The organism is Porphyrobacter sp. SLTP (assembly GCF_009905735.1).
Taxonomy (GTDB): domain Bacteria; phylum Pseudomonadota; class Alphaproteobacteria; order Sphingomonadales; family Sphingomonadaceae; genus Erythrobacter.
Map to the genome: position 1 here is coordinate 230,276 of NZ_JAAALE010000001.1, position 57,671 is coordinate 287,946.

Below are 57,671 nucleotides of genomic sequence, written 5' to 3' on the forward strand. Positions count from 1 at the left end.
GCGGGCAATCCGCCGGCCGCCATCGCCGGGAAGAACTTGAAGCGATCAAGCCCCAATTCCAATCCGCGCATGATGTCGCCCGCATTGGCGATGCCGGGCAGGAACGGCACACCTGCCGCCACTGCCGCTTTGCCGAGCTTGTCCGTCAGGCCGGGGGAGACGATGAATTCAGCGCCTGCCGCGAGCGCCTTGTTGAGATCGGGAACCCCGGTCACTGTCCCCGCACCGACAATCGCGCCCGGCACCTGCTTCATCGCCCGGATCGCAGCAAGGGCAGCGGGCGTGCGCAGGGTGACTTCCAGCACGCGAAGCCCGCCGGCCACCAGCGCTTCGGCCAGCGGTACGGCATGGTCGACATCGTCGATCACGATCACCGGGATCACCGGGGCGGTGCGCATGATGGCGTCGATATTCATGGGTTACATTCCTCCGGTGGCCAGCATCGCAGAAGCGCCTTGTTCGGCTCCGTCAGCGAAGCGGCGCATCATGCCGAACAATTCACGGCCCGTGCCGCTGTCTGCAATCGGATCGCGCGCCGGTTCCCGGTTCGCCAGATCGGCATCGGTGTTGAGATCGCCGGTGACAGCGCAGACCCGCACCACATCGCCATCGCGCAGCCGCGCCAGTGGTCCGCCGCCCAATGCTTCAGGGGTGCAATGGATCGCCGCAGGCACCTTGCCGGACGCGCCCGACATCCGGCCATCGGTCACGAGGGCGACCTTGAAGCCGCGGTCCTGCAACACGCCCAGTGCCGGGGTCAGCTTATGCAGTTCGGGCATCCCGTTGGCGCGCGGCCCCTGAAAACGGACGACGACCACAACGTCGCGGTCAAGCTCGCCCGCCTTGAAGGCGGCAGCGACGCTCGCCTGATCCTCGAACACGCGGCATGGCGCTTCGATGGTCCAGCGGCTTTCATCGACCGCTGAGGTCTTGAAGCAGGCGCGGCCGAGATTGCCTTGCAGCAGCCGCATCCCGCCATCCGGCTTGAACGGATTGCTGACCGGGCGGAGCATGGTGTCGTCCATGCTGGGGCCAACCTCGCGCCACACCAGTTTGTCGCCCTCAAGCCCCGGTTCGCGGGCATAATCGGAGAAATCGCCGCGTCCCACGGTGAGGATGTCGGGGTGGGCCAGACCCGCCTCCAGCAGCTCGCCAATGACATAGCCCATGCCGCCTGCGTTGTGAAAATTGTTCACGTCGCCCGAGCCATTGGGATAGACCTGCGCGATCAGCGGGACGGCGTGGGACAGCTCAGAAAGATCATCCCAGTCGAAGATCACCCCGGCGGCGCGCGCCATGGCGGGCAGGTGGATCGCATGGTTGGTCGATCCCCCGGTCGCCAAGAGGCCCACCGCCGCGTTGATCACCGCCTTTTCGTCGACGCACAGGCCGAGCGGGCGGTAATCATCGCCCTTGCGCCCCAGCGCCGCAACGCGATGCACCGCCTCGCGGTCGAGCGCCTGCCGCAGCTGCGTGCCCGGCTGGATGAAAGCGCTGCCCGGAATGTGCAGGCCCATCATCTCCATCATCATCTGGTTGGAGTTGGCCGTGCCGAAGAAGGTGCAGGTGCCGGGCGAATGGTAGCTCGCCATCTCGCTCGCCAGCAGTTCTGCGCGGGTCGCCTTCCCTTCCGCATAGAGCTGGCGGACGCGCTGCTTTTCCTTGTTCGGGATACCGGTCGGCATGGGGCCGCTGGGCACGAAGATGGCGGGCAAATGCCCGAACCGCAGCGCGCCCATCAGCAATCCGGGGACGATCTTGTCGCAGATGCCGAGCATCAGCGCGCCGTCATACATCGCGTGGCTCAAAGCGACCGCCGCTGACAGCGCGATCACGTCGCGGCTGAACAGCGACAGCTCCATGCCGGTCTCGCCCTGCGTCACCCCGTCACACATCGCCGGGGTGCCGCCCGCGACCTGCGCGGTGGCGCCGATTTCGCGGGCGTAGATCTTCAGCCGATCAGGGTAGCGGCCATAGGGCTGGTGGGCCGACAGCATATCATTGTAGCTGGTAACGATCCCGATATTCGCGCCCCGGCCCGACACCAGCGCTGGCTGATCCTCCAGCGCGCCCGCATAGGCATGGGCGAGGTTCGAGCAGGACACGGCATTGCGCTCGCCCATATTGTCGCCTTCGCGGCGGATCAGGTCGAGATAGGCTTGGCGGGACGGCCTTGATCGTTCGATCACCCGCTGCGTGACCTTGTGCAGGGTGTCATTCATGCCACGTCACTCCGTCGCGTTCTGCCAGCGCGATGGCCGCGCTCGGCCCCCAGCTGCCTGCGGTATAGGTTTTGGGGGTGAGGCCTTCCGCTTCCCACCCGGCGCGGATCGCATCGACCCATTCCCACTGCGCCTCGACCTCGTCGCGGCGGACGAACAGGGTCTGATCGCCCTCGACCAGATCGAGCAGCAGGCGCTCATAAGCAATCCGCCGCACCGCGCCGCTGAACACATCGGGCATGGCGATATTGAGCGGCACCTGCCGCAGGCGGATGCCTTCGCGGTCGAGGCCCGGCACCTTGGCCATCAGTGACAGCGTGATATTCTCTTCGGGCTGGATGCCGATCACCAGCCGATTGGGCTGCATCGTCGCGCCCTTGCCCGCGAAAATCGAGTGCGGCACGCAGCGGAACTGGATCACGATCTCGGTCACGCGCTTGGGCAGACGCTTGCCGGTGCGCAGGTAGAAGGGCACACCCTTCCAGCGCCAGTTATCGACGTGGCCCTTGATCGCGACGAAGGTTTCGGTGTCGGAATCCTTGCCGAGTTCCTCGTCATAGCCGGGCACCGCCTGTCCCGTGATCGCGCCGGCGCGATATTGGCCGGTGACGGTCTCGTTGGCGGAGACGGGGCGCAAGGCGCGCAGCACCTTCACCTTCTCGTCGCGCACGGCGGTGGCATCGAAATGCGCAGGCGGCTCCATGGCGACCAGCGCGAGCAGCTGAAGCATATGGTTCTGCACCATATCGCGGATAGCACCGGCATCGTCGTAAAAGGCCACGCGGCCTTCAAGACCCACCGTCTCGGCAACCGTGATCTGCACATGCTCGATATGCGCCGCGTTCCACAGCGGCTCGAACATGATGTTGGCAAACCTGAGCGCGAGCAGGTTCTGCACGGTCTCCTTGCCGAGATAGTGATCGATGCGGAAAATCCGGCTTTCGGGGAAGGCGCCCGCCACCGCGTCATTGATCTCGCGGCTGGAGGCCAGATCGGTCCCGAGCGGCTTTTCCAGGCACATGCGGACATTGTCGCCTGTCAGCCCGGCCGATTGCAGCCCCTTGATGGTGGGGCCGAACAGGCTCGGCGCGGTCGAGAGGAAAATTGCAAGGCCGCGTGCCGGAGTGCCGACTTTGGCGGCCAGCGCGTCGTAACCTTCAAGCGTGGTGGCATCCAGCGTCTGGTAGGCGAGCCGGTTGAGGAATTCCGCCATCCGCCCGCGCCGGTCCGCCGGGAGATATTTCTCCAGCGCCGCGCGCGCGAAATTGCGGTACTCGCCATCGCTCATGCTGCTGCGGGCCGTGCCGACGATCTTGAGATCGGGCGCAAGCAGCCCGTCGGCGTCGAGCGCGAACAGGCTCGGCAACAGCATACGCTGGGCAAGATCGCCGGTGGCTCCGAACAGCAACAGGCGGTCAGCGGTGAAGCTCATGGCGAAAGGCCCTTTTTCTCGTGCGCCCTACCTAGGCGCACGGGCGCTTACCTGCCAGCTTCGCGCATACTTATTCAAGCCAGCATGGGCCTCATGCCGCCCTGCGCGCGTAGAACCCGAAGCCACCAATGATGGCATAGCAGATAATCGGCAGGATCATCGCGGTGCCGAGGCTGCCGCTGGCATCGGCGAGGATCCCGGTCAGCAGCGGGATCACAGCGCCGCCGAAAATGGCGATGTTGATGATCCCCGATCCGTCCGCCGCCTTGGCACCCAGCTTTTCGCAGGCGAGGCTGAAGATCGTCGGGAACATGATCGAATTCATCAGACCCACGGCCAGCAAGCTGTAACCGGCGGTCGTGCCGGTCGCATTGGTGGAGAACAGCACCAGCGCAATCGCGCCCGTGGCCACGCCCGCCAGCACCAGACCCGGGCTGACAAATCGCAGCACCGCCGAGCCGATGATCCGGCCGACCAGCGCGCCGCCCCAATAGAGGAAGATCAGGTCGCCCGCCGCCCGTTCGCTGAGGGCCATCACGCTTTCCTGCATCAGATAGCCGACGATCAGCGAGCCGATCGCGACTTCCGCGCCGACATACAGGAAGATGCAAAGCGCGCCGTAGCTGAACCGCGTGCGCGTCAGCAGCGGGTTGCCCCACAACCAGATCGCGGGGCCTGCCATCAGCAGGGCAATGCCGGGCAGTTCGTTGCCCTGGATCACCATCCAACCACCGATGATGATCGGTGCCAGACCCGCCACATAGCGCCCCGGCGTCGTCAGCGCCGCATCGCGCGCGGCACTGGCATCATGCGGCAGCTTGTTGCGATAGGCCCACACCACCGCCGCGATCACCGCCAGCGCTACGGCGAGGCCGATATAGGTCGAAACAATCGCGGCACTTTCGGCGGTGCGATAGGCATCCAGTTCAGCGCCGCTCAATTCCTTGGCCGATACCCCGGCCAGCCCGCCGAGGATCAGGCCCGAGCCGACGCGCGGGAAAATTGTGGTGCCGAGACTGTTGAACGCCTGCGCAAATGTCAGGCGGCTGTGCACGGTCTTTTGCGGCCCGAGCAGGCTGATCAGCGGATTGGTGACGACCTGCACCACCACAACCCCGCTCGCCAGAATGAACAGCGCGGCGAGGAACAGGCCATAGGTCGCGGTCTGGCTGGCAGGAATGAACAGCAGGCATCCGCACATCATGGTCAGCAGCCCGACCACCGCGCCGCGCATGTAGCCGACCCGCTTGACCAGCTCGGCGCCGGGAATGCCGATCAGCAGATAGGCGGTGAAGAAGCAGAACTGCACCAGCATCGCTTCGGTGTAGCTGAGCGTGAACAGCTCTTGCAGCTTGGGCAGGATCACATCGTTGAGGCTGGTGATGCCGCCGAAGATGAAGAACAGCGCAAAGACGAAGTAATTGAGGCCCGGGGCATGCACCTGGCGGTCGTCGCCCGCGCCATCCCCTACGGCGGTCGCCGCGCCCACACCCGGTGCCATTGCCATTGTCGCTCTCTCCCTTAGCGCCAAATCTTTTTCTGCTAACGTTCACAATCCGCGCGCTGCTTCCGATTTGCAAGACCCGCGCGCACAAATCCAGTGCGAATAGCAATGCAGGCCTCCGCACCCTTCGATGCACGCATACGCTTGCGCCTGTGCACCGTCCCGCCCTAGAAGCCTGAGGCATGAGCGGGGGATCACGCAGACGGCCGACATCGTTCGATGTGGCGGAGCGGGCAGGCGTTAGCCAGCCGACCGTCAGCCGTGCGCTGTCCGGCTCGCCCGCCATTGCCGAAGCCACCCGGCGCAAGGTGATCGAGGCGGCCGAAGCGCTCGGCTACTTCGTCGATGAACGCGCCGCGCGGCTGCGCAGGGGATCGACCGGGACGCTTGCGGTGGTCGTAATCTGCCGTGAGGGCGACAATGCCGCCAGCATCAATCCCTTCGCCTATGCCTTGCTCGGCAGCGTCTGCGTCGCCGCGTCGGAACACGGATTCGAGACGCTGGTGAGCTTTCAGGCACGCCCCGAGGATTTCTTCGGCCATTACCAGGAACAGGGCCGGGCCGATGGCCTTGTGGTGATCGGCACCACCACCAATGCGCCGGCGTGGGAGCATTTCCGCGCGCTCGATGGCGATGGGCGCAAGGTGGCCTATTGGGGATCGCCTTTCGACGAGCTGGACTGGGTGCGGTCGGACAATCGCGCTGCGGGGCGGCTCGCGGTCGAGCATCTGCTCGCCGCCGGATATCGCCGTCCGTGCTTCCTCGGCGCGCTGAACACCCCGCAAGTGCAATTCACCGAACGCTACGAAGGCTATGCCGAAGCGATGCGCGCCGCCGGACTTGAGCCGTGTCTGGCCCCGACCGTCAACGCCCCCACCCGCGAAGAAGAAGGCCGCCGTGCCGCGCGCCGCTTGATCGAGCGCGGCGAGGATATTGACGCGGTATTCGCCGCTTGCGACGCGATGGCGCTTGGCGCTCTGGAAGCCTTCGCCGCCGCAGATATCGCAGTGCCCGACCAAGTCGGCGTGATGGGCTTTGACGATCTCGTCGCAGGCCGCTTCAGCCGCCCGCCTTTGACGACCATTGCCCCTGACCCGGCAGAGGCCGGGGTGGCGCTGGTCGAGGCGGTGCTCGACGAAGGCGAGGCCGCGCGGCGGCGCGTGCCGGTGAAGCTGATCGCGCGGGGGAGCACGCTGCGCTAAATCCTCCCCTTCAGGGGAGGGGGACCACCGAAGGTGGGGGAGGAGCGAGCCGTCTCTGTGCTGCCGCAGGCCTCCAAGGGGTTCGCGCCAAGCCGCCAAGCAAGCCAAGAGGGAACTCACGTGCGCGTCTGTGCCTGATATCTTGGCCGCCTTGGCGGCTTGGCGCGAACCTTACTGCGGCTGCGCCGCCATCCCGTCTCTACCCATGCGCCCCAAACTCATTGGCAATCGCGGTGCTGATCCTGAGGCTCAATTCCTGTGCGCGGGCGATGGGCGTCATGAAGTCACGCTCGATCGCGCCATAGCCCTCCTCACCGCCGTCCGGGTAATCGCTCGGCTCATCGAGGGGGAAGTCGCGCGGGCCGGGGATGCGCACCGGGAAGGCGCGGCGCAGCTGCGCGAGGGCTTCCTCGACGCGCAAGGTCATCACCATCTCGATCACGTCGCGGCGGCTGATGTCATTGGCGCGGCTGAAGGCGGGGACGGCGACGGCTTTCAGGAACATATGCTGGAGCAGCGCCAGCCGCAGCGCCTGAAGCACCCCGATACGGCGGCGCACATGCTCGCGGGCTTCGCTCGGCGCTTCATCGGGGAGGAGATCGGTCAGCCGGTGCAGCTTGATCGCGTCAATCCTGAGGCGCGAGGCCAAGCGGCGGAACACCCCCGTCCGGTCATCGCCGACCAGATATTCCGCCAGCGCCGCGCAGCTTCCTGCCAGATGATCCTCGGTGCCGCGATAGGTGCGGCTGGCCCAATAGGCCGAATTGAACAGCTCGCCATAGGCCGCCACGGTCTTGATGCTGGCGAGCGCGTTGGCGGAGCGCACCAGACGCAGAATCTGGCTCCCACGCGGACTATCGGTCAGCAGCGCGGCGATTTCCTCGCGGTTGCTATCCGCTGCGCTGCCGATCCCGGCGATGACGTTTACCGGGTAGCCCAATTGCTGGAGGATCGCGTTGTGCGGGATCGCGCGGATCTGGCGCAGGCTCATCTCGCGGTCGGCGTTGATGTCAGACTGGCGGCGCGAAACGCGGCTGCCGGTAGGGTTGAGCAGGCCCAGTCCGAAGGCGGTCACCGCGCGGGCATAGGTGCGGCTGGCGAGGTGATCGCCCTGATGCTCCTTCACCGCGCGGTAGAAATCGAGGCTGATATCGGTGCGGTGGTAGAACGGGTCAGCCGGTGCGGCGAGGTCGGTCTCGGCCGGGCGCAGTTCTGCGATGCGGGTGAGGGTGGCGAGCGCCAGTTCGGGCGTGGCGAAAAACAGATAGCCGTCGCCGCCCTGAAAGCTGACTTCAGGCTCCAGCCGGACGCCCGCCCGCGCAAACCGCCGCCGGGCCCAGGGGGAGAGCGGCCATTCGAGCCGGTCGCGGAACGACGCCGGATGCGCGCCGCGGCCCATGCTTTCGCCGTGAGTGTTGAACACCAACGCGGCGATGTCGGACAGCCCGTTGGCGGCCATCGCTTCGGCGAGGCGGCCTTGCAGGCGTTCGATCGCGAGAGCGGCGGGCACCTGCCCCACAAACCGGCCCGCGTCCGAAAATCCGGTCTGCACTGCCACCCGGCCGCGCGTGCGGGCGTAGGCGCGGTAGGCAGGTTCGGCGAGCAGCGCATCGAGGAAGCGTCCGCCATGCTCCAGCGCGGTCTCGGTCTCGAACAGGGGGGAGACATCGACCTTGTCCTCCACCCCGAACAGCTTGGCGAAATAGAGCGCGGCGAGCACCGTGGCGGGCTGTTCGCACTCGGCCACCAGCATCCGGATCGGCGCGTCGGCGTCGATATGCTTGAGGATTTGCGCCATCGCCAGAAACTGCCGGATCGCGGTCGAGCTTTCGGTCGCGAGGGCGGCGAAATTGGTGCGCAGCGGGCGGGCTTCATCCACCATCCGGCGCAGGGTGGCAATCGCGCCCTTACTGGCCAGATCAATCGCCTCGTCATCGGCGAGGCGGCGGCGGATGGCATTGTGAAGCTGTTTGGCATTCACCCGGAAATGGATCCAACCCATGCCCAGCCCGTCTGCCCGCATCGCAGCGGCGAGGGTGAGAAGGCGAACGGCGCGGGTGGGTTCGGCCGTCTCGGCCTCGGCTTCCAGCGCGCCGATCAACAGCGTCAGCGACAGCAAGTTGTCGGCGCTGTGGGTGGTCAGGCGGTTGGCAGCGGCGGCAAGGGCCTCTGCGCTCGACAGATCGGCAGCAAAGTCCTCGGCCCGCGCGGCGGCGAAGGCGGCGGCGGGCGTGAGGGTGGCGAGCAGCGGGTGGGCTGCATCAATGCCTTCCAGACTGGCGGTATAACGCGCCAACCGCTCGGCCTTTTCCTGGAGCCGGAAAGCGATCGAAGTGTGCCAGCCGATATCGGTGCGCCCATCCATGTCGTAGCCTACCCAGCTGGCGAAGCGGAACGGCATCGGGCGGAGCTCGCGCCAGTCCTGCGGCCAGCGGCTGCGCGCGTCCTCCAGCAAGCGGGCCACGATCACATCGCGGGCGTCCTGCGCGCGGGCCATGGCGTCCATCGCGGCTCGGTGTTCATGATCGAGCGTCACGGCGGTGCGGGTGGACGGCACCGCGCAAGCGGCGGCGTCATCATCGCCCGATGCCGCAGCGGCGACCGCGCCGGCCTGTGCCGGGGCGAGCAGGAAGGTCGGATGCGCCGTGAAGACGGCGTGGAGCTGTGGGCGTTCCCAGCGCGCCGCGAAGGCCTCGAAATCCTCGCCCTCGCCCGCGAGCGGCATCGCTTCGGCAGAGGGCGCGAGTAAGGTGCGCAGCTTGCCCGCCCGCGCTTTCAGGCCGTCGCATTCCAGTTCCGCCACCAGTGCTGTCAGATCATCGAGCGACAGCTCGTCCCCCTCCAGCGCGCGTGACAGGTCGAGCGAGAGCTGGAACACCGGGTTGAACAGCGGCGTCTCCCGGGTGCGCTGGTGCAACTCGCCCAGCCTGGCTTCGAGGGCGGCGATCGTCTTCATGCGTGTTCGGAGGCGAAAGCCGCCGCTGCGCCGAACAGACCGGGCTGCGGGTGGACGATGAGCTTGACCGGGATATTCGCCATCAGGCTTTCAAACCGTCCCTTGCCCTTGAACCGCGCGGCAAAGCCCGAAGTCAGCAGCGTGTCCCGGATGCGGTAGCCAAGCCCGCCTGCGATCACCACACCGGCAAAGCCGCCCTGCGCAAGGGCGAGATCGCCCGCGGCCGATCCCAGCGACAGGCAGAAGCGGTCTACGGCTGCGGCGGCAAGGCTGTCTTCGCCGCTCGTGCCAAGGCCCCAGATGGTGATCGCATCCAGTTCGGGCACGCTGCGGCCTTCCATCGCGGCGAGCGCTTCGTAGATGTCGACGATGGCGGGCCCCGACACGACGCGCTCCACCGAGACGCGGTTGTGGCGGCTGCGCAGCCGGGCGAGGATCGTGTCCTCAATGCTGTCCAAGGGGGCAAAGTCGATATGCCCGCCCTCGGTCGCCTGCACCCGGTACTGGCTGCCCGAGCGCCACAGATGCGCGACACCCAGCCCGGTGCCGGGTCCGAGCACGCTGATCGTGCCCTCGCTCCCGAGCGGCGTGTCAGGGCCCGCGAGGTGCAGGAACTGGCTGTCATCGGCCCGCGCAACCGCATGGGCGACAGCGGCGAAATCATTGACGAGGGTGAAGCGTTCCACCTCCAGCTTCTCGTTGATGAGCGCCGGGCGGATGATCCACGGATTGTTGGTGAAACGGATCACCGGATTAAGGTTGCCGGGGCTGCCGACCGGCCCTGCAATCGCCATGCTGACTGCTGGGGGCAGGGTGCCGCCGCGCAATTCGCGGAAATGCTGCCATGCCGTCTGGAAGCTGGCGTGATCGGCGGTGTGAAGCGTGTCGGGTTCATCGAGTGCGATGGCCCCGTCATCGCCGATGCGGGCAATCGCGAACCGGGCATGGGTGCCGCCGATATCGACCACCACCACTTCGTGCATCATACTCTCCCCGCCTCAATGCAAGCGCAGGGGAGGCAATAGCAGGCGGCGCGCGGAAATCCCACGCGCCGCATACTTATTCAGATTTTACTCAGCGGCGACGCCCATTTCCTTGAGCAGGCGGTCCGCGCCGTCGACCTTTTCCATGGTCCACAGCATGAAACGGCTGTCGACATGGATGGTGCGGTTGATCTTGGGATCATACATCCAGTCCGACACCACGCCTTCGATCGTGCCGTCGAACGCAAGGCCCACGAACTCGCCGCGTGCATTCAGCGTCGAGGAGCCCGAGTTGCCGTTGGTGATGTCCACGGTGGAGAGGAAATCGACCGGCAGCGTGCCCAGCTCGGGCGCGGCCCAGCGGCCATAGTCCTTGGCCTTGATCAGCTCCACCATCTTGTCGGGCGCATCGAACTCACCGCGGCCGGTGTGCTTTGCGACGATGCCTTCGGCGGTTGTGAAGGGCGACCAGACCTGACCGTCAACCGCCTTGCCCGTCACCTTGCCATAGGTGAAGCGCAGCGAGCCATTGGCGTCGGGGTACATGGTCTTGCCCTGCGAAGCGGCATAGGCAAGCCGCGCTTCCATGACCTTGGAACGGGCCTTCTGCACCTCGCCCGAGCGGGCCTTTTCTTTCGCTTCGTTCGCCATCGCTTCATCATAGGTGGCCACCGCCAGCTGGATGAAGGGATCGCTTGACGCCTGGAAGTCGGCGGGGGTTTTGCCCATCCACTCCATCCGCTTGGCGGTGTTGCCGAGCTCGGTCGCGGCATAGAACGCGGCGAGGTCGCGGCCTTCCATGAAGGCATCGAAGCTGGCGCTGCGCTGTTCCGCGGGCAGGGTGCGGTATTCGGCGATACCGTCTTCCCAGATCGCCTTGTCGATTTCGGCGACATAGCGCCGCTCGATCCGCTGCATCCCTTGCGTCATGAAGGCGCGGTCGCGCTCCTGATAGCCGGGTTCGCGCTGCTTGTCGGGCTTGGCCTGTTCGTTGGCCCAGCGATAGAGCTGGCGCGCCGCAGCATAAAGCTGCCCGCGGCCGAGCATCCCGCGCTTGGCATCGGCCAGCGCTTCAGCGTTGCTGGTTGCGATCAGCGCGTCGAGCTCGGCCAGCGCTGCGCCGTACTGCGCCTCACGCTTGGGATCAGCCTTGATCCACGCGCGGAAGCCGGCTTCTTCGGCCTGCTTCTTTTCGACCAGCGAGATGGCGTCAGCGCCCGCCATCTGGCCCGCGATCTTCTTCTCGTAGTTCTCCACGCCCTGAAGCGTCGCGGCATAGGCGATGGTCGCCGCCTGATTGCCTGCGGTCAGCGCGTCGATCATGTCGCCATATTCGGCCAGCATCGCCTGCTGATAAGGATAGAGTTCCTCGTAATAGAAGCGCGCTTCTTCAGCCGAGCGCAGACGCTCGGTGGTGCCGGGGAAGCCTGCGACCATGATGAAGTCGCCGTCCTTCACGCCGTCCTTGGCGATGGGGAGCCAGGCCTTGGGCTTGAACGGCACGTTGTCCTTGCTGAACCCAGCCGACGAACCATCGGGCGCCACATAAGCGCGGTAGAACGAGAAATCGCCGGTGTGGCGCGGCCACATCCAGTTGTCCTTCTCGCCTCCGAAATTGCCCACGCCCGCAGCGGGGGCATAGACGAGACGCACGTCCTTGATTTCAAGCTGCTGCTGGAGCCAGTATTGCTGCCCGCCGAAATAGGCGCGCACGTCGCAGCGGCGATTGGCCTGCTTTTCGCACGCTTCGATCAGCGCGGTGCGGTTGGCTTGCAGCCGGTCATAGCGCGCGCGGCCTTCGAGCTTGTCGGCGCCCTTGAGCATGTCCTTTGAGACATCGCGCAGGTCTTCGATCACGTAAACGCGGCTGCCGGGGGCGGCGGGGAGTTCGTCACCCAGCGTCTTCGCGAGGAAGCCATTGGTGAGGTAATCATTCTCGGGCGAGGAATTGTACTGGAGCGATCCGGCAACGCAGTGGTGGTTGGTCGCAACCAGACCTTCGGGCGACAGGAACGCCGCCGAGCATCCGCCCAACGAAGCAATTGCGGTCAGCGGCGGGCGTTGCAGATCGCCGAGCGTCTTGGCGTCAAGCTCAAGTCCGGCAGCCTTCATTGCATCGGCAATGGCGCCGGTCTGGCTCGGCAGCCACATGCCTTCGTCGGCTTGGACAGCAGCGGGAGCGGCAATCATGAGGGCGGAGACCCCGGCGAGCAGGAACTTCTTCATCGAGCAGATACCTCTTGCGAGCGATGGGCGGCGTGCACGAGGGCAGCGGCAGCCATCGGAGTGGATCGCGCCCGCGGGCGCATGGGGGGCTGTTAGGCCAGATGCGGAGGCGGCGAAAGACCCGAATCGGCCCCATCGACGAATGACTTGCTTGCCGGGTTGAGCACCAGCAGCAGCCGCGCGGCGCCCGTCCCTGCGATCGGCGGCGAGCGGTGGATTGCGGGGCGTTCGGTTGCAAGCTTGCCCTTGAACAGGCCGATATCGAAGGGGCCAAGGCGGTTGATATGCCGCGGCGTTTCGCCTGCGGCGACGCGGGCGGCATCATCCTCGTCCAGCCAATCTGTGCCTTCGCCGACATAGGTCGTGATCAGCCGGGCGGTGACGTAGTCGGCGTGGAACTTGCGGCAGGAATCGGTGAGCACGACTTCAAGCCGCAGCTCCAGCCTCGCAAGGTCCATTGCGGTGCAGAACAGCTCGGCGAGCCGGGCGGCGTCCTCAACCAGCGCGCGGTGAAGCGCCGCGCTGCCGCCATAGCCGCCTTGCTTGAGCTCCTTGGCCAGCAGCGCGGGCAGGCCTGCCACATCGCAGGTGAAGCGCAGGTCCTGCGGCTTACCTTCGACCAGCGGGCCAAAGTCCGCAAAGGGCGCACGCTGCCAGATCGCAAGATTGCAGCGGGGCTCCCCGATAGCGCGCAGCACGTCGGGACTGCCGGAAATACGGGACATGGGGGCGAGCAATGTTGCCATAGACGGTTTGATCCAACCCAGCAATTTATGAGACGTTGTATCATGTCTTTATGACTTCACCGGATCGCTGGCAAGACTCCGGATACGAAAGTCTCTTGCGAGTGATTATCATCTGGGCCATGAGGCCGCGACATATCTCCCGGCCTGAAGGATACCGCTTCCCATGAACAGCACGCTCAAACTCTGGACCCAGCTTGGTCTTGGCACCGCCCTTGCCGGTGGGCTGCTGGCGGCCTGTGGCGGCGAGGCCGGTGGTGAGGGCGCTGCGACCGGCGCGGCAGGCGGCGAAACGGCGGCGACCGCAGGCGAAGGTGAAGGCGGCAGCGGCGCGGGCGAAGGCGGCGGCGGCGAGGCGGCTGGCGGCGAGGGCGAGGGCGGCGTTGCCGTCACCGATGCGGCTACTGACCCGGTCGCCTACGGGATCGCGCTCGCAGTCGCCGAGGCGCATGTCGTTGCTGCGCGCGATGCCTATGCGGCGGGCAAGAAGGAAGCGGCGGCGGAAATGTTCGCTCACCCGGTGAGCGAAGTGCTGGTCGACATGGACCCGGTCTTCGCCAAGCTTGGCGTCAAGGATTTCAAGGAGCTGTTCACGGCCGCATCGCTCGCCGCGAATGACGGCAAGAGCGTCGCCGAAGTCGGCAAGGCCTATGACGCGATCATCGCAGCGCTGCGCGGCGCCGCCCAGAAGGCTCCCAAGTCGGACGCCACGTCGGCGAAGGTCGCAACCGGTATCATCGCTGACCAGATCGAGCGGGCGAGTGCGATGTATCGCACTCTGCCCAAGAACGACAGTTACGAGCCCTATCTCGACGGTTACGGCTTCGCCAAGGTGGCCGCGGCGGCCTTCGCCACCAATGGCGCGGCGATCAAGGCCGAGAACCCGGCCGCCCATGCCCGCATCACCGAAGCGCTCGGCGTCCTGGGCCAGGCCTATCCCGGCGCTGCCCGTCCGGCCAAGCTACCGGTTGAACCCGGTGCCGTATCAGGAGCCTCTGCCAAGGTGATGCTCGCGGCTGCGGGCTGACGCTTTCTCCCCTTAAGCTCCTCGCGCGGCGCTGGTTGCGCCCGCGGAACTTGCTCAAATGCGACAAAGTGTCACGCAAGCGCCCGCGCGGGCCTTTGCGCGCTTGTGTTTGCGGTGGGCCCGAGTAGTCTCCCTCCCCACGAGGGGTCGTAGGTTCACCGGCGACATTACTGTTGGCGTGTGGACCATGGGGAAAGGCATAACGCCGCGAGCGCGCGCATAGCGCCTGCCGGGGCGTGAGCTTTTGGGGGGGACCTTGTCGCACGCTCATACCTGCCTGCATCAGGTGCAGTCCGCCGTCTTTTCGATCCGGCGCGCTCGGCATCATCGCGATTTCCGCCCTGTCAGCCTGCGCGGAGTTGTTTCAGCACTTGCACTTGTCGCGGGGTTGTCCAGCGCGAGCGATCCGGCCTTTGCCCAAGCCGCCCAGGTCACGCCGCCCAACCGCAGCGATCTGATCCCGCCCGAACTGCGCCGTGACGAGCGCAGCGTCACGCTCACCATCGACGGCGATTTCGAGCGCCCCCCGTGCGCGCTCGACCGGCCTGAGTTTGCCGGGATCAAATTCACGGTGGCCGGTGCGCAATTCAACGGGCTCGACCGGGTGCCGGGTCTCTTGCTTGAGAGCGCCTATGCCGACTATCTCGGGCGGGAGCTGCCCGTGTCGGTGCTGTGCGACATCCGCGCCGAAGCCAATGCGATCCTGCGCCGTCAGGGCTATCTCGCCACCGTCGAAATCCCCGAACAGAACCTTGCCGACAACATCCCCGATTTCAACGTGGTGTTCGGACGGCTGACTGCGGTGCGGGTGCGCGGCGATGCGGGCCCATCGGAAAAGCTGGTGGCGGGTTATCTCGAAAAGCTCACCCGGCAGGACGTGTTCAACACCAACGCGGCCGAGCGTTATCTGCTGCTCGCCGATGATGTGCCGGGTCTGGATGTGCGCCTGTCATTGCGGCCGGCGGCGGGCGGCGCTCCGGGCGATCTGGTGGGCGAGATCGCGGTTCTGCGCCAGCGCGGCGTGGTTGATTTCAACGTGCAGAGCTACGGCTCCAAATCGATCGGCCGTTTCGGCGGAACGCTGCGCGGCGAGCTTTATGATCTGACGGGTCTGGGCGACCGGACGACGGTCGCCTTGTTCAGCACGCTGGAGTTTGCCGAGCAGCAGACGTTGCAGATCGGCCACGACTTCCGCGTCGGTAGCGAGGGCCTGCGGTTGGGCGGGCAGTTCACCTTCAGCACCTCCAACCCCGCGGTCGGACTGGCCGGGTTCGATGTCGAATCCGAAACCATCTTTGCCAGCCTGTTTGCCAGCTATCCGCTGGTGCGCACGCGCGGCCACAGCCTGTTTGCCGATGTGGGCTTCGATTATGTCGATCAGGAGGTGATGCTGAACAATTTCGGCCTGACTGATGACCGGGTGCGGATGGCCTATGCCCGGTTGGCGGGCGAATGGACCGATCAGCAATCCGTGCTGCGCGCTGGTGGCTATTCCCCTTACGAGCCCAAGCTGCAACTACGCTACGGCATCGAAGCGCGCCACGGGATCGATGTGTTCAATACCAGCCCGGATTGCCGGCCCAATCTGCTTGGCTGCCTCATTGGCGCGGCTGTTCCGCCGAGCCGGATCGAAGCTGACCCGACGCCGCTGCTGGTGCGGCTCAATGCCGATTTCGAATATCGCCCCACCCCGAAGGTGACCTTCGCGCTGGATACCCAAGCGCAAATCACCAAGGATCCGCTGCCCGCCTTCGAGGAAATCGCGGCTGGCAGTTTCTCGATCGGGCGCGGTTATGATCCGGGCGCGGTACTGGGTGATAGCGGGATCATGAGCGCGTTCGAACTGCGCTACGGCTCGCTCGTCTCCAAGACAGCGGGCGGGCTTGCCTACCAGCCCTATCTCTTCACCGATGTTGCCTACGTCTGGAACGAGGACCCCAGCCGCTCCCCCACCAATCCCGACCGGCTGTGGTCGGCGGGCGGGGGCCTGCGCGTCAGCTGGGCACCGGGGGTTCAGAGCGATTTTCTGATCGCGGTGCCGCTCCAGCGGCCCGATCTCGCCTCTGACCGAGGCGATGTCCGCTTCATGTTCACGCTCACTGCCCGCCTGCTGCCGTGGAGATATTGAGATGACCCGTGCGACCCGGAGCCGCCATCCTCATGCCAAGCGCTCGCAGCTCATGCTCGGCTGCGGCAGTGCCGCGCTGGCGCTCGCGCTGTTGCTGCCCACCCGGGCCGAAGCACAGGGCATTCTTGCAGACGGTAACGTCGTGTTCGGTGCGGCGAACATCGAAAATAGCGGGCCGACCAGCACGACGGTCGATCTGTTCACGCCGACGGTGGTGATCGACTGGTCGCCGAACGAGGATAACAATGGCAACGCACTGGATTTCATCCGTGAAGATGCCAGCGCCTTGTTCCGCAATTTTCAAACGCCAAACTTCGCGGTTTTGAACAGGATCCTGCCGACCGCCAACGGTAACGTTTTAACGATTAATGGCACGGTCCTGTCGCGTTTCGTCGACCAGAATAGCGGGAGCTCGCCGGCCGGGACGGTTGCCTTCTATTCGCCGACCGGGATCCTGATCGGCGGCACCGCAACCTTCGATGTCGGCAGTCTGCTGTTGACCACCCTGGACATCCAGCCGGGCGACTTCGAGGCTTTCGGGCAAGGCGGCATTGCGACCTTCACGGGCGCCGCGGGATCGACCGCGCGTGTCCAGATCAATCCCGGCGCACAGATTCTGGCGACGCCGGAAAACGCCTATTTCGCTGTGGTCGCGGCCGATATCGAAATGGTGGGCACGGCGCGGATCAACGGCAGCCATGCCTATGTCGCGGGCGAGGTGGTCAATCTCGGCTTCTCGAATGGTCTGTTCAGCATCCTGGTTCCGGTCGGCACGGCGGCGTCCGGCGAGGTGGTGACGGTCAACGGCAATGTCGGCGGCCCATCGAGCACCGGGTCGGGCGACAATCACATGATCTACGGCGTGGCCCGCGCCGGAGCCGACCCGATCAGCATGCTGTTCAGCGGCAATCTCGGCTTCGACCCCGCACAGGGCGCCGGTATCGTCAATGGCGAGATTATCCTGTCGGCCAACTACAACGTGTCCGGCCGCGCTGTGAACGGCGACACCATCAGCAGCGGGATCGCGGCGACCTTCAACGGCGATTCCGAACTAAGCGATGTGCGCGCCGACATTTTCATCGATGATTTCATCGCCAGCAGCAGCCTGCTCGCGATCGGCACGCACCGGGTGCAGGCAACATCCTTCGATGTCGCCAGTTCGGTCGCCGGCAATCTGCTGCTCGTCGGCCGCCAGAATGCCGAATTGATTGCGCAAAACGGGCAGGGTTTCACCGTCACCGGCGATGCGCTGGTCGACTCGCGTGATTACGGCGTGAGCGACCCCAACCCGCAATTGCTTGATGCGATCAATGCCCAAGGCGGATCTGCGCTGATCCTTGCCGGGGTCGGCAGTGATGTAACCATTTCGGGCAGCACGCTGGTGACGGCCGATGCCTTGGGCGGATTTGATCCCGTCAATCTGACAGCAGGCAGGGCCATCGCCGGCTCGGCGGTGGTCAGTGCGGCGGGCGGCACGATCGGCCTGGGCGGGGATGCCACCATCACAGCGCGCGGACTCGCCACCACGACCGCAGGTGCCGTCGTGGGTGCCGAAGCCCGCGGCGGGCTGGCGCAGCTTGCGGCAACGCAGGGGGGCTCGGTCAATGTCGCGCAGAAACTCAGCCTGTTCGCTGAGGCGATCGCGGCAGAGGGTTCGCAGGTCAGCCTCTCGACCGTGTCGAACGCCTATGGCGGGCAAGCATTGATGACTGTGGCTGCTGGCGGCGGCACTTTGACCATTGGCGGCGAAGTCGAGGCCAATGCGAGTGCTCGCGGCGGTGCTTCGAACAGCGGCGGGGCGGGTTCAATCGGCGATGCCGGGACAGCTGCGGCCACAATCAACGGGCCGGGGCTGATCACCATAACCGGACGCATGCAGCTCGACGCACAAGGGTTCGGCGGCGCCAATGGCGGTGGCACCGGCGGCGTCGGGCTGGGCGGCCGCGCTTCGGCGACGACCTTCTCAGGCGGTACGATCGCCATCGGCGGAGCAATCGACGCCAGCTTCCGAGCTGATGCGCGCGGTGAGGGCGCCGCCGGGCAGATCGGCGGCGACGGGTCCGGCGGGATTGCCGGAGCGATCGCCGAAATCGGCACGATAACCACTTTGGGTCGCGCACAAGCGACCAGCGAAGGTGTTGGTGGCAACGCGACATTCGGGTTTGGCGGCAATGGCGGGATTGGTCGGGGCGGTGCTGCGGTCTTCCGGGCCGCTGGCACGCTGGCACAGACCGCCACGCTCACCATCGGCGGCGATGCACGCGTTTCTGCACAAGGCATTGGCGGCGGGGGCGGGCAGACCGACGGTGCCGCAATTGCCCCCGGGCGCGGTGGCGACGGCATTGGCGGGGATGGTGCTGCCCCCAATCAGGCCGATCCGACCTTCACCAACGGTGCTTATATTCTTGCTGGTGGTGACAGGGGCAACCTCACGGTAATTGGAAGCGCGCTACTTTTGGCAATGGGCACGGGCGGCCGGGGCGGGGCTGCTGCCTCACTGATCAATGGCGGACGCGGCGGCGACGGCTTTGGCGGACGGGCGCAGACTGGCTTGGAATTGTTTGGGCTGAACGGCTCGGTCGGTGAGGGAACCGCCAATTTCGGCAATGTGGTGGCCACCGCCGACGGCATTGGCGGCAGTGGCGGCGGTGCGGACTTCGGTTTTGCGACCGGCGCGGGCGGCAATGGCACCGGCGGCTCTGCGGCGCTGACGGTGCGGGCGGGCGACATAACCGCCAATCAGGTCACGCTCGAAGCCGTGGGCATCGGCGGCGAGGGGCGCGTGGGCGGCAGCGGGACCGGCGGCGCGGCGCAAGCGATCGGCAGCCTTGGCGGCACTGTGGCCATGACCCAGTTCAGTGCAGCCGCGACTGGCGTTGGCGGGAGTAGCGGCTTTTCAGCGGGCGGGCCTGGCCTCGGCGGGGAAGCGGCTATCGAATTGCAAGGCATCCGCGTGACGGTTTCGGGCAACACGACCGTCGAGGCGAATGGCGCTGGCGGTTCTGCTCAGACCGGCAATGCCGGTAACGGCACGGGCGGCACGGCCTATATCGCGGTGACCAACGGCACGCAGGGCAGCGGGACTTTCTCGGGCAACGCGGCGATCCGCGCCAATGGCTTTGGCGGCACACCGGATGAGGGTGGGATCGGGGGCATTGGGCGCGGCGGGGTTGCCTTTACGCAGGCGCAGGCGGCCAGTGTGGTGCGTTTCGGCTCCCTTCAGGTGACCGCCAGCGGGCGCGGCGGCGAGAGCGAAGCTGATCAGGTTGCCTATGTCGGCGGGGCCGGGTTTGGGGGTTCTGCCGAACTGCGAAGCTTGGGCGCGGGCAGCAGCCTGATCGTCGAGCGCAATTTTGATTTCAACCTCTTTGCCGACCCCCTCAACGGCGGCGCGATTGTCGCCGCGCTCGGGATCGGTGGCATCACCACGGGCGGCACGGGTATCGGCGGCGCGGGCAATGGCGGTGCGATTGTGCTGCGCGCGGCGCAAGGTGGGTTGCTGGCCTTGCCCGCCAACCCCAACAATGATCCGGGCAGTGGCGGGTTCAACCGGCTGTTCGCGCGCGGGTTGGGTGGCGGCTCGCTCGCAGAAGGCGGCACCGGCGGCGCGGCATCTGGCGGCACAGGCCTGATCGAAGTCGACGGCGGCACCATGACTATGGGCGAGACGGTATTTTCGGTGTTTGCCGAAGGCGGGTCGAGCCTGCTGGCCGGCAGCAACATCAGCGGCGGTAACGCCAGAGGCGGCAACCGCCAGATCCGGGTGCTGAATGGCGGCACGGCAACGCTGGAGCTGCTGGGCGGCGTGGCCGGCGGCGTCGGCGGCAATGGCTCGGGCACCGGCGACGGCGGTGACGGCTTCGGGGGCCGCAACACGCTTGAAGTACTGGGGGCGACGCTCAACATCGTCGGCCGGACGGTGGTGGTCGATCAGGCCACCGGCGGCGCGGGCCGCATCGGCGGGGATGCCTTCGAGAACATTGACGGCGGGCTGGTCAGCTTCACCGCCAATCAGGCGACGATCAACTTCCTCCCCAATGCGAGCGGCCAGTCAGGCCTTTCGGTTGGCGGGACCAATCAAGGCGGCGCGGGCGATGTGGCGGGCGGCAATGCGCGCGCCACACCGGCCACTGTGAACATCACCAACAGCACCTTTACCGGCGGCAATTTCGAATTCCTCGCAACCGCGCAAGGCGGCGCTGGGACAGGCTCTGGCGGAACCGGCGGCAACGCAGCCAGCGCGAACATGACGGTGGCGATCAGCGGCTCGGATCTCGGCCTGATCGGCCAGAATGTCATCGCTGTTGATGCGCTTGGCGGGGCCGGAGCGCCGAATGGAGCAGGAGGCGCGGCAACCAGCGCCAATGCCGATGTGGTGGTGACCGATTCCACCCTCACCATCGCCGCCAACGCCGTCGGGCTGCCCGGCGTCCTGCGGGTGCGCTCGCAAGCCAATGGCGGCGCGGGGGCCACCACCGGCAACGCTGCGAGCGGCAGAGCAGCGCTGAACCTGGCGAATTCGACCCTCGCTGTCGGCCAGCTCTTCATCGAGGCGCGCGCCTTTGCGGCGGCCGCCGATGCGGGGCAGACAGGTGGGATCGCCAATGGCGGCTCCACGCGCCTTGAATACAGCGGCGCCACCCAAGCCGATACGAACCTGATCAGCATAAACAGCAATGCCCAGACCTCCGGCGGCGGCAGCGCGGCTGCGGGCAGCACCTTGCTTCAGGGCGCTGCTGGTAGCCAGGCGGCGATCAACACCGCTGTGCTCACCATGTCCGCCGATGCCGCTGGCGGTAGCCCCGGCACGCAGGCCAATGGTGCAGGCCGGTTCCTGGTCGATCTTGGCGGCGGCAACGTCAACGCCGGCACCATGCTGGTCACGGCGCTGGGCGATGCGATCATCGGCGATCCGCCAGCATCACAGTTGGTCGCCCAAGGTGGCAATCTGAATGTGACGGGCTCGCTCGATGTCTCGGCCTATGACGACATCCAGATCATCACCGGAGCCGGATCGATCATCGGCAGCCAGCCTGTCGCCGCCAACACCACGGCGATCACGGTGACCTCGCGCGGTGGGATCGAGATTACCGACGACAATAGCGGCGGGATCAGCCTTGGCGGGCAATCGATCAGCCTCAATGCGGGACGCTCGATCCTGCTCGATGCCAATCTGGCAGTGGGCAATGGCACGGTCGACCTGCTGGCTAACGTTGCCGGAACGCTCCCGCTTCCCCCGGGCCCGGCCGGTCCAGCGGTCATCACGATGGCACAGGGCAGTTCGATCAATGCCGGCACCGGCACAGTGACGCTGCGCCTGTTCGATAGTGGCGGCGTCCCCGGACAAGAGAGCGGCGCTATCACGCTGGCGAATATCACCGCTGGCCAGATCGACGCACGCAACTTCGGCACCACGCCCGGCAGCGACATTGCGGTGATCGGCTCGGGCGTGTTGACCGCTTCGGGCACCGGACGCGCGATCGATCTGGCCTCGCTCAATGGCGAGGTCATCAACCTCAATGGCGATGCCGGTTTGATCCTGACCGGCGGCGGGCATTACGGCATCTTCGCTGCGACGCCGACGGGATCGCAGATCGGCTCCTTCGGCAATTATGCACGGCGCTATAACGTCGCGAACGCGGCGGCCTACGATGCGCTGAACCCCGGTGGCAATTTCGCGGCCTTCCGGATTGTGCCGGTCCTGACCGTGACCGCCAATGATCTCACTCGCTTTTATGGCAACGCGGACCCGGCGCTAACCGCCAGCGTCACCGGCTTCCTGCCGGGTGACGGAGTTGCGAACCTGTCCGGCGCGCCGCTGCTGACGACGCTCGCCAATAGCACCTCCAATGTCGGCCTGTTCGCCATCAACGCGGCGCAGGGATCCTTGCTCAGCGAGCAGGGGTATCAATTCACCTTCAACTCCGGCCAGCTGACGATCGCGCCGCGTCCCATCACCGTGACTGCGAACAATCTCAGCCGGGTCTATGGCAATGCCAACCCGGCACTGACCTTCACGGTGGGCGATTTGGGGCTGGTGAATGGCGATCAGCTGACGGGCGCGCTGGCGACGACGGCTGACGTGACCACCGGGGTCGGCAATGTCGCGATCACGCAAGGCACGGTGGCGGCCAGTTCCAACTACGCGCTGACCTTTGTGGGCGGCCAGCTGACGATCACCCCGCGCGGGCTGACGATCACGGCGGACAGCTTCAGCCGGGTCTATGGCGACGCCAATCCGGCGCTGACCTTCACGCTTGGCGGAGCGGGGCTGGTGAACGGCGACCAGCTGACCGGCGCGCTGGCGACCGCGGCTGACGCGACCACCGGAGTCGGCACCATCGCCATCACGCAAGGCACGCTGACAGCTGGCGCGAACTATTCGGTGGGCTTCACCAATGGCCAACTGACGATCACACCGCGCCCGATCAGTGTGACGGCGGACAACATCTCGCGCATCTATGGCAACGCCAACCCGGCACTGACCTTTACAGTCGGCGGGTCGGGTCTGGTGAACGGCGATCAGCTGAGCGGCGCGCTGGCGACCACGCCTGATGTGACCACCGGAGTCGGCACCAGCGCGATCACACGGGGCACGCTGACGGCAGGCGCGAACTATTCGGTGAGCTTCACCAACGGCCAACTGACGATCACACCGCGCCCCATCACCGTGTCGGCGGACAGCCTCTCGCGGATCTATGGCAACGCTAACCCGGCGCTGACTTTCACGGTCGGCGGGGCGGGTCTGGTGAACGGCGATCAACTGACCGGCGCGCTCGCGACCACGGCTGACGTGACCACCGCCATCGGCAATATCGCGATCACGCAGGGCACTTTGGGAGCCAGCTCCAACTATTCCCTGAGCTTCACTAATGGCCAGCTGACGATCACACCGCGTCCGATCACGATCACGGCCGACAACGTGACCCGTATTTATGGCAATGCCAATCCGGCGCTGACCTTCACGCTGGGCGGGTCGGGGCTGGTGAATGGCGATCAGCTGACCGGCGCGCTGGCGACCACGGCTGGCGTCACCACCGGGGTCGGCAATGTCGCCATCACGCAAGGCACGCTGACGGCAGGCGCGAATTACGCGGTGAGCTTCACCAACGGCCAGCTGACGATCACACCGCGCCCCATCACCATCCGGGCGGATGACAAGGACAAGCTGGTCGGCGAGCCGGATCCGCTGTTCACCTTCACCATCGGCGGCGATGGCCTCGTCAACAATGACCAGCTCACCGGCAGCCTCTCGCGCGATCCGGGGGAGACCCGCGGCATCTTCGTCATCCGGCAAGGCACGCTCGTCGCCGGGCCGAACTACATCACCACCTTCGAGCCCGGGGCGCTGACGATCATTGTCCCGCCAACCCCGCTCGCGCTCAACAACCCCACCCTGCTGGAACCCCTGAACATCATCGGCGCACCCCTGCCTGCCTTCACCGACGAGGAAGACGACGCACGCTTCGGCATCGACTTCCCGCAGCGTGCCGATGCGGCGTTGATCTCGGAGGACGAGATGCTCGATGAACCGGTGACCAGTGGCGGCGACGCCTCGCTCTATGGCGGCGGCCAGACACCCCCGACGGGAGGGAAGTGAGATGACCCAGTCCAAGGACAAGGCACGCTTCATTCTGCCCGCGCTGGCGGCGCTCGGGCTGATGGGGACTTTGCCAGCCAGCCAGACGGCCGCGCGTGAGCCGGGCACGGCGAGCCTCAGCCTGCGGGACACTTTCCCGATCGGCTCGAACGGCTTGTGCGAAGCGCAAATCCTCGCCCCCGAGCCGGGCGCGGGGCTGTTCGACCGACGTTATTCGGTGATCTGCCGCGATGCCGCCGCGCCGGTCGGCACGCTGTGGGTGGTGAAGACCGGCAACGCGGCACCTCCACCGGCGCGCTTTGCCGGGGCGGATGCGCGCTGCACCGATGGCGCTGCCGGTGCTGCCGCCGTGACGGGAATCGCCACCGTGCAACGCTTCTCCTGCGCCAAGGAGGGGAGCGTGCTGCGCTCGGATTTGCTGATCGGCAATCGCGGAGGGCGCACCTATGCGGCCAGCGGATTGACGGCCTATGCCAAGGCGCTCGAACTGGGCATGGCATCATTGGCGAGCGATGCGGTGGTGCCCGGCATCGTCGAAATCCCGCTCACCAGCACCACTGACGCGGTCGCCTTTGCGCGCCAGCAGGCCGAAGCGATCGCGGCGGACCAGGCACTGATCGAAGCCTATCGCCGCAGCAACGCCGGAGAATTTGCCGAAGCAGCGGAGTTTTTTGCGGCATCGTCAGCCGCACTGGCCGGGCCGGGTGCGGCCGAAGCGCGGCTCAATGAAGCGTTGCAACAATCCAATCTCGGCAATTTCTCCGAAAGCCGCCGCCGTTTTGCCGAGTTGCGCAGCGTCAGCGCGACCAGCCCGGTGCTGGCCCGCCTGCAACGCAACTACGAAGCGATGGACGCGCTCAATCAGCGCCAGTCGGCGCGCGCGCTCGCGCTGCTCGATGCGCCGTTGCCGGTCGAATTCGCCGATAATGCGGCGCTCGCCGATCTCCAGATCGGGCCGGCGCTGGCGGGACAGCTGGCCAGCGAAAGCGGGCGGGTCACGGGTGACTATGCGCTGAGCCTGACCCCATTGGAACGCGCGCAGCTGCTGGATGGGCAGCACGCCTATCTCAAGGCGACAGTGCTGCGGCAGATGGGCCGGACCGAGGATGCCGCAGGCTTCCTCCGCACGGCTGAAGCGATCTTTGGCGATGTGCGCGGCGGACGCGTGGTGTCGATCATGTGGCTGCGAGCGCAGGTGCTGGGTGAGCTTGCCGAACTCGCCGAACGTTCCGGCAAGCAGGGGGAGGCGGAGCGGCTGCACAAGCAGGGGATCACTTTGCTCGAAGTGACCTACCCCGGCTCGCCCGCGCTGGGCACCGCCCGGGCGCAGCTGGCCGGTCTCTTTGCGCGCAGCGGTCGCCGTGACGAGGCGCTGGCGCTCTACCGGACGATCATCGCCGATGCCGATGGCCGGGCCATGCCGTCGCTCCGCAGCTTGCTGACGCCCTATTTCGGGCTGCTGATCGACGAGGGCCGCGGCAATGAGAGCGCAGCGGGCGATCTGTTCGCCGCCAGCCAGTTGCTCCAGCGCCCCGGTCTCGCGCAGACTCAGGCGGCCCTGGCGCGCGAGCTTTCGGGCGGCAGTGATGAAGCCTCGCAAATGTTCCGCACCGCCACCAATCTTGGCCGCGGGATCGAACAGCTGCGCACCGCGCTGCTCGAACTGGAGACCATACCCGAACCAGACGCCGGACAGACGGCGCTGATCGCCGAACGGGCGGCGCGGCTGGAATTGCTGCGGCAGCAGCAGGCCGAGGTGCTGGACAAGCTCGCCGCCTATCCGCGCTACCGTGCTGTTACCGAACAGGCGATCACGCTCGCCGACCTGCAAGCCACGCTCACCGAGGGCGAGGCCTATGTGAAGCTGGCGACGCTCGAAAGCGATGCCTATGTCATCTACGCCACCCGCGATGCTGCGATGGCCTGGCGGGCCGATGCCACTCCGGCGCAGCTCGACAAGCTGGTGAGCCAGATCCGTGATAGCATCGCGGTTGTCGAAGGCGGACAGGTGCTGACCTATCCCTTCGACATCGTGCGTGCGCGTGAGCTTTACGTTCGGCTGTTCACCCCGGTGGCCGACGAACTGCCCAAGGCCCGCCACATCGTGTTCGAGCCCGATGGCGCGCTGCTCAAACTGCCGATCAACCTGCTGGTCACCGATGATGCCAGCGTAGCGGCCTATCAGGCGCGGATGAAACAGCAGGGCGCGGACGAATATGACCTGCGCGGCACCAAATGGCTCGGACGCACCACCCAGATCAGCACCTCGGTGGCCGCCTCGGCGTTCCGCGATGTGCGGGCGGCCCCGCCATCGGATGGCACGCGCGCCTATCTCGGGCTTGGCGAAAACGCGCCGATTGGCGCCGCCACGCCCGGCGCATCACGCACCCGCGCTGCTGTGGAGGCGGGCGAGAAGTGCCTGTGGTCGCCCAATATCTGGGCCAATCCGATCAAGGCCGACGAACTGCGCGGCGCAGCGGCCCGCTTTGGCGAGGGCGCTCGAATCCTGACCGGCGCTGCCTTCACGGACAACGCGATTGCCGCTCTGCCTGACCTGTCCGAATATCGCATTCTGCACTTTGCCACGCATGGCCTGGTCACGGCGCCCCAGCCGCAATGTCCGCCCCGCCCGGCGCTGCTGACCAGCTTCGACAGCGCGGAAGGCTCGGACGGGCTGCTGAGCTTCGCCGAGATTTTCGGCCTGCGCATCGATGCCGACCTCGTGATCCTCTCGGCTTGCGACACCGCCGGCAGCGCGACGGTGGGCGCGACCCGGGAGGCCGGCGTTACCGGCGGCGGCGAGTTCGCGCTTGATGGGCTGGTGCGCGCCTTCGTGGGTGCCGGAGGGCGAACCGTGCTCGCGAGCCATTGGCCGGTGCCCGACGATTTCAACGCGACCGGACGCCTCATATCGGGCCTGTTTGCCGAGAACGGCCGCGCCACCGCCGAAGCGCTCAAAGCCTCACAGGAAGCGTTGATGGACGATGCCGAGACCTCGCACCCGTTCTACTGGTCGGCCTTTGCCGTGGTGGGCGATGGTGCGGCCAAGCTGGCGCGTTGAGGCGCTGCTGTTGCCATGAACACCAGCGCTGCCGCTGCCGCTGGCTCCGCCTTGCGCCTCGGTTGGCTGGCGCGCGGCTGGCGCAACGTGCGCGAAGCGGGCGGGATGCAGCTGGCTTTGACCGTCATGCTCCTGTGCGTGGCGCTGTTCATCGCACGCTACAGCTGGGTGCTGCCCGACGGGTCCGAGCCCACCCCGCTCACCAGCGAGGCTGAGCGCGCGTTCTACGATCTCAGGGCCTATTATTCCGCCGATCTGGTCGAGGAAGACCAGCGGGTCGTGCTCGTCGTCTATACCGACCAGACCCTGATCGCCGCGCGCAAACGCTCGCCGCTGGACCGCGGCCTGCTCGCCAAGACGCTGCGCACGCTCGACACCTTCGAGCCCAAGGCGATCGGGATCGACATCCTGTTCGACCAGCCGCAGGACGAGGACGAGGAACTGATCGCCACACTGCGCGCGATGAAAACTCCGGTCGCGGTCGCCTATGCGGCCAAGGCGACCAACCCGGACGACATCGAATACGAACAGCAGCAGTTTCTCGAAGCCTTCATGGCGCGGCTGAAAGGCAGCAAGGCGCGCCCGGCGAGCATCCGGCTCGACAACACCTTTGGCGCAACCCGGCTGTGGCCCGATATCCGCGAGGGCCTGCCGCCGCTGCTCGGGCGCGTGATGCTGGCCGATGCGGGCGAACCTGCCACCGCCTTTGCCAATTACGAGGGCGCGATCGATTACCGGCGGCCCAAGTTTCAGGATTCGGTGCTGTTCCCCCCGGCCCAGATCGACCTGTTCGTCGATCCCGACCCGGAGATCCTGCCCTTTCTCAAGGAACAATATGCGGGCAAATATATCCTGATCGGCGGCGATATCGTCGACTATGACCGGGTTGAGACGACCTTCACCTCGATCAATGGCGAAGTGCCCCCAGGGATTGCCGTCCATGCCGAGATCATCGCCCAGATGCTCGATGGTCGCGTTCTCACCCCGATCCCGGCTTGGGTGCTGTGGGCCATGGCGATTCTGGTGATCATGGTCGCGGTTCTGACCGCCCTGCTCGAATGGCCCGCGCGGCGGCTTGCGCTGTTTGGCGTCGCCCAGCTGGTGATTTTTCAGGGCGTGCCGGTGCTGTTGCAGGTTCGCAATGTCGATACCTACGGATTGCCGGTGGTCGGCTGGCTGATCGGGTGGATCATCGTCTTCACCGCCGTCACCACCGCCGCGCGCGCATCGGGCGCGGTCCAGCGCAATTTCGCCACGGGAGCGCTCGGCAAATACATCCCGCGCGACATCGCCCTGGCGATTATCGACAAGCCCGAATTGCTGTCATTGGGCGGCGAGAAGCGCGCAATTTTCGTGCTGTTCAGCGATCTGGAGGGCTTCACCAAGATGAGCCACGCGATCGAGCCGGAGATGGTGGCCAAGCTGCTCAACCGCTATCTTGATCTGCTGAGCCAGGTGGTGCTCGATCATGGCGGCGTGATCGACAAATTCGTCGGCGATGCGGTGGTGGCGTTCTGGGGTGCGCCGATCAGCCGGCCGGATGATGGCACGCGCGCGGCACGCGCGGGCTATGCGATGTGGCAAGCGGGCGAGGCGTTCCGGCGCGAGGTGGCAGCGATGGATGCCAGCCTGCCGCCGATCGGCAAGACCCGCGTGGGCCTGCATTACGGCGAGGCGGTGATCGGGAACTTTGGCGGCGCGACCCGGATCCAGTATACTGCGCTCGGCGACTCCATGAACACGGCTGCCCGGCTTGAGGCGGCCAACAAGGCGCTCGATTCAGCGGTGATGGCCAGTCGCGAATTCGCCGAGGCTTCGGGGCTCGACTGGTGGCGCGCCATGGGACGGGTGCAATTGCGCGGGCGAGCGCGGGCGGTGGATCTGTTTGAACCTGCGCCTGATTTCCCGGCCGAAGACCGCGCGCTGCTGGCCGAGGCTTGCCAGCTCGCCGCGACGGACCGCGCAACCGCGCTCCGGTTGGCCCAGCAGGTGGCCGCGCGCCACCCTGATGATACAGCGCTGAGCAATCTTGCCCGGCGCATGGAAGCAATGGACGAGGGAGGAACCTATGTTCTCGGATAACATGAAATCGCGGCTGACGGCGCTCGCGCTTGTGGGTGCGGCGCTGGCGCTTCCGGTTGCGGCGATGGCCGGGGTGGTGGTGAAATCCACCGGCCCTTCCTCGTCCAAATACCCGGTTGGCACCAAGGTCGATGACAATGCCTCGATCACGCTGAAGGCGGGGGATGTGATCACCGTGCTCACCGCAGACGGCACGCGCGTCATCAAGGGGGCTGGAACCTTCCGTGTGGGCGACCGTCCGCAGGTCGCAGCGGACCGCTTCGCCTCCCTAACCCGGAAGCGCGCCGCCACCCGCGTGCGGACCGGGGCCGTGCGCGGCGAGGCGGACGAGAACCCGACCAATCCCAGCCTGTGGTATGTCGACGTCACCCGTTCGGGCACAATCTGCCTTTACGACCTTGCCACTGTGCGCCTGTGGCGCCCCGGCACGCCCGGCACCAGCACCTACCGGATGTTCAACCGTGAGAACGGCGCAGCGGTCGATGTCACCTTCGACGAGACGGTGATGATCGCCGCGCTCGATCCGGCGCGCCTGCCGATCGTGGAGGGCGCGCCCTACACCATCACCGGGCCGGACAACGCCACCAGCGCGCAGATCGACTTCGTGCTGCTGCCCGAAGATTACGAGGCGCCCGATGCGCTCGCCGAAGCGCTGATCGCCAAGGGCTGCACGGTGCAGCTCGAAGCGCTGGCCTCCAGCCTTGAGGCGTCGGCCGAAGCCAGCGGGGGCTGAAACCGCATTGGCTGTTGCATCCCGGCCCCAAGCTTGGGACAAGGGGGCAGGGGTCGGTCATACGGGGGGAATCGGTAGGCGGACGATCAAACCAGACGCAGGGTTACAAGCATCGCATGGGGGCGCGTGCTAGCCTGTCATGGTTTAGGGCAATCCGGCTCTCGGGCATCTCGGGGGGGATGGGATGAGGCGATTTTGGGCGGATGTGATCACTGGCCTGGCGCAGCGGCGGGGAGCTTTGCGCGTCGCGGCGGTGGTCGCTCTCGCCGCGCTCTACCCGGCCTCTGGCGCGATCGGTAACGGCACATTCGAAGGCGTCGCCAGCTGCGCCGGATCGACCTGTCATGGCCGGGCCGAAGGCAATGGCGCGGTGGTCCGGCAGGACGAGATCGCCACCTGGCAAGAACCCTCATCCCCCAGCGGCGCCCATTCCCGCGCCTATGCCGTGCTCGGCGGTCGGCGCGGGCAGCAGATCGCAGCAAGCCTCGGGCTGGGTAATGCGCAATCGGCCCCGGCGTGCCTCGGATGCCATTCCACCAATGTCCCCGCCGGTCAGCGCGGGGCGAAGTTCACGGTCACCGACGGGGTCGGGTGCGAAAGCTGCCACGGGCCGTCGGGCGGGACCTGGCTGGCAGAGCACTATGCGCTGCCCGCCACCCATGCCTCGAACGTCGCGGCCGGGCTGACGCCGCTCGACAATCCCAAGGCGCGGGCCAATGTCTGCCTCGATTGCCATTATGGATCGGCGAAACCGGGTCAGTTCGTCACCCACGCGATGATGGCGGCAGGCCACCCGCGCGTCTCGTTCGAGCTCGATCTGTTCAGCGCGCTCCAGCAGCACCACAATATCGACGGGGATTATACCGCACGGAAGGCGACGCCCAATTCGGTGCGGTTCTGGGCGGTGGGGCAGGCCGAAGCAGTGCGCCGCGCGACCAGCCTCTTCACGCAGCCCAAATTCGCCTACGAGGGCGCCTTCCCGCAGTTCTATTTCTACGACTGCCATTCGTGCCACCGGACAATCACCGATGGCCCGCACCGCAAGCTCACCTTCGAGACCAATCCCGCGCGGCCAATCCCGTTCGGCAACCCGCCGTTCAATGACGAGAACATGATCATGCTTCAGGCGGTCGCAGGCGCGCTGGTGCCGGGCGAGGCGGCGAAGTTCCAGAGCGCCGCGCGCGGCTTCCATGCGGCGATGGGGCAGGGGCCGGGCGAGGCGCGCGCTGCTGCGCAGGCATTGTCGGTCCATGCCGGTCTCTTGGCCGATGCCTTGTCGGGTCGTGCCTATGCAGATGCCGACGCATTCAAGGTGATCGCGATCATCGCGGGCGAAGCGACGGCGCCGCGCTTTACCGACTATGCCGGATCGGTGCAGGCGGTGATGGCGGTCGATACGCTGCTGAATGCGCTGGTGCGCGAAGGCCGGGTGACGCAGGGCGCAGCGGCGGGAATCCGCGGCGAAATCGCCCGGGCGTACAAGGCGGTCGAGGAGCCCAATGCCTACCGCCCGGCCGATTTCCGCGCTGCGCTCAAATCGGCCAGCGGCGCGATTGGCAGGCTGCAATAGCCATGCGCAAGGGGGGGACATTCTGGGTTGCAGCGAGCGCCTTGGTGCTCGCCTCCTGCGGGGGCGGAGGCAGCAGTTCGGGCGGCGGCGGCGCAACCGGCGGTGGACCCGCGCCGACACCCACGCCGCCGCCTGCCGGACAGGTGTTTTCCGTCCCTGCCGCCGAAAGTCTCACCAGTGCGGAAGTCGGCACGATCATCGCCCAGGCCGCCGCCGAAGCGCGGGCGCGCGGGGTGGCAGCGACCATCGCGGTGACGGATCGGGTGGGGAACGTGCTCGGCGTCTTCGCCATGCCGGGAGCCGCGGGCACCGCGCGCATTCCCTCCGCGCCCGATGGCAGCAATCAGGACGCGCAGGGTCTCACGATCCCGAGCGCCGGAGCGGCCATCGCCAAGGCGATCACCGGCGCGTACCTGTCGAGCGGCGGCAACGCCTTTTCCAGCCGCACGGCGAGCTTTATCGTGCAGGAGCATTTCCCGCCTGCGCCGACCACCGCAGGCCTCGAAAGCGGCCCGCTGTTCGGGGTGCAGTTCAGCCAACTGCCATGTTCCGATCTCGCCGCGCGGGCGAGCGACGGGTTTATCGGCCCCAAGCGCTCACCGCTGGGCCTCGCAGCCGACCCCGGCGGCTTCCCGCTCTACCAGAATGGCGTGGTCGTCGGCGGCATCGGGGTGATTGCGGACGGCAGTTACAGCTTCGACCCCAACGTGCTCGACCGCGATGCCGATGTGGACGAGGCGATTGCGCTCGCCGGGACGGTGGGCTTCGAAGCCCCGATCAACATCCGTGCCGATCGCATCACTGCTGACGGAACCTCGCTGCGCTATACCGACGTTGAATACCCGCAGATCAGCAATGTCGCAGGCGCGAGCTTTGCCAGCACCGCAGGGGCGCTGGTGCCGGTTACGGGCTATTACATGGGAACGGCGCTGCTGGCGGGCGCGACCTACGGCACCGAGGCTTCGGGCGTGCGCGCGTCGAGTGCGGCCGAGTTTGCCAACCGCGACGCCTTCGTCCTGTCGAACGGCGCGGGGGCGAACCGCTTTCCGGTGCGCGGCGGAACGGACGTGGGCGATGTGGCGAGCCCACTGACCGCGGCTGAGGCGCGGGTGATCCTTGAAGAAGCCTTCACCGTGATGAGCCGCGCGCGGGCGCAGATCCGCCAGCCGCTCGACAGCCGCGCGCAGGTGACGATCAGTCTGGTCGACACGCGCGGGCAGGTGCTGGGCCTTGTCCGCTCTCCCGATGCGCCGATCTTCGGCATTGATGTGAGCTTGCAGAAGGCGCGCACTGCCAATTTCTTCTCGGGCGCGTTTGCCGCCAATGAGTTGCTGGCGGCGGGCGGCGAGGTGACGCAATTCGTCGCGCGGACGCGCAGTTTTCTCGGCGATCCTGCCGCGCTGACGGGGGGCACAGCATTCTCCGACCGCGCCAATGGCAACCTCTCGCGGCCATACTTCCCCGATGGTGAGGTGGGCCAGCCGAATGGCCCACTGTCGCGTCCGGTCCAGCAGTTCAATCCGTTCTCGACCGGGCTGCAAAGCGCGCTGATCGTCGGCAATCTCGCGCAGCATCTCGCCTTCGTCACCGGAGCCAGCGCGCAGGACACCCCGCGCAGCTGCACCACCCTGCCGCAGATCGCGGGCGGCAATTCGCGGCTGGCGAACGGCATCCAGATCTTCCCCGGCTCGGTGCCGGTCTATCGCGGCAATGTGCTGGTCGGCGGCATCGGGGTTTCGGGGGACGGGATTGATCAGGACGACATGATCAGCTTCCTCGGCCTGCATAACGGCGCGAACCGCGCTGGCGGGGGCCTGGGCAATGCGCCGCCCGCGATCCGCGCGGACCGGATTGTCGTTGCGGTTGGCAATCGGCAAGTGCGGCTGCGCTACGTCAATTGCCCCTTTGCGCCCTTCCTCGATACGGCCGCGCAGAACGTGTGCGAGGGGCTGTAGATGGGCTGGCTGCTCCCTGCGCTGCTGCTGCTCCAGACGAGCCCCGCGCCCGAAGAGGTGCAGGCCCAGCCTGCGCCCCCCGGCGAAGAACCGTCGCAGGATTGGGAACAGGATGTCCCGCCGGTCGACCCCGAGATCATCGATGGCCGCCAGCGCCCCGGCTACACCGCCCCGTTGCCCGAACGGATCGAACAAAACAACGAAGGCGCTATCCGCGCGCCGCCGCCCAGCGCCTTTCCGACCGACCAGCTCCCCATTCCCGATCGCTGGCGGCTGATCGAGAGCCTCGGGCTGGTCAAAGAGAACCTGTTCGATCCCTATAACCAGAACACCTACAAGGGCGACCGGCCGATCAACCGGGCCAAGGTGCCGTGGCTGCCGATCAAGGAGGACGACTGGTTCTTCGTCGCCAACCTCATCAGCGATTCTGTCTACGAACCGCGGACCTTCCCCATTCCCGTCGGCGTGCAGACCACTGAAGACCCCGACCGCAACGACGTGTTCGGCAACGACTTCAGCCAGGTTTTCAGCCAGACCTTCATTGCTGGGTTCGCGCTGCTGAAAGGTTCGACCACCTTCAAGCCGCCGAGCATCGAATACCGCGTCACGCTGGCTTACAACGTCAACTATGTCGACGTGCCCGAACGGCGCGTGCTGTTTGTGGAACCCTCACGCCCCAGCCACCGGCTCGACCATTTCCTCGGGGTGCAGGAAGCCTTCGTCGATTACCACTTCAGCCAGTTCGACAATGACCGGTTCGATTTCATCTCGATCCGCGCCGGCATCCAGCCGTTCCAGTCGGATTTCCGGGGCTTCCTGTTCAACGACCAGCAGCTGGGCGTGCGCCTGTTCGGATCGCGCGACAACAACCGCTTCCAGTTCAACCTCGGCGCGTTCTGGCGGCTGGAGAAGGACACCAATTCCGGCCTCAACGCGATCCTGCGCAGCCCGCGCGATGACTTCGTCTTCGTCGCCAATGCCTATCGTCAGGACTTTCTGATCCCGGCGCTGACCAGCCAGATCACCGTGGTTTACAACATGAACCGCGAGGCCGACGATATCCAGATCGACACCAACGGCTTCCCGGTGCGCCCGGCGCTGCTGGGGACGCTGAGGGGCCGCGAATATGACGCGGTCTATCTCGGCTACAATGTCGACGGGCGGCTGGGGCGGGTGAACCTCACCGGCAGTTTCTACTGGGCGTTGGGGGAGGACCGGAACAGTTTCTTCACCGACCGCCCGGCCCATATCAACGCGCAGTTCGCGGCGGTTGAAGCGAGCTATGACCGTAACTGGATGCGTTTCCGCCTGTCCGCTGCCTATTCGAGCGGGGATAGCGATCCCTATGACGATACCGAAGGCGGGTTCGACGCGATCTTCGAAAACCCGGTCTTTGCGGGCGCGGATACGTCCTACTGGATCCGCCAGACGATCCCCTTTGCGGGCGGTGGCCGCGCGGTCAGCATCAATGGCCGCAATGGTCTGCTGAATTCGCTGCGTTCCTCCAAGGAACAAGGGCAGAGCAATTTCAACAACCCCGGCCTGATCCTTGCCGGGGTCGGCGCGGATTTCGATCTGACGCCGCAGTTCCGCGTGTCAGCCAACGCCAACCACCTGTGGTTCGAGAACACCGCCACCCTGCAAGTGCTGCGCAACGAAGGCTCGATCCCGCGCGAGATCGGCTTTGACCTGTCGGCCGCCGCGATCTGGCGGCCCAAGGCCAATCAGAACCTCGTCTTCCGTCTGTCTGCCGCAACGCTGGTTGCCGGCGACGGCTTCAAGGACCTGTTCACCGCGCGCGGCGGCGGACAGGAGTTTGTTTCGATCCTCGCCAACGTGGTGCTGACCTACTGATGCTGAAGCTTGGCCAATCCCTCACCCGACACATCGCGCTGCTGGCTGCGGCGCTGGTGCTCGCCGTCTCGCTGTTCGCAGGCACAGGCATCGCGGCGGACAAGGAGAAGCCGGTCAAGCGTGACTACACCGCCGTCTTCGCGCCGCCCGCACCGCAGCGGCAGTCGGTGGCGGAGATGGAGGCCAAGTCCGAAGGTTGCAACACCTGCCACGTCAAGACCGATGCGCCGACGATGCACGTCTCGCCCGCCGTTCGGCTCGGCTGCACCGATTGTCATGGCGGCAACCCCAAGGTGCGCGGCAATTCGGAGCTGCCCCACGACCACCCCGATTACGTCGCCGCCCGCGACACCGCCCACGTGCTGCCGACATATCCCGACAGCTGGCACTTCCCGTCCTCGGCCAACCCCAAGCGGTCCTATGCGCTGCTCAACAAGGAAGCGCCGGAGTTCGTGAAGTTCGTGAACCCGTCCGACTACCGCGTCGCGCGTGAGGCTTGCGGCTCGTGCCACATTCAGGCGATTGAGGCGGCGGAGCGATCCATCATGGCGTCAGGCGCGATGCTGTGGGGCGGGGCGAGCTACAATAACGGGATTCTGCCGTTTAAGAACTACCTGCTGGGCGAAGCCTATACCCGCGACGGATTGCCCGCGAAGATCACCTCGCCCGGTGCGGGGCCGGGGGGCGTGCTGTCGGAAGATCAGGTCGCGCGCGGCGTTCTGGCCGAGATGTATCCGCTACCCACCTGGCAGGTGATCCCGCCGGGCGATGTGTTCCGCGTGTTCGAGCGCGGCGGGCGCACAATCAATTCGCAGTTCCCCGAAATCGGCCTGCCCAATCCGTCCGGTGCGATCCAGCGTTTGGAGGAACCCGGTCGGCCAGACCTCAAGCAATCCAATCGCGGCCCGGGCACCGGGCTTCGGGTGGCGATCCCGGCGCTCAACATCCACAAGACCCGCCTCAATGATCCCTTCACGTGGTTCCTCGGGACCAATGACCAGCCGGGCGATTACCGCCATTCGGGCTGTGCGAGCTGCCACGTGGTCTATGCCAATGACCGCGAACCGCGCCACTCGCTGATCTACGCACAATATGGGCGTGACGGGCAGACGATCACCGCTGATCCGACCATCGCGGAAAAGATCGAGCATGCAGCGGCGGGCCATGACGAGAAGACCAGCGGCCACGGCGCGGTGAAGCAACCGGGCCATGACGATCACGATCACGAAGCGGCTCCGGCCAAGCGCGCGGATGACGGGCTGACGGTTGCCGGGCAGCTGAAGGAAAAGGGCCACCCGCTCCAGCACGTCTTCACGCGCGCGATCCCGACCAGCCAGTGCATGAACTGCCACATGCACCAGCCCAACATCTTCCTGAACTCGTTCCTCGGCTACACGATGTGGGATTATGAGAGTGACGCGCCCGCGATGTGGCCCGAAAAGCAGAAATACCCCACCGCCGAGGAAGTGCGCGCGATCAACGACCGCAATCCCGAAGCCGCCGCCGCGCGCGGCAAGTGGGGCGATCTGGAATTCGTGCGCAACGTCTATGACCTCAACCCGAAGCTGAAAGACACCCAGTTCGCCGATTATCACGGCCACGGCTGGAACTTCCGCGCGATCTTCAAGCGGGACCGCGAAGGCAATCTGCTGGATGCTGAGGGCAAGATCGTCGACCCTGACGATCCGGAGAAATGGCGCAAGGAAGGCGAGGGCAAGTTCGTCCCCGCTGGTGTGAACCCCGGCAAGGCGGTCCACATGATGGACATCCACGCCGAAGTCGGCCTGCAATGCGCTGATTGCCATTTCGAGCAGGACAGCCACGGCAACGGCCTCATCTATGGCGAGGTCGCCAATGCGATCGAGATCACCTGCAAGGATTGCCACGGCACGCCCGACGCCTATCCCACCCTGCGCACCAGCGGCCCCGCCGCGCCGCCCGAGGGCCATGACCTCAGCCTGTTGCGCAACCCCGATGGCAAGCGTCGGTTCGAATGGATGGAAGGCGCAGACGGCAGGCGCAAGCTGATCCAGCGCTCGATCGTCGATCCGAAACTCGAATGGGAGATGAGCCTCGTCAAGGACTCGGTCGACCCCGCCACTCCGGTGTTCAACGCCAAAGCGGCGCGGGCGAAGCTTGTGAGCCGTTACGGGGCCGAGACCGGCAATTTCGAGTTTGGCACCGGCATCGGGATCGACGACCGCGCGCACCGCGATCCCGAAATGGCGTGCTTCACCTGCCACCTTTCGTGGACGACGAGTTGCGGCGGATGCCACCTTCCGATTGAGGCGAACTGGAAGACCAAGAGCCACCGCTACGAAGGCGGCGAGACCCGTAACTTCGCCACCTACAACCCGCAGGTCGCGCGCGACGAGATGTTCCAGCTCGGCAAGCACCAGACCACCAAGGGCAATCAGGTCGCCCCGGTCCGATCATCCTCGGCGCTGGTGCTGTCGTCGACCAACATCAACCGCGAGCGGATCTATGTGCAGCAGCCGCCGATTTCGGCCATCGGCTTCTCGTCCCAAGCCTTCGCGCCGCACTTCCCGCATACGGTGCGCAAGACCGAAACCAAGACCTGCACCGATTGCCACCTGTCGGCCAAGGACGACAACAACGCGATCATGGCACAGCTCTTCCTGCTCGGCACCAATTACGTCAACTTCGTCGGGCTGAACGCCTGGACCGGCCTCGAAGGCGGATTCCAGGCCACCCGCGTCACCGAATATGACGAGCCGCAGGCGGTGATCGGCTCTTACCTCCACCGCTATGCCTACCCCGATTGGTGGGGTCTCCACGTCGAACAGAACGGGCGCGAGCTGAAGAACTGGGTGCGCGGCAAGACCTTCGATGCCAAACTGAGCGGCGAGACCCAGCCGCTGGAAGAATTCGTCAACGTCCACGAAGGCACCAGCGACCGCGTCGGCTGCCTGCAACTGCGCGGCGAATACATGTTCGTCGCCAGCGGCAGGGGCGGGTTCACAGCCTATGACGTGGCCAGCATCGCCAACAAGGGCACTTCGGAACGCATCCTCAAGGGGCCGTTCTCTGCGCTGGGGCATGACACCAACGTCAAGACCACCAACGCCACCTGCATGGCGCTGCCCACCAACCAGCCGATTGCCCCGACCCGCAGCACCCCCGAATTGCGCGTGATCAATCAGGAACAGGCCTTCCTGCCGATCTACAACTATGCGGTCGTCACCGATGCGGTCGAGGGCCTGATCCTCGTCAACGTCAACACGTTGGCGGACGGCGAATTCCGCAATAACAGGCTGACCCGCAAGGTGTTCACCGATGGTTCGGACGCATGGAACCCTGGCGGGGTGCTGACCGGTGCGCGGCATATCGTGCTGGCGGGCGAGGTTGCCTTCATTACGTCCGACAAGGGGCTGGTGGTAGTCGATCTCGCCAACCCCGATGCACCCAAGATCGCCGCCGTGCGCGAGCTGCGCGATGCGCGCGCGTCGGCGGTGCAGTTCCGCTACCTTTGGGTCACGGACGCGGACGGGGTGAAGCTGTTCGACATCACCGCGCTGCGCGCGCCGGTGGCGGTGCCGGAGGGAACCGTGCCGCTCGCCGATGCGCGGCGGATGTATATCGCGCGCACCTATGCCTATGTCGCGGCCAAGGGAGAGGGTCTGGTGATCCTCGACGTGAAGAACCCGCGCAGCCCCCGGATTTTCCAGAAGGTGACGCTGGACGGGACTTTGAATGATGCCGAAGATGTGATCGTCGGCACCACCAACGCCTCGCTGTTCGCCTACGTGGCGGACGGGCGGAACGGGATGAAGGTGTTGCAACTCACCAGCCCGGACAGCCAGCGCAATTTCTACGGCTTCAGCCCCGCGCCGGTGCCGGAGCTGATCGCCTGGGCCAAGACACCCAGCCCTGCGATTGCGCTCTCCAAGGGCCTCGATCGTGACCGTGCGGTGGACGAGACCGGCGGGCAGATGGCGGTGTTCGGTCGCCTGGGCTCGCGGCCCTTCACCCGGCCCGAGATGGAGCGCCTGTTCATGACCCGCTCTGGCGTGCCGTGGAAGGTCAGCGATGATGTCGACATGAAGCGCTGGGTCGGCGTGGCGCCGGCGGGAGCGCAACGGGCGGCGGCGGGGAAGTAGGTTCTCAATTCGTCATTGCGAGGAGCCGAAGGCGACGCGGCAATCCAAGGACTATCCTCGCCTAATGGTTCGCGGGCAGCTCATGGATTGCTTCGCTACGCTCGCAATGACGAATTAGGGGCCTAATCCCTTTCCGCAAACATGCCTTCGATCATCGGTTGCAGCCCGGCATGGAACCGCGCCAGCACCTCCCAGTCACCCACCCGCTCGTAATGCGATACCAGCGCTTCCCCGTCCCAGCGGTGGAGCGCATAGGTCGGTGGCTCGGTGGTGATGAGCTCGCGGTTGTCGGGCACGTCCTTGTTGATCGGGTTCAAATCCATCGCCACCAGCGGCGCGACCGAAGGTGTGACGCCGAGCGGGATACCCGCAAACTGCGTGGTGATCTGGCGATGCAAGTGCCCGCAATGGATCGCCTGCACTTGCTGTTGTCCCTCCAGCACCGCGCGCAGCCGCATGATCCACGGCTCGTCCGGCGCGGGGTCCATCCAGTCGATCCCGGCGACCACCGGGGGGTGGTGCATGAAGATCAGCGTCGGCGCGTCGGGAGCCTCGGCCAGCCGCTCCGCCAGCCAAGCGGCGCGCGCTTCGCAGAAGGCCCCGCCGTGACGGCCGTCCTCCAGCGTGTCGAGGCAGATGATCCGCAAGCCCAGCGGCGCGTCGATGACATAGTGCAGGAACCCGCCGTCTGCCGGAACGACCTGCGGAAAAGCGCTGAGCAGCCCAGCGCGGCTATCGTGATTGCCGACCAGCGGGATGATCGGGCAGGGGCAGCCCTTCAGCATCTCCGCCGTCTTGGCGAAGCTCTCGGGATCACCGTGATCGGTAATGTCGCCGGACAGCACCAGCAGATCGGGCCGGTTGGGGCCCTCAAGCAGCCGCGCCAAAGTCGCGCGGAAGCGGGTGAGGTTCAGCTCTTCGGGCTGTTCGTCAGGGGCAAAGCCGACGTGAATGTCGGTCATCTGTGCGATCAGCACAGCACGCCCGGCGGAAGGAGCCGCCCCGCTCATGGCTTTTGCCCAGCCGTGGCCGAAACCGCCGCGACCTTCGTCTTGGGAGGAGCAGGCGGCGGCTTGTAATGCGGGGCGGGGCCTGTGGGTTGCCCCAAGCCCGTCCATTGCCCGGCAGGCAGGTGATAGGCGTGACACATCGCGCAATCGCTCGGCACGATCTTTTTGGTCTTCACCGCGGTCGCGCCGAGGTGACACTCGCGGCAGCTCTTGAGGTCAGGGATCAGCAGATCGCTCGCCACCTTGGAGGTGTCCGCCGCGTGGCAATCGGTGCACTTTTCCTTCTTGTGCGCCTCGTGGTTGAAATAGCCGCTGGTGAGGAAGCGGTCGGGCAGGTTCACCGGCATGAGATCGGCTTGCCCGGTCGGGACGCGGGTCGGCAGGTGGCATTCGGCGCAGACCCCGCCCGCCGACAGCGCGTTCGACAGCCCGATATAGGCGCGCACCGGGCGACCGAAATCCGCGCGATAGGGCGAGGCGCTGCCGATCTGGCCGGGCCGCTGGCGGGACGGGCCGACACGCGGGCGAGGGCCGGACGAAATCCGGGCGAGGTCCTCAGCCAGATCCTTGATGTCGCCGTGGCGCAGCTTGCTGAAGCCGCCCGCCGCGGTGCGTCCGGAGACCAGACTGTGGCAGCCCTCGCAGGAGTCCTCCATCTTCACCTCCTTGAACGACACTCGGTCGGATGTCAGGGTATGACAATCTTTGCATTCCAAAGGTTTACCATATTGTGACAGGCTCACCGCCATCCGCGCCGCGCCGCCGCGCGCGTTCAGGTGGATATCGTGCGGGAAGACGAGGCCGGAGCGTTCGACCGGCTTCGTGCCAGCCGCCGCGTGCACGGGCTTGGCCGCGCCGAAGCTGGCGAAATAGACCGGGCGGAATTGCGGGTGGCCCTTGCCGAAATCATGGGCGTTGGCGAGCGCTGTGTCGGTGAGGCGCGTGTCGAGCTTCGCGTGGCAGTCCGAACAGAACGCCTCACCACCGGCAGGTTGGCGCTTGGGGCCTTCGTGTTCCGAATGGCACGCAACGCAGCCCAGCGGGCCTTCCTTGCCGAAGCCTTCCGCGATCTTCCATTGTAGCGCGTCGCCCGGTGTCAGCGCGGGGCTGCCTTTGGCAAGGCGCGGCATCGGCGCATGATCGCCGGTGTCCTTGTGGCAGGAGATGCAGGTTTCATCCTGCACGCTTTTGAAGGCGTCGACGTGGCAGCTTTCGCAAGTGTCTTCGAGACTGTGGTGCTTGAGCGACAATTCCCCGCTGGTCCATGCGCTGTCCATCAGCACGGTGCCTGGGGTCTTGCCGGTCGGATCGGGCTTGGCAGGCGCGCGCAGCAGGTGGCTGGCGACTGGCACCAGCAGCAGCAATAGCAGGATCGCGCCCGCAAAGGCCCAACTCATCGCGCGCTTGGACGGCAGCACGCTGGCAAGCGCAAAGCCGCGCAGGGCGTCGCCCTTACCTTCATCGGCCACAACCTGACGGATGGTGATAATCGTCCGCCCATCCGCCTCTCGCGCCACCGCCAATCGCGCTGCGCCGAGCGCGATTTCGCCCCCGGTGCGCGGGTCGATGGTGCCTTCCGTGACCACCCGGCCGTCGAGCGCGAAGCCCAGCGTGCCGAGCGCTGCGACTGACAGTGTCCCATCGCCTTGCAGGTCGATCCGCACATGGTTCTGCTCGACGGCAAGATCGGGCAGGTGGATGTCGTTCTCGGCGGCGCGGCCGATGGTGAGGCTGTTCTGCTCGACCACCCGGTCACGAATGATCTCGCGCCCCGCTGCGGTGAAATCGATGGTGCGGATCAGGAACGCCACGCCGTCCGCTCCCTCACCAATAGTAGAACACAGAGATCACATGCGCGGTCAGCGCGGCGATCAGGGCGATGGTAAGGGGCACGTGGATGAACAGCCAGATTTCCAACATCGCCCGTATACGCAAGGCCCCGCGGATCTGGGCGAGTTGATCACGCCGCCGCTCCAGCAGCGCGGTGACGCGGGTCTCGGCCTCGGAGGCGTGGCCCATGCCCTGCAAGGCGCGCGCGGTGGCACACCCCGGATAGCTCCCCGTCAGTCGCGCAATCGGCCCGCCGTAGAACACATCCTGCGCCAAGGCCGCGATCACTAGGTCGGCCTCGGTCCGGCCCAACGGCTGCGCGGCGCTTTCGAGCTGGCGGTCAATCGCGGTCAGCGCGTCGAGCATTTGCGCGCGGGTCATCTCCTTGCGGTTGGCGCTGAGGCTGGCGGGCAGGGTCGCATAGACCACCACCCCGTAAATACCTGTCGCGATCACCAGCAGCATCAGGACATAGGCGAGCGTGTGGACGTTCCAGCCGATCTGGAAGCCGGTGTGCAGCGTTCCCACCACCACCAGCGACAGGCCGAGATAGACGTGTGCGGAAGTCCACGCCTTGAGGCTCCAGGCGCCCGGGTTGATCCGCCGCTTCCTCACCCCCAGCAGCGAAAGCCACAGGATCAGCCCCACCCCGATGGTGCCGAGCGTATAGCCGTACCACGTCCCGCCATTGGGACGCGGCTCCTGATCGATCAGGACATAGCCCGCGATGCTCGCCGCGCTGAGCGCCAGCGCGATCCACAGCCAGCGGTAGCCGCGATGCTTGAGAAAACTGACATGATCGGAATCGCGCCGCTTCTCGTCCTGCGTGAACCTGCCCGTGCCGCCTGCCTTGGTCGCCATTATTCCGCGTCCTCGGTCAGCTTGGTGAAGGTCAGGAACTTGTCGGGGCTGACGCGGATCGCCGCGCCGGTGGGGCAGGCGCGCACGCAGGCGGGGCCGCCGTCGATGCCGGAGCACATGTCGCACTTGATCGCCTGCTTGGGCTTGGCCGCGCCCTCTTTCTCGGCCCCTTTCTTGCGCCAGCTATAGGACGCCTCGCCCGGGCCGGGGCCCTTGCCGAACAACATCCATTGCAGCAGGCTCGGCTTCTTGGGCGGCTTGGCGTCCATGCGGATCACGCCATAGGGGCAGTTCCTCTGGCAATTGCCGCAGCCGATGCAGGTCTCGTCGATGAAAACCTCGCCATCCGGGCCGCGCTTGATCGCGTTGGGCGGGCAGTCGGCCATGCAATGCGGGTGTTCGCAGTGGCGGCACGAGGTCGGCACGTGGAGGTGGGCGTAGGTCTTGCCCGCCTCCCGGTCGAGCCGCGAAAGCCCGTCATGGCTGTCGGCACAGGCTTTCTCGCAATTGTCGCAGCCGATGCACAGCTTCTCGTCGATCAGCAGCACGTCGGTCGCCTCGCCGATGCCGTTGTCGACAAGGAACTGCGCGGTCTTGGAATAGAGATCGACCGCGCCGGAAAAGCTGTCTTTCTGCCCTTCGATAAAGGCGTTGGTGGCGCGGCGCGTGGCCATGTCGGTCATGGCCCGCTCGCGCAGCTTGGGGTTTTTCGCCAGCAGTTCGAGGAAGCCCTCGCCCGGCAGGCGGATCACTTCGGACTTGATCGCGGCCTTGACCGTGGCGGTGCGCGCGCTCCCGTCGATCACCGCCATTTCCCCAAAATAGGAACCTGCGGGGAGGTAAGACAGGAACACCGGCCGGTCGCCGATCTGCTTTTCGACGATCATCGAGCCGCGCCGGATAATGAAGACGTCCTTGTCGTCCGCGCCTTCGGTGACGACCACCTCGCCCGCGCGCTTTTCCATCACCTGCGCGGCTTCGACCAGCGGGGCGACATCCTCGCGGGTGAGGCCGGATCCGAACATCTGGAGCAATTGCCGCTCGATCGAGATGCGCTGGATCTCCGCCTTGGCCGAGGGCACCTGCGATTGCAGCTTGAGCGCGGCGAGGCGCGAGATTTCGACCACGATGGTGTCTTCGGCCGCGCGGATTGTAGCCCCGCGGCGGCGGCCCGAGATCAGACCAACCTCGCCAAAGATCGAGCCTGCCTCGATGGGAATGGTGATCGACGGATCAGCCGGGTTTACTTCCACCGCGACCGACCCACTGGCGATCCCGAACAGCGATGATCCGGGCGCATTGCGTTCAAAAATCACCTCGCCGGGAGCGAAGAACTTCGCCTCGCTGTCCAGCATGAATTCGCGCATCTGCAACGGGTTCATGCCGTTCAGGATCGACACGTTGGTGCGCAGGAACTCCAGCCATTCGTCCGTGCTGAGATTGCCGGGAAGCCCTGCAAACTTGGCCGCGATGATCGGCTCGTCGGCGGGCTTCAGTGCGGTGTTGCCGTTGATGAACTCGATGACGTCATGGCCCTGGTTCATGCAGTGTTTGATCAGCGGGTATCCTGCCAACGCTCCGATCACGAAGATGCCGGGCGCGGTGCTTTCGAACACCGGGGAGAGCTTGGGGAAGGCGCTGCGGTCCTCGCTCGAAAACTCGATCCCGCATTCCTCGACAAAGGCGCGCGGCGGGGCCGATCCGATGCGGGCGATGATCCGGTCGCACGGGATGCGGATTTCGCCGTCGCGAGTGGTGAGCGTGATCCAGCCCGGCTCGATCGCCTTGGTCTCGCTCTCGGTGCGGACCATCAGCTTGCCCGCTTCGTGATCGGCCATCAGTGCTCTGACGTTTGCCGCCTTGGCGGTCGGAAATTCGATCCCCCGATTGAGGATCGAGACGGTGTTTCTCTGCGCCGGGTCTTCGGCGAGGCCGCGCGCGTTCTCGATCCCGGCGTCCCCGGTGCCGACGATGACGATGTGCTCGTCGACATACTCCGCCGGATCATTGAGCTGATACTGCACATGCGGCAGGTCCGCACCGGGGCAGCGCATCCGGTTCGGATTGCCCTGCGTGCCGATGGCGAGGATGATGTTTTCCGCCATCACCACCTCGCCGTTCGTCAGCTCGATCGCATAGGGCGGAGCGTGGCGCTGGATTTCGCGCACGGATTTGGTGCCGTCCCGCGCGCGGGTGACGAGTTGCTGGACGCTGCCGGGGATCGCTGCGCCGGTGCCGCGGATCGCCTTGGCTTCGGCGTGGTATTTCACATTGACCTTGTGGCCCGCGATCTGCTCGTCCCACAGCCCGAGGATCGCCTCGCGCTTGCCCGCCTCGAAGTCGATGTCGGAGCGCAGCACCAGATTGCTGGGCGTCGCCATGACGTGCTTGCCCTTCTGGTATTTGTAGATCGTGTCCGACAGGTGGTCGGTCTTTTCAAGCAGCACATGGCTCAGCCCGAGCGCCGCTGCACGCGCGGCTGCGCTTAGTCCGGCAGGGCCAGACCCGATGATCGCGACTGTGTAAACATCGCCCACCTATCCTCCCCCTTGGATAGCGCGCACCCCGAGAGGCACCATACCCAAAACGGCCCCTGACGCCAGAGCGAATTGCCCCGCTGGGCCACTGGTGCTAGCCGGTTTGGCATGGCGTCAGACACACAACAGACAGCGGGCGGAGCGTCCAAGGCGGGCTGGGTTCTGCTGGGGGCGGCCTTGCTGCTGGCGGCAGGCTCGATCGGGTTCAATGTGTACCAGGGATCGGGCGGCGCGAACGCGCCTGCGGCTCCGACAGACGGCACCGCGACCATCGAACAATTGCGCGCTGCGGCTGAGGCATCGAAGGACGATGCGGGGCCGTGGGGCGACCTCGCCTTCGCCTATTTCGGGCAAGGCCAATATGCCGAGGCCGCCGCCGCCTATCGCCGCGCCTTGCAGATTGCGCCGGACGAGGCGGTGCTGTGGTCGGCGCTGGGCGAGACGCTGGTGCTGGCGAGCGAACGCGATCCGCTGCCGGCCGAGGCTTTGGCCGCGTTCCAGAAAGCGGTCGCGCTGGACGCCACCGATCCGCGCGCGCGGTATTTCCTCGCGGCGAAAAAGGATCTCGACAAGGATCACGAAGGCGCGCTGGCCGCGTGGCTCGATCTGCTCGCCGATAGCCCCCCCGGTGCGCCGTGGGAGGCCGATCTGGTGCGGACCATCGAGCAGGTCGGCAAGATGAACAGCATCGACGTTGCCGCCCGCATCGCCAAGGCGCAAGCGGCGCGCCAGCCCGCGCTGCTGGCGCCCGGATCGGGGAGCGTCGCAGGTGAAGCGGCGTCACCTGCCCTACGCGGGCCGAGCGCGGCGGATGTCGCGGCGGCAGGCGCGATGAAACCCAGCGAACAACGCCAGATGGCCGAAGGCATGGTCGCGCAGCTTGAGGCGCGGCTTCAGAGCGAGCCGAAAAACGTCGATGGCTGGGTGATGCTGATGCGCAGCCGCATGACGCTGGGCGAACCGGCGAAGGCCAAGGCGGCGCTGGAGGCGGCGGTCAAGGCAAACCCCGGCGCGGCGGCGGAATTGCGCGCGCAGGCAGCGGGGCTGGGGGTCAGCTAGGGCAAGCGGTCGTTCGGGCGCGCCTTCGCCGTGGTGACGGGCCAAGGATGCCCGAGAGGTCGGCCAGAGCGGCAGGTTGCAGGAATATGCCGCATCGCTGCGGATGACGGGGATTGGGTGGTTAGCTGACACCCGCATTGTCGCTGGCCGAAACCCTGAATGGAAACTCCCGAAGGTGTTTCCCAGCTAGCTCGACTTTAGAGAGCGCAGTCCCAGACTTTCCGGCCAACTCTTGGAACTCTGCTAGCTTCTCGCTCACGCACCAATCCGCGAGTTGAATGAGCCGGTCGAGAAAATGGTCGATCTCAACCGCAGTTTCCGGTGAGCGAATGGGGATGAAGAAGTCGCCGAGATTTATGAGTAGAACGATGGCAGGATTGATCTTGTCATCCGTCCCGTCGCTTTCAAACCAAAATGACCCGCCGTAGCCGCTTCGCTTGAAAGCTGACCGCCACCATTGCTCTTGATAAGATATCGAAAGGTCATTGCTATGCCAGAGAAGCAAGCGCGGCTCGTCCTTTCGGCCGCTTACTGAGATGCCCCGTGCCTGTGCTCGCTCTCGCAAGCTGTCCAAGGCCCAGCGCTTATACTCCTTCGCATCCATTTGATAAGAATAGCTTCGACGCTGTGGTAAGCAAGCCTGATGTCCGTATTGGGGTCGCTTGCTGACTGGCAGGTTTTAGCCCCACTTGCGCCGATAGCGGACATTCGCGCTCCGTTTCCTACAGCCTTGCGCCCCGCTACATCTGTGCGCGACCGGCTCTTTCCTATCGTTGTGCGCACGGCCTAGCGAGGCCGCCTCTGGCGGAAAACACGTCTTGTTCCCTCTGTCCGTCCGCCCCCGACAATGGCAAGTAAAATTATGATTTCAATATAGAAAACTGTTTTTTGGGAAGGTGACAGGGTGTCACCTTTGTCACCTTCCCGACAGTCGCCCGATGCAAAAAGGCCCCCCGCGCCCTGGTGGGAGCGTGAGGCCCGATTGTCCGGCAGGCCGGTGCGTTGCGCTTACACCACCCCGAATGCCAGCATTGCATCGGCGACCTTCTTGAAGCCCGCGATATTCGCGCCCTTCACATAGTCGATATAGCCGCCGCCCTGATCGCCGTAGCGGATGCAGGAATTGTGGATGCCGGCCATGATGTCCCTGAGCATCTGCTGGAGCTCGTCTTCCTTCCATGACCGGCGTTCTGAGTTCTGGCTCATTTCCAGACCCGACACCGCCACGCCGCCCGCGTTCGAGGCCTTGCCGGGCGCGTAGAGCAGCTTGGCGGCCTTGAAGATGTGCACGCCGTCGAGATCGGTCGGCATGTTCGCGCCTTCGGACACCGCGCGGCAGCCGTTGGCGACCAGCATTCTGGCATCCTCGCCCAGCAATTCGTTCTGCGTGGCGCAGGGCAGGGCGACATCGCAGGGCACGCCCCACGGGGTCTTGCCGGCGTGGAAGGTGGCCTTGGGGAAGGCCTCGACATATTCCTCTATGCGCCCGCGGCGGTGGGTCTTATGGGTCTTCACCCAGTCGATCTTCTCCTGATCGATACCGTCGGGATCATGGATGAACCCGCCACTGTCGGACAGGGTCAGCACCTTGCCGCCCAGTTGCACGATCTTCTCCGCCGCATGGGTCGCGACATTGCCGCTGCCTGAAATCACCGCGGTCTTGCCTTCAAGGTTCTCACCCTTGGTCGCCAGCATATTCTCAAGGAAATAGACCGCGCCGTAGCCGGTCGCCTCGGTGCGGATCAGCGAGCCGCCCCATTCCAGACCCTTGCCGGTCAGCACGCCGGTGAAGTTGTTGGTGATGCGCTTGTACTGGCCGAACATGAAGCCGATCTCGCGCCCGCCCACGCCGATATCGCCCGCCGGAACGTCGATATCCGCGCCGATGTGGCGGTAGAGCTCGGTCATGAAACTCTGGCAGAAGCGCATGATCTCGCGCACGCTCTTGCCCTTGGGGTTGAAGTTCGACCCGCCCTTGCCGCCGCCCATGGGTAGGCCCGTGAGTGCGTTCTTGAAGGTCTGTTCAAAGGCGAGGAACTTCAGCACGCTTTCCGTCACCGAAGGGTGGAAGCGGATGCCGCCCTTGTAGGGGCCGATGGCGTTGTTGTTCTGGACACGCCAGCCGCGCTGGACGCGGATGTTGCCGGCATCGTCCTCCCAGCACACCCGGAAGGACACCACGCGGTCAGGCTCGGCAATGCGGCGGAGGATTTGTTGGGAGTGGTACTCCTCCTTGTCCTCCATGAATTCGAAGATGTCTTCGGCCACTTCCTGGACCGCTTGCACAAATTCCGGCTGGTGCGGATTGCGCTTTTTGACGCCCTCCATGAAGCCATTCAGGTCGACGTGGTCGGTCACTGCCATGATATTTCCCCCCCCAATATTGCTTGTATGCGCGCGATAGAGACTCCGCTTGTCGGTTTGCGGCAAACTATCAGGGCAAATTGCAATTCATGCAAGGAGCGAGGCATGCCGTCGGATGGTGGTCAGATCGCCGAACTGAAACTGCGTTGATTGGCCGCGCGGTAACTGTCGAACATGGCGGCGATCACCCGGGCATAGGGCAGACCGCCGGGCAGAATGGCGAGCCGGTTGCCATCGAGCCGCGCCAGCCCGGTGGTGGTGAAGGGGGCGAGCCGATCCTGCACCTCGGCCAGCAGGCACGGCGAAAGCTCCGCTGCGCCTTGGCACAGCAGCGCCTCGATCACGCCGCCGCGCAAGGCATCTTGCGGTTTGCGCACGATTCCGTGGTTGGCGGAGAGGCGCCCCTCGCCCGATAACTGGCGGTATCGGCCGGTGTGTTTCTCGTTCTGCGCGAGGAGGCCCGGAAAGCCGCTGACCGCGCTCGCGCCCATGCCGATCAGCACGTCGGAGGGATCATCGGTAAAGCCCTGGAAATTGCGCCGCAGCGTGCCGTTGCGCACTGCTGCGGCCATCGGGTCATGCGGCAGGGCGAAGTGATCGAAGCCGATTGCGTCATAGCCATGCCCGGTCAGCATCGCGTGGGCCTGGCTCGCCATCGTGAAGCGCGCCGCCGCGCCCGGCAGGGCGTCTTCGGGGATCATCGCCTGACGCGGCACCAGATGCGGGACATGGGCATAGCCGAACACCGCCACCCGGTCCGCGCCGAGCTTGCGGGTGTATTCGAGGCTGTCTTCCAGATCCGCCTCGCTCTGGTGCGGCAGGCCATACATCAGATCGAAATTGAGACTGGTGACGCCTGCGCCCCGCAGCAGGTCAACGCTGCGACAGATCATGGTGAGCGATTGCTCGCGCCCGATCGCCTTCTGGCAATGCGCGGCGAAGGTCTGCACCCCCATGCTGGCGCGGGTGATGCCAACTTCGCCCAGCACCGGCGCCCATTCGGGGGTGAGGCTGCGCGGATCGAGTTCAATCGACCATTCGGGAGCAAACAGCGGGAAGTGGGCATGGATCGCATCCACAAGGCTCAGGAATTCGCCCGGTTCGATCGCGTTCGGGCTGCCGCCGCCAAAGGCGATCCGCCGCACCCGCGTGCCTTGCGGGAGCAGGCTGGCGACCGTCGCGATCTCCTGATGCAGTGCGGCGAGATAACTCTCCACTCGCGCGCGCTTGTCCGAGGCGCCGGTGTTGCAGCCGCAATAGTAGCAGATCTTCTCGCAGAACGGGATGTGGAGGTAGAGCGAGATATCGCCCGACGCCTCGGCAATGGCGCGTTCGATTGCGCCATCCTCCAGCGGGCCGAAATCGGCGGCGGTGGGGTAGCTGGTGTATCGCGGCACCGGCGTGGCGAGGAGGTCGGGGCGGGTGGTCTGAGGTTCGCGTTAGCGAACCTCGCTACAAGGCGTCTTTGAGCGAGATCAATTCGTCCGCTTCGTGGCCTTTTGTTCGTTCTTTTCGCGGCAGGTGCCCGCGTGGCAACCCTTGGGGTGGCAGTTGCGGCTATCGTCTGCCGGGGCGTCGTCGCCGAGCGGGATGGTGATCGTGCCGCCATTGCACAGGGTCGCGGTGATCGCTCTGTGCTGAGCCGGATGCGGGCCGAGCATCACCGGCACCAGTGCGGCCAAGGCGAGGGAGAGGCCGCTGCTCACGCCTCGTCCTCCTCATCGATCAGGATGCGATTGGCGGCACCGTCCATGTCGTCATACTGCCCGTCCTTCATCGACCAGAAGAAGGCGACTAGGCCGAGCAAGCCCATGCCGAGCGCGATGGGGATGAGGAAGGCGAGGCCGGTCATTTGGCGGCTCCGGCCAGGCGCAGCGAGTTGGCGACCACCACCAGCGAACTCACCGACATGGCAATCGCCGCGATCAGCGGGGTGACGAGGCCGAACACCGCCAGCGGCACGGCGAGCAGGTTGTAGGCAATCGAGAAGCCGAAGTTCTGTCGCACGATCCGCATCGTGGCCTTGGCCACCCGCACCGCGAGAGCAACGGGCATCAGCCCTTCGCCGATGAATACCGCGTCGGCGGCTTGCTGGCTGGCGTCGGACGCGGTGCCGGGCGCGATCGAGGCGTGGGCGGCGGCGAGGGCGGGGCCATCATTCAGCCCATCGCCCACCATCAGCGGGCGGCGGCCTTGGGCTTTGAGCGCTTCCAGCACCGCGAGTTTCGCTTGTGGGCTGGCCTCAGCTTGCACGGTCAGGCCCAGCGCGCGGCCCATCGCGTCGACCGGCGCGGCGCGGTCGCCCGATAGGATGCTGGCGGTGATCCCCTCGGCGCGCAGGGCGGCGAGCGTGGCGGCGGCATCGCTGCGCATCGGGTCGGCAAAGGTGATGATCTGCGCGGCGTCCCCGATGCGCATAGTGGTGGCGAGCGCCTGTGCCTCGCCTTCCGGCTTCTCCAGCGCGGCTGCCACGCCCTGCCATTTGCCGGTCAGGCCGATGCCGCTTTCTTCGCGAATGTTGTCGATGACAGCGGGCTGCACCCCTTCGCGCAGCAGCGCAGCGGCGAGGCCCCGGCTCAAGGGATGGCGGCTCGCCTGCGCCAGACCCAGCGCGACAGTGCGGGCCTTGGCGCCCAGCGCGCTCACATCCGCGCGCGGTTCGCCCAGCGTCATTGTGCCGGTTTTGTCGAGCAGGGCGATGTCCACCTCGGCCAGGCGTTCCAGCGCGCTCCCATCCTTGACCAGCAGACCGCGCCGGAGCAGCGCGCCGCTCGCGACCACTTGCGCAGCAGGGACGGCGAGGCCCATCGCGCAGGGGCAGGTGATGATCAGCACCGCAATCGCGATGGTCAGCGACTGGTGTACACCCGCGCCCGCAATCATCCACCCGACGAAGGCCAGCGCGGCCAAGCTGTGCACCACTGGCGCGTAAAGCCGCGAGGCGCGGTCGGCGATGCGGACATAGTGGCTGCGCGATTGCCCCGCCTCATCCATCAGCCGCGCGATTTCAGCAATCGCGGTATCCTCGGCCACGCGGGTCAGGGTCACGCGGATCGGAGCGGAGAGGTTGATTGCGCCAGCATGGACGGCGCTCCCCGGCCCGACCGGCTCGGGCGCGCTTTCGCCGGTCAGCATGGCGTTGTCGATCGCGCTGATGCCGTCGACCACTTCGCCATCGGCCGCGAGAGCCTCGCCCGCGGCGACCAGCACCAGCATTCCGGGTTCCAGATCCTTGGCGGCAACGCGGCGGGTGGTGCCGTCCGGGGCGATGACGCTGGCGCTCTTGCCCATCCGCCCCAGCAAGGCGCCGATCCCGGCCCGTGTCCGCGTGCGCATCTCGGCATCGAGCGCGCGGCCTGCGAGGAGGAAGAACAACAGCATCACCGCGCTGTCGAAATAGGCGTGCGCGCCGCCGGTGATGGTCTCGTAGAGGCTGAGGCAGGTCGCGAGGATCACGCCAATCGAAATCGGCACGTCCATGTTGGTGCGCTTGTGGCTCAGCGCCATCCACGCCGAGGCGAAGAACGGACGACCCGCATAGGCGATCACCGGCAGTGCGATCAGCGCCGAGAGCCAGTGGAACAGCTCGCGCGTCGCCCCGTCCGCCCCTGACCAGACGCTGACCGACAGCAGCATGACATTCATCATGCCAAAGCCCGCCACACCCAATGCGCGGTTCAGCCGCTTGCGCTCCTCAACTTCGATCCCGAGAGGATTGTCTGCAACCGGCTGCGCTTCAAAGCCCAGCGCCAGCAGCGCGGCTGTCAGCGCATCTTCCCCCAGCGCCGGATCATGGCTGATCGCCACGCGCTTGGCCGAGAAATTGGCTCGCGCGGCAGCGATGCCTGCGAGTTTGGGCAATTCGCGCTCGATCTTGCCGATGCACCCGGCGCATTTCATGCCCGGCACGGTGAAGCGGGTCGAGACCAGCGGGCGGGCGTCGTCAGGGGTGAGGAGAGCGGGGGCGTTCATCGCAGATTGCTTTCCCCGGCCCATTCCTGCGCGCCTGCGCGGATGCCGATGTGCACTTGCCAGCGGCCTGCGCCCAGTGCCTCGTTGGAGAGCCAGCGGCCCTGGCCCTGCGGCGCAAAGGTCAGGCGGGCGGCCTCACGCTCACCAAGCGGGCGTTCGGCCTCGGCCGTGATCGCTGCCTCAGCAGGCACAGCGAGGGTTTCGAGCACAACCCGCCCATCCGCGCGGCGCTGCGGGATGGCCTGCCAGCCCAAGGCCTTGGAGGCTTCCGCCTTGTGGATCCAGCCATTGTAGTTCTGGCTGGCAACATAGGAATTGTCGATCACGGTGCCGTGGAAGCTCCCCACGGCATAGCTCGCCATGACGAGGTTAACTGCGATCACCACGCCGAACCCGCCGATGAAGACCATCGCCATGTGCTTGCCGGTGAACCTTGTGGTCTTGCTGGTCATTCGTCGTCCTCAGGCATGGCAAAGGTGGTTTCGGCGATGTCTTGCTCGCCCTGTTCGTCGAGCGAGGTCAGGCGAAAGGCGAAGTGTTCGCTCTCATCCTCATCCGTCCCCGGCGGTAGCATCACGTAGGCGCGCACGATCTTGGTCTCGTTGGCGGGCACGGCGATGACCTGCACGGGCGCGGCGTTTTCGACGCTGACGGCATCGGTCCACATCACCGCGCCGCGGGGCAGGCCCACCATCGCCACTTCCATCTCGCGCGGGCGGGCTTCCATATTGCGCAGGCGGAGCGTGTAGGCGTTGCGGACCGATCCGTCCTTCAGCAGCATGTAGGGCGGATTGCGGTCGGGCGAGACCGTGAGATCGGTGTGCGTGCGGGTGCCGAGCGCGAACAGCAGGCCTGCGCCAATCGCGCCCCAGACGCCGAAATAGAGGAAGATGCGCGGGCGCAGCAGGGCTTTCCATGCGGGCTTGGGAGGAGCCCCCGCCGCCTCGGCCTTGCACTGGTCCAATGTGGCATAGTCGATCAGCCCGCGCGGGCGGCCGACCTCAGCCATGACCTTGTCGCAGGCATCGATGCACAGCCCGCAGGTGATGCAGCCGATCTGCTGGCCTTCGCGGATATCCACCCCGGTGGGGCAGACCGCGACGCACATATTGCAGTCGATGCAGTCGCCATATTGGTCGGGGTTCTTGGCCGCCTTCTTGAGGCTCCCGCGCTGTTCGCCGCGCCAGTCCTTGTAGGTGACGATCAGTGATTTCTCGTCGAGCATCGCGGTCTGGATGCGCGGCCAGGGGCACATATAGACGCACACCTGTTCGCGCATGAACCCGCCGAGCCAGAAGGTCGTGCCCGTGAGGATCGCCACGGTCGCATAGGCCACCGGCGCGGCGTTGCCGGTCCAGAAATCCACCGTGAGGGTCGGCGCGTCGGCGAAATACATGATCCACGCGCCGCCGGTCCAGAAGGCGATGGCGAGATAGACCGTCCACTTGGCGAGCCGCCGGGCGGTCTTGGATGCGGTCCACGGCGCCTTGTCGAGCCGCGCGCGGGCATTGCGATCGCCGTCGAAGAAGCGGTCGACGTGCTGGAACACGTCAGTCCACACCGTCTGCGGGCAGGCATAGCCGCACCATGCGCGGCCCACCGCAGAGGTGACGATGAACAGACCTATGCCGGCCATGATCAGCATCCCGGCGACGAAGTAGAATTCGTGCGGCCAGATCTCGATATCGAACATGTAGAAGCGGCGATTGGCGAGATCGATCAGCACGGCTTGGTCGGGCGCGTATGGCCCACGGTCCCAGCGGATCCACGGGGTGATGTAATAGATCGCCAGCGTCACCAGCATCACCAGCCACTTGAAGCGGCGGAAGGGGCCGTCGATCCGCTTGTTGTGGACCGTCTTGCCCTTTTCGTAGAGCGCGCTGCCCATGAAGCCTGCGTCCTCCACCGTGGCGGCAGAGGCCGGACCAGCGGGCGCGGCGTCAGTGACGGACCTGAGCGCACCCGACCAGTCGCGGGGCTGCCCCGCTTGAGGTTGGGGGCGCGCGAGGTCCTTGGGATCAGCCATCGGTTTTGGCCTTCTCGGCGGTCTGGGCGACAGCGCCCGTGGTCGCCGGGGTGGGCGAGGTGTCAGGCTGGGCCGGAGCCGCCTGCTGCCCGCCGCCGCGCGAGTGAACATAGGCCGCCAGCATCTTGATCGTCACCGGATCGAGCCGGTCTTTCCAGGCGGGCATCACGCCGTGACGGGGGGCGAGGATCTGCTTCCGCACCGCCGCCTCACTGCCGCCATAGAGCCATATCGCGTCATTCAGCGCGGGCGCGCCCATTGCGGGCATTCCGGCTCCGGCAGGGCCATGGCAAGCGGCGCAGTTCTCGGCGAACAGCTGCGCGCCGGCCGGGTTGCCCTTGGCCTTGCCGCTGAGCGAGAGGACGTGGCTTGCCACAGCCGCGGTCTGGCCCGCATCCAGCACGCCTGCGAACGCGGGCATATAGTTCACGCGGGTATCGTCAGCGTTCTGCCAGCGGATGCCGTGGGTGAGGGTGTATTCGATCTCGGTCAGCGTGCCGCCCCAGATCCAGTCATCATCATTGAGGTTGGGATAGCCGAACTGCTGATACCCCGCCGCGCCTGCGCCGTGGCACTGCACGCAATTGACCTTGAACGCCGCTGCCCCGCCGGACACCGCCGCCTGCATCAGCTCGGGCGAGCCGGGGAGCTTTTCGATATCGGTCGCCGCGATCTTTTCGAACACGCTTTGGCGGGCCATGTCGGCGGCGCTCATCTCCTTGGCGAGATCGCCGCGGCTCGACCAGCCGAGCGTTCCGGCGGTCGCCTTGTCGATCATCGGCCAGGCCGGGTAGAGCACGACATAGACCGCCGCGAAGGCGATCGTGGCGTAGAAGGTCCACAGCCACCAGCGCGGCAGGGGGGTGTTCAGTTCCTCGATCCCGTCCCATTCATGGCCGACGGTCTCGGTGCCGGTGGGTTGGTCAATCCGCTTAGTCATTGTCGTCATCCCCGAAAATCGAGTGTTTGGCGGCGGCCACGTGGGGGCTGGCCCCCGGGCGGAAGTGCCACAGGCACAGCGTCAGATAGAGCGCGACGATCACCGCCAGCCCGTAGCTGTCGGCAAAGTGGCGAAGGGCGGTGTAGAGGGTCATCGGCCCTGCTCCCCACCCTGACTGGATTTCGTCAGCACTTCCTGCGCGGCGGCGCTGTTCACATCCACCAGCGTGCCGAGCATCTGGAGATAGGCGACCAGCGCATCCATCTCGGTCACGCGCCCCGGATCACCGTCAAAGTCGCGGACCTGCGCCTTGGGGTAACGGGTGGCGAGGTCGCCCGCGTCGGCATCCGGGTTGGCCTGCGCCATCAGATCGGAGCTGGCCTGCGCGATGGCGGTGTCGGAGTAAGGCACGCCGACGCGGCGCAGCGCGGTGAGGTTTGCTGCCGGATCGGCCACATGCAATTCGGCTTCGGCAAGGAAGCTGTAATTGGGCATGATGCTTTCCGGCACGACAGAACGCGGCGCCTTCAGGTGCTGGACGTGCCAGTCATCGGAATACTTGCCGCCGACCCGCGCAAGGTCAGGCCCGGTGCGCTTCGATCCCCACTGGAAGGGATGATCATACATGCTTTCAGCGGCGAGGCTGTAATGGCCATAGCGTTCGACCTCGTCCCGGAAGGGCCGGATCATCTGGCTGTGGCAGGTGTAACAGCCTTCGCGGATATAGATGTCCCGCCCTGCCTGCTCCAGCGGGGTGTAGGGGCGCATCCCCTCCACCTTCTCGATCGTGTTGTCGATCCAGAACAGGGGCGCGATTTCGACGATTCCGCCGATGGCTACCACCAGCAAGGTGGCCGCGGCGAGGAGGGTGACGTTCTTCTCAAGCTTCTTGTGGCCCTCGAAAACGTCGCTGTGCTGTGCATTCTTGCTCATGGCTGTGTTCCTACGATGAGCGCTTATTCAGCGGGCTCGGCGACAATGGGGCGGTCGGCGGCGTCATCATGGGCGGTGTCGCCCATCGGAGCCTCCACTCGCTGCTTGCCAGCGATGGTCATCCAGATGTTGTAGGCCATGATGATCGCACCGCTGAGGTACATCAGCCCGCCGACAGCACGCAGGATGTACATCGGGTGGAGCGCCGCGACGGTGTCGACGAAGCTGTTCACCAGGTATCCGTCAGACCCATATTCGCGCCACATCAGGCCCTGCGTGATCCCGGCGACCCACATCGAGGAGGCGTAGAAAACGATCCCCAGCGTCGCGAGCCAGAAGTGCCAGTTGATCATGCGCAGGCTGTAGAGCCGCTCCTTCTGCCACAGGCGCGGCACGAGGTAGTAGACGCAGGCGAAGGTGATCATCCCGTTCCATCCCAGCGCGCCGGAGTGTACGTGGCCGATGGTCCAGTCGGTGTAGTGCGACAGGCTGTTGACCGCCTTGATCGACAGCATTGGGCCTTCGAAGGTGCTCATCCCGTAGAAGGCGAGCGCCAGCACCATCATGCGGATGATCGGATCGGTGCGGACCTTGTCCCACGCGCCGTTCAGCGTCATCAACCCGTTGATCATCCCGCCCCAGCTGGGCATCCACAGCATCACGCTGAACACCATGCCCAAGGTCTGCGCCCAGTCGGGCAGGGCGGTGTAGTGAAGGTGGTGCGGGCCCGCCCAGATGTA

At 65.9% G+C, this 57,671-nt stretch carries 36 protein-coding genes (2 of these 36 running past the window's edge); 12 read left to right on the top strand and 24 right to left on the bottom strand.

The features are described from left to right. From eda to GVM20_RS00965, 4 genes are all read right to left on the bottom strand, one after another. Positions 1-416 carry the 5' portion of a bifunctional 4-hydroxy-2-oxoglutarate aldolase/2-dehydro-3-deoxy-phosphogluconate aldolase gene (gene eda, locus GVM20_RS00950; protein WP_166545428.1) on the bottom strand. Its footprint begins 193 nt before the window's first position, so the window shows 416 of its 609 coding nt (coding positions 1-416); its start codon is at positions 414-416; the stop codon falls past the left edge of the window. Between the two features lie 3 nt (positions 417-419). After that, positions 420-2,222, bottom strand: coding sequence for a phosphogluconate dehydratase (gene edd, locus GVM20_RS00955; RefSeq protein ID WP_166545429.1), 1,803 nt, complete (start codon positions 2,220-2,222; stop codon positions 420-422). Further along, positions 2,215-3,654 carry a glucose-6-phosphate dehydrogenase gene (gene zwf, locus GVM20_RS00960; protein WP_166545430.1) on the bottom strand — a complete coding sequence of 480 codons (1,440 nt, stop codon included), beginning with the start codon at positions 3,652-3,654 and terminating at the stop codon, positions 2,215-2,217. Before zwf ends, edd begins: the two co-directional genes overlap by 8 nt. Before the next feature lie 91 nt (positions 3,655-3,745). Further along, positions 3,746-5,161: a sugar MFS transporter gene (locus GVM20_RS00965; protein ID WP_166545431.1), complete on the bottom strand. Its 1,416-nt coding sequence runs from the start codon at positions 5,159-5,161 to the stop codon at positions 3,746-3,748. A 179-nt stretch (positions 5,162-5,340) separates the two neighbouring features. Here GVM20_RS00965 and GVM20_RS00970 point away from each other — a divergent pair, with 179 nt between their 5' ends. After that, positions 5,341-6,360, top strand: coding sequence for a LacI family DNA-binding transcriptional regulator (locus GVM20_RS00970; protein ID WP_199799389.1), 1,020 nt, complete (start codon positions 5,341-5,343; stop codon positions 6,358-6,360). Between the two features lie 199 nt (positions 6,361-6,559). Here the strand turns inward: GVM20_RS00970 and GVM20_RS00975 are convergent, their stop codons facing one another. The 4 genes from GVM20_RS00975 to GVM20_RS00990 form a co-directional block, all read right to left on the bottom strand. Beyond that, positions 6,560-9,316: a phosphoenolpyruvate carboxylase gene (locus GVM20_RS00975; RefSeq protein WP_166545432.1), complete on the bottom strand. Its 2,757-nt coding sequence runs from the start codon at positions 9,314-9,316 to the stop codon at positions 6,560-6,562. Next, entirely contained in the window at positions 9,313-10,302 is a 990-nt protein-coding gene (locus GVM20_RS00980) for a glucokinase (protein WP_166545433.1), read from the bottom strand. Before GVM20_RS00980 ends, GVM20_RS00975 begins: the two co-directional genes overlap by 4 nt. 84 nt (positions 10,303-10,386) lie before the next feature. Then, positions 10,387-12,525, bottom strand: coding sequence for a S46 family peptidase (locus GVM20_RS00985; RefSeq protein ID WP_166545434.1), 2,139 nt, complete (start codon positions 12,523-12,525; stop codon positions 10,387-10,389). Positions 12,526-12,617: 92 nt separating this feature from the next. After that, on the bottom strand, positions 12,618-13,250 hold the full coding sequence (locus GVM20_RS00990; RefSeq protein ID WP_166545435.1) for a DUF1826 domain-containing protein: 633 nt from the start codon (positions 13,248-13,250) through the stop codon (positions 12,618-12,620). A gap of 184 nt (positions 13,251-13,434) precedes the next feature. Between GVM20_RS00990 and GVM20_RS00995 the strand changes: the two genes are divergently transcribed. The 10 genes from GVM20_RS00995 to GVM20_RS01040 all read left to right on the top strand — a co-directional run bounded on the left by GVM20_RS00995 (position 13,435) and on the right by GVM20_RS01040 (position 39,399). Further along, positions 13,435-14,295, top strand: coding sequence for a 4-helix bundle domain-containing protein (locus tag GVM20_RS00995; protein WP_166545260.1), 861 nt, complete (start codon positions 13,435-13,437; stop codon positions 14,293-14,295). Positions 14,296-14,683: 388 nt separating this feature from the next. Next, positions 14,684-16,423 (top strand): ShlB/FhaC/HecB family hemolysin secretion/activation protein, encoded by a 1,740-nt coding sequence (locus tag GVM20_RS01000; protein WP_234031778.1) that lies wholly within the window; start codon positions 14,684-14,686, stop codon positions 16,421-16,423. Between the two features lies 1 nt (position 16,424). Next, complete coding sequence (locus tag GVM20_RS01005) at positions 16,425-24,023, top strand: MBG domain-containing protein (RefSeq protein ID WP_166545436.1); 7,599 nt, start codon at positions 16,425-16,427, stop codon at positions 24,021-24,023. Position 24,024: 1 nt separating this feature from the next. Then, a complete protein-coding gene (locus GVM20_RS01010) occupies positions 24,025-27,084 on the top strand; it encodes a CHAT domain-containing protein (protein WP_166545437.1) in 3,060 nt (1,019 codons plus the stop codon). 15 nt (positions 27,085-27,099) lie between these two features. Then, complete coding sequence (locus GVM20_RS01015) at positions 27,100-29,166, top strand: adenylate/guanylate cyclase domain-containing protein (protein WP_166545438.1); 2,067 nt, start codon at positions 27,100-27,102, stop codon at positions 29,164-29,166. Continuing rightward, positions 29,153-29,899, top strand: coding sequence for a hypothetical protein (locus GVM20_RS01020; protein WP_166545439.1), 747 nt, complete (start codon positions 29,153-29,155; stop codon positions 29,897-29,899). The genes GVM20_RS01015 and GVM20_RS01020 overlap by 14 nt, the downstream gene beginning before the upstream one ends. A gap of 184 nt (positions 29,900-30,083) precedes the next feature. Continuing rightward, positions 30,084-31,469 carry a multiheme c-type cytochrome gene (locus GVM20_RS01025; RefSeq protein WP_166545440.1) on the top strand — a complete coding sequence of 462 codons (1,386 nt, stop codon included), beginning with the start codon at positions 30,084-30,086 and terminating at the stop codon, positions 31,467-31,469. A gap of 2 nt (positions 31,470-31,471) precedes the next feature. Further along, positions 31,472-33,424, top strand: coding sequence for a heme-binding protein (locus GVM20_RS01030; protein WP_166545441.1), 1,953 nt, complete (start codon positions 31,472-31,474; stop codon positions 33,422-33,424). Further along, positions 33,425-35,278: a hypothetical protein gene (locus GVM20_RS01035; RefSeq protein WP_166545442.1), complete on the top strand. Its 1,854-nt coding sequence runs from the start codon at positions 33,425-33,427 to the stop codon at positions 35,276-35,278. Further along, on the top strand, positions 35,278-39,399 hold the full coding sequence (locus tag GVM20_RS01040) for a hypothetical protein (RefSeq protein ID WP_166545443.1): 4,122 nt from the start codon (positions 35,278-35,280) through the stop codon (positions 39,397-39,399). The genes GVM20_RS01035 and GVM20_RS01040 overlap by 1 nt, the downstream gene beginning before the upstream one ends. Positions 39,400-39,521: 122 nt before the next feature. Here the strand turns inward: GVM20_RS01040 and GVM20_RS01045 are convergent, their stop codons facing one another. The 4 genes from GVM20_RS01045 to GVM20_RS01060 are packed head-to-tail and all read right to left on the bottom strand — an operon-like array spanning position 39,522 to position 45,637. After that, positions 39,522-40,409, bottom strand: a complete 888-nt coding sequence (locus GVM20_RS01045) for a phosphodiesterase (RefSeq protein ID WP_199799390.1) — start codon at positions 40,407-40,409, stop codon at positions 39,522-39,524. Next, a complete protein-coding gene (locus tag GVM20_RS01050) occupies positions 40,406-42,220 on the bottom strand; it encodes a cytochrome c3 family protein (RefSeq protein ID WP_166545444.1) in 1,815 nt (604 codons plus the stop codon). Before GVM20_RS01050 ends, GVM20_RS01045 begins: the two co-directional genes overlap by 4 nt. 13 nt (positions 42,221-42,233) lie before the next feature. Beyond that, positions 42,234-43,100, bottom strand: a complete 867-nt coding sequence (locus tag GVM20_RS01055) for a hypothetical protein (protein WP_166545445.1) — start codon at positions 43,098-43,100, stop codon at positions 42,234-42,236. Then, positions 43,100-45,637, bottom strand: coding sequence for a cyclic nucleotide-binding domain-containing protein (locus tag GVM20_RS01060; protein WP_166545446.1), 2,538 nt, complete (start codon positions 45,635-45,637; stop codon positions 43,100-43,102). The genes GVM20_RS01055 and GVM20_RS01060 overlap by 1 nt, the downstream gene beginning before the upstream one ends. A 108-nt stretch (positions 45,638-45,745) precedes the next feature. Here GVM20_RS01060 and GVM20_RS01065 point away from each other — a divergent pair, with 108 nt between their 5' ends. Beyond that, positions 45,746-46,696, top strand: coding sequence for a tetratricopeptide repeat protein (locus GVM20_RS01065; protein ID WP_166545447.1), 951 nt, complete (start codon positions 45,746-45,748; stop codon positions 46,694-46,696). Positions 46,697-46,817: 121 nt separating this feature from the next. Here GVM20_RS01065 and GVM20_RS01070 read toward each other — a convergent pair whose 3' ends face one another. The 12 genes from GVM20_RS01070 to ccoN all read right to left on the bottom strand — a co-directional run. After that, the gene (locus GVM20_RS01070; RefSeq protein ID WP_166545448.1) at positions 46,818-47,300 is read right to left on the bottom strand and encodes a hypothetical protein; all 483 of its coding nucleotides are present in this window, start codon (positions 47,298-47,300) and stop codon (positions 46,818-46,820) included. A 404-nt stretch (positions 47,301-47,704) separates the two neighbouring features. Then, positions 47,705-49,060, bottom strand: a complete 1,356-nt coding sequence (gene gdhA / locus GVM20_RS01075) for an NADP-specific glutamate dehydrogenase (RefSeq protein WP_166545449.1) — start codon at positions 49,058-49,060, stop codon at positions 47,705-47,707. A gap of 122 nt (positions 49,061-49,182) precedes the next feature. Continuing rightward, positions 49,183-50,457, bottom strand: coding sequence for an oxygen-independent coproporphyrinogen III oxidase (gene hemN, locus GVM20_RS01080; protein WP_166545450.1), 1,275 nt, complete (start codon positions 50,455-50,457; stop codon positions 49,183-49,185). 78 nt (positions 50,458-50,535) lie between these two features. Next, positions 50,536-50,766: a hypothetical protein gene (locus tag GVM20_RS01085; RefSeq protein WP_166545451.1), complete on the bottom strand. Its 231-nt coding sequence runs from the start codon at positions 50,764-50,766 to the stop codon at positions 50,536-50,538. Continuing rightward, positions 50,763-50,912 carry a cbb3-type cytochrome oxidase assembly protein CcoS gene (gene ccoS / locus GVM20_RS01090; protein WP_166545452.1) on the bottom strand — a complete coding sequence of 50 codons (150 nt, stop codon included), beginning with the start codon at positions 50,910-50,912 and terminating at the stop codon, positions 50,763-50,765. The genes GVM20_RS01085 and ccoS overlap by 4 nt, the downstream gene beginning before the upstream one ends. Next, positions 50,909-53,032, bottom strand: coding sequence for a heavy metal translocating P-type ATPase (locus tag GVM20_RS01095; RefSeq protein WP_166545453.1), 2,124 nt, complete (start codon positions 53,030-53,032; stop codon positions 50,909-50,911). Before GVM20_RS01095 ends, ccoS begins: the two co-directional genes overlap by 4 nt. Next, the gene (locus GVM20_RS01100) at positions 53,029-53,484 is read right to left on the bottom strand and encodes a FixH family protein (protein WP_166545454.1); all 456 of its coding nucleotides are present in this window, start codon (positions 53,482-53,484) and stop codon (positions 53,029-53,031) included. Before GVM20_RS01100 ends, GVM20_RS01095 begins: the two co-directional genes overlap by 4 nt. Then, on the bottom strand, positions 53,481-54,920 hold the full coding sequence (gene ccoG / locus GVM20_RS01105; RefSeq protein ID WP_166545516.1) for a cytochrome c oxidase accessory protein CcoG: 1,440 nt from the start codon (positions 54,918-54,920) through the stop codon (positions 53,481-53,483). The genes GVM20_RS01100 and ccoG overlap by 4 nt, the downstream gene beginning before the upstream one ends. Positions 54,921-55,050: 130 nt before the next feature. After that, complete coding sequence (gene ccoP / locus GVM20_RS01110; RefSeq protein ID WP_166545455.1) at positions 55,051-55,998, bottom strand: cytochrome-c oxidase, cbb3-type subunit III; 948 nt, start codon at positions 55,996-55,998, stop codon at positions 55,051-55,053. Then, positions 55,991-56,152 (bottom strand): cbb3-type cytochrome oxidase subunit 3, encoded by a 162-nt coding sequence (locus tag GVM20_RS01115; protein WP_166545456.1) that lies wholly within the window; start codon positions 56,150-56,152, stop codon positions 55,991-55,993. Before GVM20_RS01115 ends, ccoP begins: the two co-directional genes overlap by 8 nt. Next, the gene (gene ccoO, locus GVM20_RS01120; protein WP_166545457.1) at positions 56,149-56,931 is read right to left on the bottom strand and encodes a cytochrome-c oxidase, cbb3-type subunit II; all 783 of its coding nucleotides are present in this window, start codon (positions 56,929-56,931) and stop codon (positions 56,149-56,151) included. The genes GVM20_RS01115 and ccoO overlap by 4 nt, the downstream gene beginning before the upstream one ends. A 23-nt stretch (positions 56,932-56,954) precedes the next feature. Beyond that, positions 56,955-57,671, bottom strand: the 3' end of a protein-coding gene (gene ccoN, locus GVM20_RS01125; RefSeq protein ID WP_166545458.1) for a cytochrome-c oxidase, cbb3-type subunit I. The gene runs 939 nt beyond the window's last position; the window shows 717 of its 1,656 coding nt (coding positions 940-1,656); its start codon lies beyond the right edge, outside the window; the stop codon is at positions 56,955-56,957.

Excerpts from the sequence above, each read along its gene's own strand:
- GVM20_RS01035 (WP_166545442.1), top strand. The coding sequence starts at position 33,425 with ATGGGCTGGCTGCTCCCTGCGCTGCTGCTGCTCCAGACGAGCCCCGCG.
- GVM20_RS00990 (WP_166545435.1), bottom strand. The coding sequence starts at position 13,250 with ATGTCCCGTATTTCCGGCAGTCCCGACGTGCTGCGCGCTATCGGGGAG.
- GVM20_RS01040 (WP_166545443.1), top strand. The coding sequence starts at position 35,278 with ATGCTGAAGCTTGGCCAATCCCTCACCCGACACATCGCGCTGCTGGCT.
- ccoO (WP_166545457.1), bottom strand. The coding sequence starts at position 56,931 with ATGAGCAAGAATGCACAGCACAGCGACGTTTTCGAGGGCCACAAGAAG.
- GVM20_RS01025 (WP_166545440.1), top strand. The coding sequence starts at position 30,084 with ATGAGGCGATTTTGGGCGGATGTGATCACTGGCCTGGCGCAGCGGCGG.
- GVM20_RS01020 (WP_166545439.1), top strand. The coding sequence starts at position 29,153 with ATGTTCTCGGATAACATGAAATCGCGGCTGACGGCGCTCGCGCTTGTG.
- ccoP (WP_166545455.1), bottom strand. The coding sequence starts at position 55,998 with ATGACTAAGCGGATTGACCAACCCACCGGCACCGAGACCGTCGGCCAT.
- GVM20_RS00985 (WP_166545434.1), bottom strand. The coding sequence starts at position 12,525 with ATGAAGAAGTTCCTGCTCGCCGGGGTCTCCGCCCTCATGATTGCCGCT.
- GVM20_RS01015 (WP_166545438.1), top strand. The coding sequence starts at position 27,100 with ATGAACACCAGCGCTGCCGCTGCCGCTGGCTCCGCCTTGCGCCTCGGT.
- GVM20_RS00995 (WP_166545260.1), top strand. The coding sequence starts at position 13,435 with ATGAACAGCACGCTCAAACTCTGGACCCAGCTTGGTCTTGGCACCGCC.
- GVM20_RS01070 (WP_166545448.1), bottom strand. The coding sequence starts at position 47,300 with ATGGATGCGAAGGAGTATAAGCGCTGGGCCTTGGACAGCTTGCGAGAG.
- GVM20_RS01005 (WP_166545436.1), top strand. The coding sequence starts at position 16,425 with ATGACCCGTGCGACCCGGAGCCGCCATCCTCATGCCAAGCGCTCGCAG.
- GVM20_RS00970 (WP_199799389.1), top strand. The coding sequence starts at position 5,341 with ATGAGCGGGGGATCACGCAGACGGCCGACATCGTTCGATGTGGCGGAG.
- GVM20_RS01010 (WP_166545437.1), top strand. The coding sequence starts at position 24,025 with ATGACCCAGTCCAAGGACAAGGCACGCTTCATTCTGCCCGCGCTGGCG.
- GVM20_RS01030 (WP_166545441.1), top strand. The coding sequence starts at position 31,472 with ATGCGCAAGGGGGGGACATTCTGGGTTGCAGCGAGCGCCTTGGTGCTC.
- GVM20_RS00965 (WP_166545431.1), bottom strand. The coding sequence starts at position 5,161 with ATGGCAATGGCACCGGGTGTGGGCGCGGCGACCGCCGTAGGGGATGGC.
- edd (WP_166545429.1), bottom strand. The coding sequence starts at position 2,222 with ATGAATGACACCCTGCACAAGGTCACGCAGCGGGTGATCGAACGATCA.
- GVM20_RS01045 (WP_199799390.1), bottom strand. The coding sequence starts at position 40,409 with ATGAGCGGGGCGGCTCCTTCCGCCGGGCGTGCTGTGCTGATCGCACAG.
- GVM20_RS00980 (WP_166545433.1), bottom strand. The coding sequence starts at position 10,302 with ATGATGCACGAAGTGGTGGTGGTCGATATCGGCGGCACCCATGCCCGG.
- ccoG (WP_166545516.1), bottom strand. The coding sequence starts at position 54,920 with ATGGGCAGCGCGCTCTACGAAAAGGGCAAGACGGTCCACAACAAGCGG.
- GVM20_RS01095 (WP_166545453.1), bottom strand. The coding sequence starts at position 53,032 with ATGAACGCCCCCGCTCTCCTCACCCCTGACGACGCCCGCCCGCTGGTC.
- ccoS (WP_166545452.1), bottom strand. The coding sequence starts at position 50,912 with ATGACCGGCCTCGCCTTCCTCATCCCCATCGCGCTCGGCATGGGCTTG.
- GVM20_RS01115 (WP_166545456.1), bottom strand. The coding sequence starts at position 56,152 with ATGACCCTCTACACCGCCCTTCGCCACTTTGCCGACAGCTACGGGCTG.
- gdhA (WP_166545449.1), bottom strand. The coding sequence starts at position 49,060 with ATGGCAGTGACCGACCACGTCGACCTGAATGGCTTCATGGAGGGCGTC.
- zwf (WP_166545430.1), bottom strand. The coding sequence starts at position 3,654 with ATGAGCTTCACCGCTGACCGCCTGTTGCTGTTCGGAGCCACCGGCGAT.
- GVM20_RS00975 (WP_166545432.1), bottom strand. The coding sequence starts at position 9,316 with ATGAAGACGATCGCCGCCCTCGAAGCCAGGCTGGGCGAGTTGCACCAG.
- GVM20_RS01055 (WP_166545445.1), bottom strand. The coding sequence starts at position 43,100 with ATGGCGACCAAGGCAGGCGGCACGGGCAGGTTCACGCAGGACGAGAAG.
- GVM20_RS01100 (WP_166545454.1), bottom strand. The coding sequence starts at position 53,484 with ATGACCAGCAAGACCACAAGGTTCACCGGCAAGCACATGGCGATGGTC.
- GVM20_RS01065 (WP_166545447.1), top strand. The coding sequence starts at position 45,746 with ATGGCGTCAGACACACAACAGACAGCGGGCGGAGCGTCCAAGGCGGGC.